Here is a 57,671-nt window from a genome sequence, read left to right on the forward strand (position 1 = left end):
CCGGAGTCGCGGAGCATGCCACTGGGCCACACGTCGCGGCGGGCCCCGGCCAGGGCGAGCAGCCAGCCGTGCGCCTCGAGTTGCCGGCGGACGTCCTGCAGGGCGCCGAAGGCGTCGCCCGCCCGGGCCTCGACCCGGCCCCACGGGCCGTCCACCAGGACCGCGTACAGCTCGCGCCGGTCGGCGGCCCGGCCGTCGAACCAGCAGGAGACCCGGCACGGGGCGGTGCCGGCGGCGCCGACCGCGAGGACGCCCGGACGGTCGTGGCGGAGCTCGTAGGAGGTCGCCGCCTGCTCGGCCGGCTCCTCCTGCCGCGGCGTCGGCTCGCCCTGCGGCGCGAGGGCGTCGGTCAGGTCGAGGGCGACGACGCCCTCCGGCAGGGCGGCGAACACCCGCCCGGCCGGGTCGGCCACCAGGGCGTGGGCGGGCAGTCCGAGGCGCAGGTCGAGCACGGCCGGGACGGCGCCCTGTCGGCGCACCCGCAGCAGCCCGTCGGCCCAGCAGGCGGCGACCAGCGTGCCGTCGGGCGTGGTGGCGACGGCCACCGAGGTCACCGGGTGGTCGCGGACGTCGACCGGCTCACCGGGGCCGTCGGGGCCGTCGGTCCAGGTCAGCACCGCGCCGTCCGCTCCGCCGCTGACGACGGTGATGCGGTCGGCGGTCGCGGTGAGGTCGACCGCGGTGACCGCGCCGCGGTGGAGCGGCCGGTCGGGCATCCCGTGCCGCCCGCCGTCCATGGCGTGCCAGGCGACCAGGCCGTCGCCGGTGCCGGCGGCCAGCAGCGGACCGGCGGCGCCGACGGAGGTGCTCAGGACGGTGACGCCGCCTTCGAGGTTCCTGGTGGCCCAGTCGACGGCGGTGGTCGGGTCGCCACCCTTGTCGGACGGGTAGGGCCAGGTCGCGTTCTTCCCGTTGCGTCCGAGCAGGAAGATCGAGCCTTCCTGACCGCAGGCGTAGGCGAGTTGGCCGTCGGGCATCCGGCTGAGGTCGATCGTCGCGGAGTCCAGACCGGTGCCGGGTTCGACGAACCGGAGCACGCCCGTGCACGCGACGAGCAGGTGGTCGGCGTACGGGCCGTGGCCGCGGACCATCCCGCGGACCTCGGTCCCGCCGCGCGGCTGCTGCGCCGGGAGCGGCCCGTCGAACGGGCCGGACCAGGCGACGCGCCAGCGCTGCCCGGAGACGGCCGCGCAGTACGCGGCGGCCGGCTCGTCGCGGCCGGCCAGCCAGGTGTACAGGGCGGCCGCCCGCTCGGCGGGCGTGGACGCGGCGGGGCGCACCGGGCCGGCCAGGTGCCAGGCCTGGGCCAGGGCGGTCTGCCCGCCGTCGGCGGGCTGGAGCCGCTCGAAGGCCGCGGTGATCGCGGCCGGGTCGGTGTGGACCAGGAAGGCGGGGTCGGTGAGCAGTTGGTCACCGGCGCCGGAGTGGACCGCGTGGCGCAGCAGCAGGCCGAGCCAGCCGGGGTCGGTGCTCTCCAGCAGCGGCCGTCCGTCGTCGCCGCGGGGGATGGCGCCCGCGATGTCGCGCAGCAGCGCGGCGTGGTCGACGGGCGGCGCGGCCTGCGCGACCTGCTCGGCGACCTGGTCGGGCCGCAGCCGCCAGCTGCCGGAGTCGTCCGGCGGCAGGTAGGCGGTGGCCGCGTGGACGGCCCGGGCCCCGTCCGAGCCCGGGAGGGCGATCCACTCCTCCGCGGTGACCGGTCGGCCGGCCGCGGCGAGCGCGCGGAGGGCGGGCGGGACGGCCACCGGGAGGCTCGCCCACCAGGCGGCGGCGAGGACGGCCGCCCGTTCGGCGAGCGGGGCGGCGGGGTCGAGCGGGACGGCGACCGGTGTCCGGTTGGCGAGGTGGGCGAGGGCCGGGCTGGGGTAGACCTGGTCGGCGGCGACCGGGTGGTGGCCCGGCAGCCCGGCGCACCAGGTGGCGAAGCGCTCGGGGTCGGTCCAGTTGGGGTCGTCCAGGTCGAGGACGGCGCCGGCGGGCGCGGCGGCGGCCAGCACGGCGGCGGCCGGGGTGCCGGAGGCGGACTCCACCAGGACGCGCAGCCACGGGACCTGGAGCAGCGGGACGAGCAGTTCGGCGGCGATCCGCTCGGGCATGCCCGGCAGCAGGTCGCCGCCGGCCCGGTCCAGGTCGGTGAGGACCAGGGTGCGGGTCACGCCGTCCTGGAGGGCCGCCATCAGGTCGTCGGGGGTGCGGGCGACCAGGCCGAGCCGCTCGGCGAGCAGCCAGGTGGCGCTACGGACCGTCAGGCCCTCGGCGGAGAGCGCCGCGTGGACCCGGCGGCCGGTGCGCGGGTTGTCCGGCGGGCAGGCCTCGGCGAGCCAGTCGAGCAGGTGGGTGCGGCCGCTTCCGGAGGAGCCGGCGATCCGGCAGGTGCGCGGCGCCCGCGGGTCCTCCAGCCAGGCGAGCAGGGCCAGTCCGGCCGGACGGCGGCCGGCGCGCAGCGGCGGCACGGGGGCCGCCGTGCCGGTCGGGGCCGTGCCGTCGGACGCCTCGCCGTGCACCGGATCGTGGCCGTACGCCGGGTCGTGGCCGTACGCCGGGTTGTGCCAGAAGCGCCTGACGGAGCCCCACTCGGTGACCTGCCAGGCCCCGGCGACGGCCTCCGGCGGGACGCGGCCGGCCGGGTCGTGGCCCTCGTCCACCTGGTACACCCAGCCGCCAGCCGTGGCGGCGTTCTCGGCGCGCTCGTCGTCGAGCTTCGGGTCCGGACGCCAGCCGCGCGGCCGCTGCGGCTCCTTGGGCGGCCGGTAGCCCTCCGCGGCGAGCGCCTTCACCTCGGCGAGGGTGCCCGCGGTCCGGGTCGCGGGGTCGAGCCGCCCGGAGAGGAAGTCCCCCTCCTCGGCGAGGAGTTCCTCGAGGACCTGGGACGGCAGGACGCCCCGGGCGCGGGCGTCGCGCAGCTTGCGGTCCCAGAACATCATGCCGTTGAACTCGCCGGTGACGAGGTGCCTCTCGAAGTCGGCGGCGCCGTCCTCGTCGCAGATCCAGAGGTAGCCCCGGACCAGCCTGGACTCGCTGACCGCCGCGACGTACTCGACCGGCTTGTCGGTGGAGTCGGCGTACCGGAGCGGCCCGTCACCGACGGGCTTGAATTCGAGGCTCGCCGACAGGCGCTCGTATTCGTAGTCCAGGTTCCTGCCACTCACTCGTTCACTCTTTTCCGTCTTTTCCGTCGTCATGCGATGGGAAGGATGTCGGCGAAGATGTGGACCTGGTTGCCCTCCATCAGCGTCCTGTTGACCCGCCACTGGAGGTTGCGGCCCAGCAGCAGTTCACGCTCGGTGCTGCCGATCGACCCCACCTTCTCCATCCACATGCCGGGGGTGCCGGCCGGCGCCCTGAGGTGCACGATGGCGTCCTTGCCGGTCCACATGGCCGGGGAGCCGCCGAGCGAGGTGGACATGTAGCCGCGCTCGGTGAACACCTGGCCCTCCAGCCGCTTCGGGTCGCCGATGCCGCCGAGGAAGTCGAGGTCGGTGCCGCGGGTGAGGACGATGTCGTGCGGGAGCGGCTGGCGGTCGAGCGCCCGGTCCATCGCCCGCACGGAGGCGCCGAGGTTGGTGCCGGCGTCGAGCGGGGCGCCGTCCGCCTCCCGGAGCCCGCCGTTGATCTTCTCGTACGTCATCTTGCTGGCACCCGCGTTCCCCTCGCCCCGGGTGTACCCCTCCAGGGCGTACTCCTCGTTGCGGGGCAGCGCGTCGGCCGTCTTGTCCCAGGTCCGTCTGGCGTACGCCTGGGCGGCGTCGGAGTCCTCGAACCTCTTCACGCCGGGCTGCGACTGCTGCTCCAGCTCGGCGTGGCGGATGTCCTCGCGCTGCCGGTCGAGGGCGCGGGCCCGGTCGAAGTCGCTCATCGGCGGCTCGGACTTCTCCGCCGGGGCCGGCTCGGGCTCGTGCGCGGGGGCTTCGCCGCTCTCGTGGGCCGGGGCGTCCGGGTCGGCGGTGTGCGCGTCGTCCGGCGCGGTCGGCTCGTGGACCTGCTCGGGCGCGGGCTCGTGGACGGGCTCGTGGGCCGGTTCGTGGGTCGGCTCGGGCGCGGGCTCGTGGGCGGGCGCGGGCTCCGGTTCCGGTGTGTGCCCGGGCGTCGGGTCGGCGGGCTCGTGGGGACGGGCCGGCGCCGGCTCCGCCACCGGCTCGTGGACGGGGGCGGGCTCCGGCGCCGGCGTGTGCGGGGCCGGCGCGGGCTCCGGGGCCGGGTGGAACGGGGCCGGCTCCGGAGCCGGGTGGAACGGGGCCGGCTCCGGAGCCGGGTGGAACGGGGCCGGCTCCGGGGCCGGGTGGTAGGGCGCGGCCTCGGGGGCCGGGGCGTGCGGGGCGGACGTGGGCTGGGTGACGGTGTTGAACGGGTCGGCGGACCCGCCGCCGTACCCCTGCGGGGCGGGCTGGTCGGTGCGCGGGACGTTCTCCGGCCAGGCCTGCCGGGGCGGGGCGCCGGGCGGGTCGAAGGCGTTGAGCCCGGCCCGCTCGCCCGCGTTGACGCCCGCCCGCTCGCCGGTGTTGACCGCGGCCCGCTCACTGACATTGACCGCGCCGCGCTCGGCGATGTTGATCGCCCCGCGCTCGGCGCTGTTCATGGCGATGTTCTTGACCACGACGCCGGCCTCGCTGCCGCCGCCGGTGACCATGCCGGAGCCGATGTTGAAGATCATCTTTCCGCCGGCCTCGAACGGGTCGTCGCCCCAGCCGGTGCCGACCATCGCCTTGCCGAGCTCCACCGGGTGGTTGGCGGTGGTGACCAGGCCCGCGAGGGTGGTGTTGACGTGGTCCATGTACTGCGCGGGGTGGGTGAGGTTGTACGGGTCCATCGGGTTGAGCCCGCGGGCGAACTTCAGCAGGTCCGCGCCGCCCTTGACGATGCCGCCCTGGAGGTGGACGTAGCCGACGGCGGCGACGTCGAAGGAGTCCGCGGCGGCGGCGCCGAGGCGGTCCATGAAGCTGGGCTTGGCGGGTGCCCGGCCGACCGCGCCGCGCAGCGACTGGGCGGCCGTCTGGGCCGCCGAGTCGCGCTGCTTGCGGGCGTTCTTGAGCTGCTCGACGGCCTGCTTGAGCCCGGCCTCGCCCGGGTCGTGGAAGTCCCCGGGCCGGTTCGGCGGGGTGCCGGGGTCGCCGCCCGACGCGGCGGCCTTGTTGTAGTGGTCGGCGGCCTTGTTGTAGTCGTCGACGGCGCGTTTGTGGGCGTCCCGGGCGTCCTCGGAGGCCTTCTTGGCGGTGGTGTAGGTGTCGATCGCCTGCTGCGCCTGGTCCTGTGCCCACTGCACGGTCTCGGCGTACGCGTACAGCGCGGTCGCGGCGGAGCCGCAGGCGTCGGCGGCGGCCAGCCACATCGGCGGGTGCGGGGCGAACTTGGCGCGGAAGGCGTCGGCGGCGGAGCCCCGCCAGTGCTCGTGGTCGAGCTTGGTGAGCCCGGATCCGGTCTCGTCGAAGGCGGTGCGGAACTTGTTGAGGTGCTGGGCGGTCTCGTTGATCTTCTTGACGTCGCCGTGGACCAGCTCCTTCGGGTCGTCGGTCATGCCGAGCCCGAGCTCGCCGATGTGCACGCCCATCGAGTCGGCGACGCTGTCGCCCCACTTGTCGACGGCGTGCGCGGCGTCGTCCAGGCCGACCGCGTCCAGCAGGCCGCCGGCGACGTGGGCGTTGGTGTCGACGAACTCGCCGACGGCGCGCTTGCCGGAGTCGACCAGGTTGCCGACGCTGTCGAGCCACCCCATCAGTGGGCCCCCTGCGTCATCTGCTGGTAGGCGGCGTTCTCCTGCTGGGCCTCCTGCTTGAGGCGCGCGGCGTGCTCCGGGTCGTAGGCGAGGTTGGGGTGGCCGAGCGCGATCCGGCTCTCCAGCAGGTCGGCCTCGGTGTTCTTCCAGGCGGCGTCGGAGTGCAGGGCCGCGGCCTGGAAGGACTGGGCGGAGTAGTCGGCGTGGGCGACCTGGGTGACCGCGTTGTCCTTGAGCGTGTCGCCCCAGGACCGGCCCTCGACCTCCTCCTGGGTCAGGTTGGGGTTGCCCATCGCGGCGCTGTAGACGTCCTTGGCCACGCCGGAGACGTACTGCTCCTGGTCGTGGTAGAGCCCGGCGGACAGGTTCAGCCGCTCGGCGAACTGGTTGCCGTCCTGGATCATCGCCCGGACCCCCCAGCCCCAGCGCTCGCAGAACTCGTCGAGGACCCCCTGCAGGTCGGGGTGGCCGATCTCCATCCCGGTCAGCTTCAGGTTCTCGAAACCGCGGCCGACCTCGGCGGTCTCCACGATCCCGATCGACTTGAGCTCGTCGATCGAGTGGTTGATGCCGTCGGCCGCCAGCTTCAGCGCCTGCGGATCGACCTGGTACTCGGTCACGCCTCTCCCCCCGTCCTGGGCCGCCCGTCACGCCGGCCCGTTCCCCCCAGTGGCGAGAAGAGTACTCAATGCGAACTCACACACCGTCACCACGGCCGGGATGCGGACCGGCCCCGGTCGAGGCCGGGGCGGGGCGGCATAATCCCAGCATGCGGACTAGCATGCGGGGTGCACCGTAGCCCTGCGCCCCGTTTCCCCGCGGAGTTCGGCGGGGTTATCGCCGGTACGGCAACGGAGCCGTATCCGGCTGTGGACCGCGAAAGAACAGGACGCATTACGTGACTGCACTGTCTGTGAGCACCTCCTCCGCCGCTTCGCTGCGCGCGGACGCCCTGGTGATCGGCGTGGCGAAGGGCCCGAAGGGCCTGGTCGTCACCTCGGGCGCCGAGGCCGTCGTCGAGGCCTTCGGGGGCACGCTGGCCGAGGTCCTCACCACCCTGGGCGCGACCGGCGCCGAGGGTGAGGCGGTCAAGCTCCCCGCCGCGGCCGGCCTGAAGGCCCCGCTGGTGCTGGCCGTGGGCCTGGGCGAGGCCGTCGAGGGCGGCTACTCGGCCGAGGCGCTGCGCAAGGCGGCCGGTGTCGCCGCCCGCACCCTGGCGGGTTCGAAGAAGGTCGCGCTGGCGCTGCCGGCCGCCTCCGCCGAGGAGATCGAGGCGGTCGCGCTGGGCGCGCTGCTCGGCTCGTACGCCTTCGGCCTGTACAAGGGCGAGAACGGCAAGACTCCGGTCGGCGAGCTGGTCCTGCTGACCGACCGCAAGGGCTCCAAGGAGGCCAAGGCGGCCGTCGAGCGCGCCACCGCGATCGGCGAGGAGATGAACCGCGCCCGCGACCTGATCAACACCGCGCCGAACGACCTCAACCCGAAGTCCTTCGCCTCGCTGGCGCAGACGGTGGGCAAGGAGCACGGCCTCAAGGTCGAGGTGCTGGACGAGAAGGCGCTGACCAAGGGCGGCTTCGGCGGCATCCTGGGCGTCGGCGTCGGCTCCGCCAACCCGCCGCGGCTGGTGAAGGTGGTCTACACCCACCCGAAGGCCCGGGCCTCGCTCGCCTTCGTCGGCAAGGGCATCACCTACGACTCGGGCGGCATCTCGCTGAAGCCGGCCGGCCACAACGAGACCATGAAGTGCGACATGTCCGGCGCCGCCGCCGTGTTCGCCGCCGTGGTCGCCGCCAAGCGCCTGGGCCTGCAGGTCAACGTCACCGGCTGGCTGGCGCTGGCCGAGAACATGCCGTCCGGCTCCGCCACCCGCCCCGGCGACGTGCTGCGGATGTACGGCGGCAAGACCGTCGAGGTGCTGAACACCGACGCCGAGGGCCGCCTGGTGCTGGCCGACGCGATCGTCAAGGCCGGCGAGGACAAGCCGGACGTGATCGTGGACGTCGCCACCCTGACCGGCGCGATGGTGCTCGCCCTGGGCACCCGCACCTTCGGCGTGATGGCCAACAACGACGAGCTGCGCACCAAGCTGCACGAGACCGCCGGCGCGGTGGGCGAGCAGTCCTGGCCGATGCCGCTCCCGGCCGACCTGCGCAAGGGCATGGTCGAGTCGACCGTCGCCGACCTCGCCAACATGGGCGAGCGGATGGGCGGCGGCCTGGTGGCCGGCCTGTTCCTGAAGGAGTTCGTCGCCGAGGGCATCGACTGGGCGCACCTCGACATCGCCGGCCCGGCGTTCAACGAGGGCGGCCCGCACGGCTACACCCCGAAGGGCGGCACCGCGAGCGCGGTGCGCACCCTGGTCCGCTTCGCGGAGGACACCGCCGCGGGCGTCTGAGTGACGACGCGGTGACGTCAGGGGCCCCGCCGGTGCGGGGCCCCTTTCGCGTCTCCGCACACCCCCGCCGCATTACCAGCGAGTAGCTTCCGGCACAAGAGCGGTCGCCTGTTCGCCTCGGGCGAAACTTTGTTCCGCAGAGTGGAACGGTGCTGCTGGACGGGTCTGTCAAGTCGACCTCCCCGCGCCGACAGCACGGCTGTGAGCTGCGGCGATACCCCCACGTACGGGGTATTCCGACCCTCATGTACGGTCGTCCGGCCCACGTCGTGGCAGCCCCGGACATCAGCCGCCGCCAACAAGTGCAAAGATGTATTTCCGGCATGACTGGGCGCGCCCTTACAAGGGTCACCCACCCACCGGACCGCGACCGGCCCGGCGATCCGCACCTTTTGCATGGAGGACGTGACGTGGCGAACGACGCCAGCACCGTTTTCGACGTAGTCATTCTCGGAGGCGGAAGCGGCGGTTACGCCGCGGCGCTCCGTGGCGCCCAGCTGGGCCTGAGCGTCGCGCTGATCGAGAAGGGTGAGCTCGGCGGCACCTGCCTGCACCGCGGCTGCATCCCGACCAAGGCCCTGCTGCACGCGGCCGAGGTCGCGGACGAGACCCGCGAGGCGGGCGAGTTCGGCGTCCTCGCCACCTTCCAGGGCATCGACATCAACGGCGTCCACAAGTACAAGGACGACGTCGTCTCGGGCCTGTACAAGGGCCTGCAGGGCCTGGTCGCCTCCCGCAAGGTCACCTTCATCCAGGGCGAGGGCCGGCTGTCGTCCCAGACCTCGGTGGACGTGAACGGCCAGCGCATCGAGGGCCGCCACATCGTCCTGGCGACCGGCTCGGTGCCGCGCTCGATCCCGGGCCTGGAGATCGACGGCAACCGGATCATCTCCTCCGACCACGCCCTCAAGCTCGACTACATCCCGAAGTCGGCCGTCATCCTCGGCGGCGGCGTGATCGGTGTCGAGTTCGCCTCCGTGTGGAAGTCGTTCGGCGTCGACGTCACCATCGTCGAGGGCCTGCCGCACCTCGTGCCGCTGGAGGACGAGAACTCCTCCAAGCTGCTGGAGCGTGCCTTCCGCAAGCGCGGCATCAAGTTCGAGCTCAAGGCCCGCTTCTCCGGTGTCGAGTACACCGAGACCGGCATCCGCGTCTCCACCGAGAACGGCAAGGTCATCGAGGCGGACGTGCTGCTCGTCGCGATCGGCCGCGGCCCGGTCTCGGCCGGCCTCGGCTACGAGGAGCAGGGCGTCGCGATGGACCGCGGCTACGTCCTGGTCGACGAGTTCATGCGCACCAACGTGCCGACCATCTCCGCCGTCGGCGACCTGGCCCCGACCCTCCAGCTGGCCCACGTCGGCTTCGCCGAGGGCATCCTGGTGGCCGAGCGCCTGGCCGGTCTGAAGACCGTGCCGATCGACTACGACGGCATCCCGCGCGTCACCTACTCCAACCCCGAGGTCGCCTCGGTGGGCCTCTCCGAGGCCAAGGCCGTCGAGCAGTACGGCAAGGAGAAGGTCGTCACGCTGAAGTACAACCTGGCCGGCAACGGCAAGAGCAAGATCCTCAAGACCGCCGGCGAGATCAAGCTCGTCCAGGTCAAGGACGGCGCCGTGGTGGGTGTCCACATGGTCGGCGCCCGGATGGGCGAGCAGGTCGGCGAGGCCCAGCTGATCTACAACTGGGAGGCCCTGCCCTCCGAGGTCGCGCAGCTCATCCACGCGCACCCCAGCCAGTCCGAGGCCCTCGGTGAGGCGCACCTGGCGCTGGCCGGCAAGCCGCTGCACGCGCACGACTGATAGCGCCCGCTTCCTCCTTCCCATACCTGTACGACTCGTACGCAAGACTTGATAGGAGTCGCTGAAACCATGGCGGTCTCAGTAACACTGCCCGCGCTGGGCGAGAGCGTGACCGAAGGCACCGTCACCCGCTGGCTGAAGGCCGAGGGTGAGCGCGTGGAGGTCGACGAGCCGCTGCTCGAGGTCTCCACCGACAAGGTCGACACCGAGATCCCGGCGCCGGCCTCCGGCATCCTGGCCTCGATCAAGGTCGGCGAGGACGAGACGGTCGAGGTGGGCGCCGAGCTGGCGATCATCGACGACGGCAGCGGTGCCCCCGTGGCCGCCGCCGCCCCGGTCGCCGAGGCCGCTCCGGCCGCCCCGGCCCCGGTCGCCGAGGCCCCCGCCGCTGCCCCGGCCCCCGTCGCCGCCGCCCCGGCCGCTGCCGCTCCGGCCGCCGACGCCACCCCGGTGCTGCTGCCGGCGCTCGGCGAGTCGGTCACCGAGGGCACCGTCACCCGCTGGCTGAAGGCCGAGGGTGACACCGTCGAGGTCGACGAGCCGCTGCTCGAGGTCTCCACCGACAAGGTCGACACCGAGATCCCGTCGCCGGTCGCCGGCGTCGTCGTGAAGATCCTGGTCGGCGAGGACGAGACCGCCGAGGTCGGCGCCCAGCTCGCGCTGATCGGCGCCCCGGGTGCCGCTCCGGCCGCCGCCGCTCCGGCTGCCCCGGCCGCCCCGGCTGCCGCTCCGGCTCCGGTCGCCGCCCCGGCCCCGGTTGCTCCGGCCGCCCCGGCCCCCGCGCCGGTCGCCGCCGCTCCGGCCCCCGTCGCCGCCCCGGCCCCCGTGGCCCCGGTCGCCGCCCCGGCTGCCGCCCCCGTGGCCGACGCCGGTGACGCCTACGTCACCCCGCTGGTCCGCAAGCTCGCCGCGGAGCAGGGCGTCGCCCTGTCCGCCGTCACCGGCACCGGTGTCGGCGGCCGCATCCGCAAGCAGGACGTGATCGCCGCCGCCGAGGCCGCGAAGGCCGCTCCGGCGCCCGTCGCCGCCCCGGCCGCTGCCGCCGCCCCGAAGGCCACCGCCGCGCCGTCCGCGCTGCGCGGCCAGACGGTCAAGATGACCCGCATGCGCAAGGTCATCGGCGACAACATGCTGAAGGCGCTGCACGAGCAGGCGCAGCTCACCAGCGTGGTCGAGGTGGACGTCACCCGGATCATGTCGCTGCGCGGCAAGGCCAAGGACTCCTTCCTCGCCCGCGAGGGCGTGAAGCTGTCCCCGATGCCGTTCTTCGTCAAGGCCGCCGCCCAGGCGCTGAAGGCCCACGCGGTCGTCAACGCCCGGATCAACGAGGCCGAGGGCACCATCACCTACTTCGACACCGAGAACATCGGTATCGCGGTGGACTCGGAGAAGGGTCTGATGACCCCGGTCATCAAGGGTGCGGGCGACCTCAACATCGCCGGCATCTCGAAGAAGACCGCCGAGCTGGCCGACAAGGTCCGCAACAACAAGATCACCCCGGACGAGCTGTCCGGCGCGACCTTCACCATCAGCAACACCGGTTCGCGCGGCGCTCTGTTCGACACCGTGATCGTGCCGCCGAACCAGGTCGCCATCCTGGGCATCGGCGCCACCGTCAAGCGCCCGGTGGTCATCGAGTCCGACGGCGGCACCGCCATCGGCATCCGCGACATGACCTACCTGTCGCTCTCCTACGACCACCGCCTGGTGGACGGCGCCGACGCCGCCCGCTACCTGGTCGCGGTCAAGGAGATCCTGGAGGCCGGCGAGTTCGAGGTCGAGCTCGGCCTGTAAGGCCCGGCGCGTCCGCGACGCTCACTCCGAAGGCCCCCGTCCGGCACCCGCCGGGTGGGGGCCTTCGCGTGCCGCGCGTGCGGGCGTGGTGGCGAACGGGGATGCTGGAGCGGTGATGGACGAGACCGACTTCTGGCAGTTGATCGACGAGACCAGGGACGCCGCCGACGGGGATCCGGACGAGCAGGCGGACGCGCTGGTGGAGCGCCTCGTCCAGTTGACCCCGGACGACGTGGTGGACTTCGCCCGACTGTTCGAAGCGCGGTTCCAGCGGGCGTACACGGTGGAGCTGTGGGGGGCGGCGCACCTGCTGCTCGGCGGGGCCTCCGAGGACTCCTTCGACTACTTCCGGTGCTGGCTGATCGGGCAGGGCCGGGAGGTGTTCGAGGGCACGGCGCACCAGCCGGACGCGCTGGCCGAGCTGGTGCCCGACTTCGACGAGGAGGAGGACGGCGAGGCCGAGGACCTGGGCTACGCCGCGGACGAGGCGTACGAGCAGCTCACCGGGCTGCCGCTGCCGGACGTCGGCGGGACACCGCCGCGCGCGCCGGCCGGCGTGCCGTTCGACTTCACGGACGCCGACCAGCTGGCGAAGCGCTACCCGCAGCTGTGGGAGCTGTTCGGGGAGTGAGCCGGGCGGGCGGGGTGGGCTGCCGCGCGGTCAGGTGCCCGGAGGGCCGGATCAGGTCCCGGAGCCGGAGCCGAGCGCGCGGATGCCGGCCGTGATCTGGTCGAGGACCACCGGGTCGGGGGCCTGGGCGCTGTCGTCCACGCCGCCGTGCAGGATCGTGTAGCCGCCGCCCGCGGCGGGGACGGCGACGACCAGCAGGTAGCCCTCCTCGCCGGTGGTCGGGGTGACGTGCCAGCGCACCGCGTACCCCTTCGCCCCGGCGACGGTGATGGTGCCGGAGCCGAGCTCCTCGTGGTCCTCCAGGTCGCCGAAGGAGCGCGGGGCGTACACCGCCATCACGGCCTCGGCGACCGTACGGGCGTCGGTGCCCGGGCTGGGCGAGACCTCCACCGAGTACTGGCCGCGCACGCACTTCGAGGTCTGGCCGCACTCGTACTCGCCGACGCTCTGGAACACGGTGGAGGTGGTGCCGGTCGTCAGCCGGGGCACCCAGCCGTTGGCGATCGGGACGCTCCAGCCGTGCGTCCGGTCGTCCAGCGCCTTGCCGCTCAGCGCGGTGCCGGAGGGCGCCGGCTGCGCGGACCGGGAGGCGGACGGGCGCGGGCTCGCGGAGGCGCTGCGGCTGGGCGCGACCGAGCGGGAGGCGGACGGCGCCGCGATCGGGCTCCGGGACGGGGTGGGGTCCGGGTCGCCGCCCGGGATGAACGCGACGGCGGCGGCGATCGCGCCGCCGATGACGGCGAGGGAGGCGACCGTCGCGCCGATCACCAGGCCGTTGCGGCGCGGCGGCGAGGGCTGCGGCGCGGGCTGCTGGGACGGCATCGGCGGGACGGCGGCGCCGGGCCAGGCCTGGGTGGGGGCGTCGGCGATCCGGTGCGCGGGGCGGGTGTCGGCCGTCCACGCGGTGCCGTCCCACCAGCGTTCCTCGGTGGTGCCGGGGACGGGGTACCAGCCGGGCGGCGTCGGGGTGCTCATCCCCGTAACGGTACTGGCCGACGCTGGACCGGCGGGAGGGCATCAAAGGTCACGAATCGGCTCGCCCGGTCCCCTTGACGCAGGGTCGGGCCGGGGCGGGGCGGGCGCCCGGCCGGGGCCAGGCCGGCCGGTGCGCGGTCAGGCGGTGAGGCTGCGGCCCATCCAGACGTCGTCGACGTACGCGCCGTCGAGCAGGAACTCGCCGGGGAGGATGCCGTCCACGGTGAAGCCGCGGCGCTCGTAGAGGCGGCGGGCCGGGCCGTTGTGGGCGAGCACCCGCAGGGTCATCTTCCGGGCGCCGGCCGCGCGGGCGGCCTCGCAGGCGGCCTCGATCAGCGCGTCCCCCACGCCGAGCCCGCGGGCGTCCGGCAGCACGCCGAGGCCCTGGATCTGCCGGACGTGCGCGTTGGAGCGCAGCGAGGTCGGCGGCACCTGGCGGACGTACCCCACCAGCCGGCCGTCGAGTTCGGCGACCAGGTGCTGCGCCGGGGTGTGCGACTCGTCGAAGAACGGCCGGCCCTCGGGCGGCTGCGGCGCGACGGCGTGCAGGGTGGACCAGACGGCGTGGTCGAGCTCGGCCAACGCCGTGTCGTCCATCGTGGTGGCCGCGCGGATCGTCAGATGGTGCGATGACATGCGCGTCATGCTAATTCGGCGACTCGCATTGTCCAGCGGATTTCCGCGGGCCGGTGCGGGGGCCCGGAGCGGGGGGCCTGGAAGGATGGGGGCATGCGCATCGCGGTCACCGGTTCCACCGGTCACATCGGCTCCGCCCTGGTCCGTTCCCTGCTGGCCGACGGCCACCAGGTGGTGCGGCTGGTACGCCGCCGCAGCCGCACCGGGCCGCAGCCGGACGGCTCGCTCGGGGTGGGCTGGAACCCGCAGCGGCTGGAGATCGACGCGCCCGCGCTGGAGGGCCTGGACGCGGTGGTCCACCTGGCCGGCGCCGGTGTCGGCGACCGCCGCTGGACCGAGTCGTACAAGCAGGAGATCCGGGACAGCCGGGTGCTGGGCACCGAGACCCTGGCCGGCGCGCTGGCCGGGCTGAAGCAGCCGCCGAAGGTGCTGCTCAGCGCGTCGGCGGTGGGCTTCTACGGGCAGACCGGGGACCGGGTGATCGACGAGACCGCGCCGGCCGGGGACGACTTCCTGGCCCGGGTCTGCGTCGAGTGGGAGTCCGCGGCCCGTCCGGCCGCGGACGCCGGGATCCGCGTGGTGCACCCGCGCACCGGCATGGTGCTGGACCGGCACGGCGGCGCCGGGGCGCGGCTGCTCCCGCTGTTCCGGCTGGGCCTGGGCGGCCGGCTGGCCTCCGGCGAGCAGTACTGGAGCGTGATCTCGCTGGCGGACGAGGTCGCGGCGATGCGCTTCCTGATCGAGCAGGAGGGGATCAGCGGGCCGGTGAACCTGGCCGGGCCGGTGCCGGCCACCAACCGGGAGCTGACCGAGGCGCTGGGACGGGCGCTGCACCGGCCGACGGTGTTCGCGGTGCCGCGGTTCGCGCTGGACATCGCGCTCGGCGAGATGGCGGTCGAGGTGGCGGGCAGTCACCGGGTGCTGCCGCGGCGGCTGCTGGAGACGGGGTTCCGCTTCGAGCACGGCGACCTGGACGCGATCGTGCGCGCGGCGCTCTGACCGGTCGGGCCTGCAGAGGGCACGCCGGCGGGGGCGGGGGCGCGGGCCGGGGCGCACGGTGGTACGTAGGCGGCGCGTCCAGCGCGCGGACTGACCCCGCGCGCCCTCCGGTGTCCCGTACGCCCCTCCCGGCGCACGGCGGGCGCCCCCACGCGGCGAGCGTGCCGCCGAACCGCTCCCCCTCCCCCGATTAGCCGAAAAGCTCCGGTCTGACGAAGACACTGACGGGGCATCACATGGTCGGACTGCGTCCCGGCTCCTCGCCGACCCGGAGGGTTCGAGCGGAGGAGCTCCGTCAGGGAGGGAGCACACACACGTGCCCGCATACGACTTCACCCGCCGCACCGGCCGCACCACCGACCCGGACGTGGTCGTGGTCGGCGCCGGCGTCGCCGGGCTGGCCGCGGCCCGCGCGCTGGCCGAGCGCGGCCTGGACGTCCGCGTCCTGGAGGCGACCGAACGCGCCGGCGGCCGAATGGCCACCCGCGAACTGGACGGGTTCCGACTCGACCACGGCGCCCACCTGCTGAACACCGCGTACCCGGAACCCGCCCGCCGGCTCGACCTGGACCGGCTGGAGCTGCGCCCGCTGGCCCCCGGCGTGCTGGTGCACAGCGGCGGCCGCCGGCAGCGCTACGGCGACCCGCAGCAGACCCCCGCCCGGCAGGCCGCGATACGCCAGCCCACCGCCCGGCAGGCCGGACGGACCGCGGGCGGCGGACGGCAGCCGGCCGGCCGCGGCGGACTGGGAAGCCCGCTCGACCGCGCCCGGCTCGGCTCCGCCCTCGCCCGGCTGGCCGCCACCCCGGTCCCGAAACTGCTCGCCCGGCCGGAGACCACCGCCGCCCGGGCCCTCGCCGAACGCGGCCTGCCCACCCGCACCGCCGACGGCTTCCTGCGGCCGCTGCTCACCGCCCTGCTCGCCGACCCGGCGCTCGCCACCAGCAGCCGGGTCGCCGACCTGGTACTGCGCTCGTACGCCCGCGGCCGGCTCTGCCTGCCCGCCGGCGGCATCGGCGCGGTGCCCGCGCAGCTCGCGGACGGCCTGCCGGAGGGCACCGTCCGGTACGGCGTGGAGGTCACCGAGGTGGACTGCGACGGGGTGCGCACCGCCGAGGACGGCCGGATCCGGGCCCGCGCGGTGGTCGTCGCCACCGACGCGCCGTCCGCCGCCGCGCTGCTGCCCGGCCTGCGGCTGCCCGCCTTCCACCCCGTCACCACCTACTACCACGCGGCCGACAGCAGCCCGCTCGGCGAACCCGTGCTGCTGCTGGACGCCGACCGCCCCGGCGACCACCCGGGCGGCGGTCCGCACGGCGGCCGCTCCGGGGTCTCGCACTCGCTGGTGCTCAGCGAGGTCGACCCCTCGTACGCGCCGCCCGGGCAGGCCCTGATCGCCACCACGGTGCTCGGCCGGCACACCTTCGACGCGGGCGGGCCCTCCGGCGACGAGCCGGTGGTCCGGCGGCGGCTCGCGGAACTGTACGGCACCTCCACCGCGGGCTGGGAGTTCCTGGCGGTGCGGCACGTCCAGGACGCGGTGCCGGCGATGCCGCCGCCGCACCACTTCCGGCGCTCGGTCCGGCTGCTGGCCGGCCTGTACGTCTGCGGCGACCACCGGGACACCTCCACCGTCCAGGGCGCGCTGGTCTCCGGCCGGCGGGCCGCCGAGGCGGTGCTCCGCGACCTCGGCCTCCCGGCCACCGACCGCGCGGCGGACGTCGCGGCGTAGCCGGTCGGCTGCGCCGTGGCCACCCGGCCGCGGCGCGGCCGGCCGACCGGCCCCCGGTCCGCCCCGTCCCGCTGCACCTCCGGCGCAGCTACCCCGTTGCCGACGACCAGCATGCCAGTATGCCGATATGACTCATACTCGACCGAACCGGGCAGTCGGTTGAGCGCGGAGTCGGCGATCACACCGCTGACCCTCGTGGTCGTCCTGGCCTGCGCGGTCGCAGCGCCGCTGCTCGCCGACCGGGTGCAGCGCCGACTGTCCGTACCGACCGTGGTCTTCGAGATCGTGCTCGGCGTACTGATCGGCCCGGACGTGCTGGGCTGGGCTGGGCTGGGCTGGGCTGGGCTGGGCTGGGCTGGGCGAGCGTGGGCGACCTGCTCGACGCGTTCTCCCAGTTCGGCCTGGCCATGCTGATGTTCCTCGCCGGGTACGAGATCGACTTCCTCCGGCTGCGCGGCGGACCGCTCAAGCGGGCCGTCCTGTCCTGGCTGGTCTCGCTGGCCGTCGCACTGGGCTTCGGCGCCCTGGTCAACCGCGACCCGCTGGACGGCGCCTTCGCCGGACTGGTGCTGACCACCACCGCGCTCGGCACCATCCTGCCGATCCTGCGCGACTCCGGTGACCTGCCCACCCCGTTCGGCTCGATGACGATGGCGACCGGCGCGGTCGGCGAGTTCGGCCCGATCATCGCCATCGCCGTGCTGCTCAGCGGCAACACCCCCGTGAAGTCGGCGGTCATCCTCGGCGCCTTCGCCGTGATCACCGCGGTCGCCGTCGCCTACGCCCGGCGCCCGCGCCCGCACTGGGTCACCCGGGTGATCGGCCGGACCTGCGCACCTCCGGCCAGTTCGCCGTCCGCACCGTCATCCTGGTGCTCGGCGCCATGGTCGCCGCCGCGATCTGGCTGGAGCTGGACATGCTGCTCGGCGCGTTCACCGCCGGCATCGTCTCCCGGCTGCTGCTCGCCGACGTACCGGAGGCCGAGGAGGAGGTCATCGAGGCCAAACTGGAGGCGATCGGCTTCGGCTTCCTGGTCCCGGTGTTCTCCGTGGTGAGCGGCATGAACTTCGACCTGCAGGCACTGCTCGACGACCCGGGCACCCTGCTGCTCGTCCCGGTCTTCCTGCTGCTCTTCGCCGCCGCCCGCGGCCTGCCCGCCGCCCTGCTCGTCCCCGGCCTCGCGCCGCGCGACCGCGCCGCCCTCGGCCTCTACGGCTCCACCGCGCTCCCCCTGGTCGTCGTCATCACCACCATCGAGGTCGACGCCGGCCACATGCCCAGCTCCACCGCCGCCGCCCTGGTCGGCGCGGGCATGCTCTCCGTCCTGCTCTTCCCGCTGCTCGCCCAGCGCCTGCGCGGCGAAACACTTCCGCCCGTACCCGGGGGCGAACGCCCCCGGGTACGGGCGGAGAGCTGGTGACAGTCGGTCAGCCGACGCTCGGGGCCGCGCTCTTCGGAGGCGGCGGGTTGATCACGTCGAAGTAGACCGCATGCTCCTTCTTGTTCAGGAAGAACTTGCCGGAGTAGCTGCCGGAGGTGACGTACTTGTCGAACTCCTCGCTGTGCACCCAGTCGGCAGTGGTGTTGAGCATCGGGTCCATTCCCGCCGGAACGTCACTCGGGCCCTCCGGTATCCACTTCCCTGCGGCTGCCAACAGCTGAGTGACCCGGTCATCGGTGAGCCAGGCGATGCCTCGTGCGTTGTAGTCCGTCGGGCCGATGTCCCGGCTGCCCCCGTTGCTGGCAAGGATCTCCCAACGTACGCGCTCGAAGCCACCGAGCTTGGGAAGCCGGTCGCTGATGGCCTTCGCGTCCGTCCGCACCTTGGGCGCATCGGGCGCGGCGGCATCCGATCCCCCTACGGCGGCACAGCCGGTCAACAGGAAAGCACCTGCGCCCACCATGGACACGGCCACTCGTCCCAAGTACTTCATCGCCCACCGCCTCCACTGACGGTCGCCGCCCCCGGGCACCCTCGGGCCCATGTCACGTCACGGGTCAGTGAACCATACGACATGAAGGGCTTGGCCCAGCCGAGCGTGGCGAACCGTCCGTTCTCCGCGTCCTTCTCCTTCGTGGTCACGTCGGCCGCGCCGGCATTGAAGTTGTACTTGTCCTGGGCGTTCACTGTGACCTTCATCGACATCTTCTGCCCCTCCACAGTGACCGTGGCGTTGACCCAGACATCGTGGTCACCGAGCGCCTTCCGCCAGTTGTCGGTGTCCGGCTGACCACCCAGGGAGAAGAGATCACTCGAGATGTCGAACGATCCACTGCCCGAGCCGGCCGCGTAGTACTCCGCCCACTGCTCGCTCGTACCGATGACACCGTTCACGAAGGCCTGGATGTTCGCGTCGGTCTCGTACGCCTTCTCGTAGTCGACCTCCCAGTCCTCGCCGGTGTTCTCGAGGTAGTGCTCGTAAGCCAGCGCTCCGTCGATGATCGAGGCCTCGGGGCTCTTGCTGATCGGCTTCTTGTTGCACCAGTACGCCCTCGAACAAGCCTCGGCGCCAATGGCCCAGGCCTGCCACTTGAGATGGCTCTTGTAGTCGTCCGGGGTGGCCTCCGCATTCGGGTCGTACGGGAACCAGTCGTCGTACTGCTTGTCGAGGATCCTTCCCGCCTTCTTGCCGATCCGGAAGTTCCCTCGCTTCGGCTCATCCATCGGGGTTGCCGAATACGAGGAGTCGTCCGTCCCGGGCGAGTCGACCGTGGCGTCCCCGCCGCCGTCCATGAAGGCCATGTGCATCATGCCGGTCGGGTCGCTGGACGAGACCGGACTGTGGTTGCTGTAGGCGTAGCCACCCATCTGCTGCGGGTCGGTCACGTCGATCAGCGGGTCCGGGCTGATGAAGCGTCCCGTTGCCGGGTCGTACTCGCGCGCCCCGAGGTGGGTGTAGCCGTCGGAGGCATCCACGGTGCCGCCCACGTAGCCCTTCTCGCCCGGCCAGGCAGCCGGCGCGGCGCCCCGAAGCCCGCCGTAGGGAAGGGACTTCTTGCGGTTGAACGCCATGGTGGAGGCGTTGACCGACAGGCTGTTGGTGCCGTGGTGGTCGGCCAGCAGGTAGCGGACCTTGCCGTCGGTGCTCGTGCGCACCGCCTGGCCGTCGAGGACAGCGCAGTACCGGGTTCCGGTGACGGTCTTGGTCGAGGTGGCCAAGGTCAGCTCCTGCTCACCCGGCAGGTAGAGGGTCACAGCGGCCGGGTCACGCCGCAGGATCCGGTCGCCCTCGGCTCCGTAGACCATGGAGCTCGTCGTGCTGCCGGCCGTCGCGCCGGGGGTCGAGGTGGCCAGGTGGTCCTCGGAGTCCCAGGTGAGGGTCTGCTTGACCGTACCGTCGGTGGTGGTCGTCAGCAGGTTCCCGGCGCCGCCGTAGGTGTAGGTGGTGGTTGACGTCGCAGCACCGGTGGTGGTCGAGACCTGCGTCGCCGCGTGCGGACGGATCGCGCCGACGGTGGCCGGGTAGGCGAAGGTCTTCACGGTGTCCGCGGTGGCGGTGCCGGTCTTGTGCTGGGTCTCCTTGGTGCGGTTGCCCGCGGCGTCGAAGGTCCAGCTCGTCCAGTACGGGTCGACGGTGCCCAGGTTCGGGCCGCCGACGCTGGTCGGGTTGGTGGTGCAGCCGTCACCAGAGGTCCAGGCCTCGGTCAGGCGCCGGGACCAGTCGTTGCTGAAGCACTGGGTGTCGGTGACGGTCTTGTCGTTCTGTTCGTCCTTGATCTGGGTGATGTCACCGATAGCGTTGTAGGTGTAGGTGGCGTTGGTCAGGGTCTGCGGACCGGACGCCTCGCGGTCGTCCGCCACGTTCACCAGACGACGCGTCGCCTCGTCGAAGGTGCTCGTCCGCACCACGCGGCCGCCGATCGTGCCCAGCTGGGTCTGAAGAATCTGGCCGAACGCCGAGTACTTGGCGCCGCCCAGGTAACTGATTCCCAACGAACTGGACCGCGAGGCCAGCTGACCGTACTTGTCGTAACCACTGGTCAGCGTCTCCGCCGGCAGCGCCGACGTCGCGTTGGTGTTGGTCGTGGAGTACGCGGTGGTGACATGCAACCCGATGTTCGGCGAGTAGGTGTAGTCGAGGGTGTAGTCACCCGCGAGCTTCTCCTCGCCCGGCACGCTCGGCACCGAGAAGGTCGTACCCGTCGGCTGCCCCAGCGCGTCGTAACCCTTGATGGTGCTGCTGTACGCGTAGGTCGTGCTGCCCACCACGCTGTAGCGGGTGTTGCTGGCCGGCTTGCCCACGCCACCGGGCGCGGTGTCGTACGTCCACTCGGCAAGCATCGGTCCGGTCGTCGAACCGGAACGGATGGTCCGCTTGCGGCCCAGGACGTCATAGGTGATGCCGATCGTCGACTCGTTCGGCGTTCCGACGGCAGAGGTCGTGGTCGCCACCTGCCCGTTGGAGCCGTACGTGGACTGGCTGACGCCCCGGTCCGGGTCGACGGTGCGGGTACTGCGGCCGCGCAGGTCGTACGTGTGCTCCCAGGTGTTCTTACCCGTCGTGTCGGTCACCTTGAGAACGCGGCCGGCAGGGTCGTAGGAGTACTTGATCGTCTCGTACTGCGTCACGGCTGCACCGATGACCGGCGTGCGGTCCTTGTAGTTGCGCAGCTCGACCGTCCGGCCCAGCGCGTCGGTGATGCCGAGAGTCGCAATGCCACCGGCCGGCGGCAGAACGGACGTCCAGCTACCGCCGTAGGCAGTGGTGGTGCGCCACTTCTCCACGTTCAGGGACTTGAGGATCGCCGCTGTCGGACGGGATCGACCGTCGAACTCGGTCACCGTCTGGGACGGGATCTGGTTGTCCGCCACCGAGTACATCGTGGTGGAAACGGCCAGACTGTTCCAGTACTCGGCGTTGGTCTTCCACGTGCGTCCATGGCTGTCGTAGAAGGTGTCGGTGATCGTCCGACCCGTGATGGTCGATTCGGTCTGGGTCTGACGCGACCTCAGGAACGAGTCCAGGAACGTCGTGGCCGTGCGATAGGAACCGTTCTCCAGCAGTGCCTTGGTGGTCACCGCCGTCGGGACAGTCGCGGACAGCGCATAGCTGAACGTCGCGCTGGCGGCCAGATTCGTCGGCCGGCCCGCACCCCAGGTCGCGGTCAGTCGGCCCGCGGCGTCGTAGCTGCTGGCGTCCGTCCGCCCGGCCACATCAGTGGACGACACGGCCAGACCACGCAGCCCGTCGTATGCAGTCGTGCTGATCTGGTTGGCCGGGTTGGTGACCTTCACCGTGGTGGGCTGCCCACCGTCGGCCGGCGTGTAGCTGGTGGTGGTGGTCTGGTTGTCCTCGCCCGTGCTGGAGGTCGTCCGACCGTACCGGTCGTACGAGGCGGCGTTCAGCGTGGCGTCCCACACGGCTGTCGAGCCGTTGTAACGTTCCAGCTCTTCGGTCTTGGTGACATTCACCTTGCCGTAGACCGGCGTCGCTCCGACCGGCTGACCGTCGTACGAGGTGCGGACCCCGCTCACGGCGGTCGCCGGAGCCGACGGGGTCGAGCAGAGCGTCGAATCCGTGGTGACCACCGACGGATAGTCGTTCAACCAGTTGGCCGTGTCCGGCGCCGTGTAGCTGGTACGAGTACAGGTCTCGTCGCCGGTGACGGCGGTGTCGCCCTCGTCGCTAACCTCGGTGAGGCGACCGTACGTGGTCTCGTACGTCCGGTTCACCTTGGTGGTGCGCCAGGTGCTGCCGGAGAGCCAGGTGCGGGTCTGCTCGGTGGCCGTGCCCGAGAAGCGGGCCTCGACGACCGGCAGATCCACACCGGCCTGGCCGTCCTTGCCCGACAGGCTCTTCGGCGTGTAGCTCGCGCCGGCCGCGCTGCGCCAGGGAGTGCTGCTCGACTCGACGACGACGGTGCCGTTGTCCTGGTCGAAGGTCGACACCTTGGAGACCCGGCCCTCGAGACCGTTGGAGTCGGTGATCCCGTTGACACTGACGGAGCGCTTGCCGCCACCGGGCAGCAGGTCGCCGTCCATGCCGCGGAAGTACTCGGTCTCGGTGAGGGTCTTGTTGACCGTACCGACGCGGGTGCGGACCTTGGCGTAGCCGCGGAACTGGTTGTAGGTCCGGTTGTTGTCCGGGGTGAACTCGGAGTCGTCGCGGTGCCAGGCGGCGCCGCCGAGGTACTCGTACGAGGTGACCTTGGACTCGGAGCCGGAGCCGGCGGTGGTGTCGTCCTCGGTGACGCTCGCGACGAGGTACTTGTGGAACCAGTCCAGCACCTGGGCCTGGCCGTCCGGCGTCCAGTAGGACGGGAAGCACGCCTTGTCGTTGGACTCCGGCGCCGGCGTGGAGCCGTACACGCACTCGTTGGGCCGGTAGGAGACCAGGATGTCGCCACCGGTCTCGTTGGTGATCTTGATCATGCGGTACTTGTGCATCGGCGGTCGGCCCTCGGCCGCGTCCACCCGGTTGTCGTACAGGTCACCGGTGAACTTCATCGGCTGCGGCAGCTTCACGTCCGTGAGCGCACCGGCCTGGAAGGTCCGGTCGATGGAGGCCAGCCACAGCGACGGCGTCGAGGAGTCACCGGTCGGCGGCAGCGTCTGGCTCAGCGACCACTGGTCCACCGGGGTGAGCGTGCCACCGAGCCGGGAGAGGGTGCTGATCTGGGTCAGCCGCTTGCGGGTCCAGAACGTCGGCGAGACGTTGGAGCACGCCGAGTTGACCGCGCAGTCCTGGTCGACGGGCACGTCCGGCCAGTCCGTCGCGTGGGCCTTGTCGAAGGTGGTGCAGGTGGTCAGGCAGCGCTCGCCGACCGCGAACTGCACCTGCGCCGACGGCTTCGACGGCGCGCCGAGGTCACCGCGCAGACCGTAGTCGATCCGCTTGAGGTAGCCGCCGCGCACATAGGAGACCGAGCCCGAGTCGGTCTTCAGGTTCTGCGCGTAGGCGTTGGTCTCGCGGTCGTAGTAGAACGCCATCGCGTTGCCGTGCACGTCGACCGCGAAGTCCAGGTTCCACCGCCATGCCTGGGTCTTCACCGAGGCCGCGAAAGTGCCGGCGTTGCCGGGCTCACCCGCGTGGTTGCCGTAGACCGGCACCGTCCACGCCGAGTTGGTGTCCTCGGTCGACTCCAGCGAGATCGGCAGCTTGTTCCGGCCGAACCAGTACTGGTTGCCCGCCGTGTCGGTGACCTTCCAGTACTCGTTGTCGTCGTCGCCGTTGCCGATCGCCTCACCGCGGATCCGCTCGATCCGCGAACCGTCGTCGTTCACCGGACGCCAGGTCTGGTCGTCCACCTTCACCAGGGGAGACGACGAACCGTTCAGCGACATCGTGGCGTTGTCGGACTTCCAGCACAGGTCACCGGTCTTCGCCGAGTTGTTGCCCTGGTACTGATCGCCGCCGCAACCGGTGTAACTGCGCTCGATGAAACCCGGGTTGTAGTCCCAGCCCTCACCGATCCACGACACCTGGTTGTTCGTCGACGCCGTCCGACCGTCCGTGCTCGCCGAGCTGTAGGACAGCGAGACGCTCGGAGCGAAACCTCCCGGCACCGAAGGCAGGGAGATCGGGTAGTTCCAGTTGAACCCACCCGTGTTACCCGTCTGCGACCAAGTACCCGAGTTGGCGAGCGAGGTCGCCTTGTAGTCGCCCATCGCACCCGACGGTGCCGCCTCGGCCGTCGCCGCCAGCACCGTCATCGCCGACACGCCCTGCGCCGACGGAGCTGCCAGGGACTTCGACGCCACCGGCGTCGCCGCTGCGTCCACCTTGGCGGTCAGCGTCCCCGCCACCGGGTCGTTCACCGTCGGCACCGCGGTGCGCGTGCGGCACTCCGCCTTCTCCGGCGTGGTCAACGCACACGCCGGCAGCGCCACCAGCGTCAACCGCGACGCCGCGTCCGCCGAGAACGCCCCCTTGAACTGCGCATAGTCCACCGACACCGACAACGGCGCCGACACACCCTCACTACCGACACCCACCAACAGGCCGTCAACACCGGCCTTCTGAGCAGCAGTACGGTCGGCCACCTGCACCGACACCGCACCCGGCGCGCCCTTGTCCGCAGCGGACGCCACCGTCACCGGCGTCCCCTCGGCCCGCTTCGCCGACTTCCCGGAGCCCGACAGATCCACCCGAGCCGACGCGGCCTTCGGCCAACTCACCGCCCCCGGCTTCCAGTTCGCTGAGCTCTTGGACAGAGTCGACGACGACTGACCTGTCAGGTCGCGGCCGTTGACCGACTTCTGCTGCTGAACCGGCCGCACCTTGAAGCCCGGTAGGCCGGCGGCTCCGGCCACCGGAGCCGTCAGCAGACCGACCACCAGAGCGGTGGCCGTCGTGACCGCGGCGAAAGACGACCTTCGCAACTCTCTTGCTATGCGCGTTCTTGACTGTGAGTGATGCAAACTCCCCAACCCCTCATCACACGTTCTTCAGAAATGCCTGCGCGATCCTTGCGGTCCCGGCTTCGCACGGCAAGTCCATTTGATGAAGGTCACATTGACGGAACGTCCGCTTACTGATGATTTGGCGGCTGTGCCCCTATCGGAAAGTCCGGATTCGCCCGGACAGCACACGATCGGTTGAAAGTTGGAAAGCCGCACACGCGACTTCGCAGGCGGACAGTCCGACGAAAGTTCGGCCAACTCCGGTGATCGCTTTACCCGGCATGTCCACGTCGATCCGCTCCGTGCCATGGAGCCCGAACCGACCGAAGGGCCGCCGCCCCCGCACTGGGCGGGGGCGACGGCCCCAGGTATTCGGCTGGTAATGCGTCAGGGCGCGATGCGCGCCGGGTGGAGGTTCATTCCACCGGTCTCGTTGACGGAGTACCAACGCAGGTCCATGCCGATCACGCGCTTCTCGACCAGCACGTTGACGACATCGTGGTCACCGAAGGTGATCACCTGCGTGGTCGTCACCCGCTGGATCAACGGGTGGCCGACCAGCATCTTCCCTGCCGTCTTCTCGTCCACCGTGAGGCCCTGGGTGGCTGTCGTCGCCCAGGTGGTGGTCACGGTCTTCGACACTTCTCCCGTGACCTGCACACTCGCCTCGACCTTTCCGATCAACCCGGACAGCCCGACCTCGGCCTTGACGCCGACGGTCGCACCCACCTTGGCCGCGATGGCGTCCTGGACTGTCTGGGTGCTGGACAGGCTGGTGGTCAGACCGACCGGCGAGGGCCCCACGAAGACGATGCCGGTGGACGTGTCCGTGTACGGGATCTCGCCGTGGACCTCCTCGGTGAAGTCGATGACCGAGCACCAAGCGGGGAGGTTGGTGTACTTGCAGACTCCCGACAGCGCCTCCGTTCCCATGTTGAAGTAGCGCCGCACCTCCTGCCCCATGGACTCGGAAGCACAGACCAGCGTCGCGCAGTGCGACGTCTTCCGGTTGGACGTCGGGCGCTTGCCCTTGCTGGGCGATCCGGTTCCCGAGGAGCCCTGCCCGTCGTCGGTGGACATCGTGGTGCCGTCGCCGGAGCCCGAGGAATCGGTCGGCGACGAGGGGTCGACCGTGGCGGACGTCCCGGTGCCACCGGTCTGGGTGACGCAGTTCATCGTCACGCACCACGCGCCGTACAGGCCGGTGGGGTCGAAGATGTTGACCGGGTTGTGGTTGCTGTAGGCGTATCCGCCCATCTGGGCGGGGTCGGTGAGGTTGATCACCGGGTCGGGGCTGATGAATCGGCCGGTCGCCGGGTCGTACTCGCGGGCCCCGAGGTGGGTGTAGCCGGTCGCGGTGTCGACGGTGCCGCCGACGAAGCCCTTCTCCCCCGGCCACGCCGCCGGCGCCGCCCCGCGAAGCCCGCCGTACGGCAGCGACTTCTTGCGGTTGAACGCCATGGTGGACGCGTTGACGGACAGGTTGTCGGTGCCGTGGTGGTCGGTCAGCAGGTAGCGGACCTTGCCGTCACTGCTGGTCCGCACCGCGCTGGCCTCAGGGACGGAGCAGTACCGGGTACCGCTCAGCGCCTTGGTGGAGGTGTTCAGCGCGAGCTCCTGGCCGCCCGGCAGGTACAGCGTGACCGTGGCCGGGTCGCGGCGCAGGATCCGGTCGCCCTCCGTGCCGTAGACCATGGAGCTGGTGGTGCTTCCCGCCGTCGCTCCGGGGGTCGAGGTGGCCAGATGGTCCTCGGAGTCCCAGGTCAGGGTCTGCTTGGTGGTGCCGTTGGTGGTCGTGGTGAGCAGGTTGCCGCTGCCGCTGTAGGCGTACGCCGTGGTGGCGGTGGTGGCACCGGTGGTCGCCACCTGGGTGGCGGCGTGCGGGCGGGCCGCGCCGGTGGTGGTCGGGTAGGTGTAGGTGTTGACCGTGTCCGCGGTCGCCCCACCGGTCTTGTGCTGGGTCTCCTTGGTGCGGTTGCCCGCCGCGTCGAAGGTCCAGCTCGTCCAGTACGGGTCCACGGTGCCCAGGTTCGGGCCGCCGACGCTGGTCGGGTTGGTGGTGCAGCCGTCACCGGAGGTCCAGGCCTCGGTCAGCCGCCGGGCCCAGTCGTTGGAGAAGCACTGGGTGTCGGTGACGGTCTTGTCGTTCTGCTGATCGGCGATCCGGGTGATGTCACCGACCGCGTTGTAGGTGTAGGTGGCGCTGGTCAGGGTCTGCGGACCGGACGCCTCGCGGTCGTCGGCCACCGTCGTCAGTCGGCGCGTCGGCTCGTCGTAGGTCATCGTCCGCACCACCCGGCCGCCGGTCGTGCCCAGCTGGGACTGCAGGGTCTGGCCGAACGCCGAGTACTGCGCACCGCCCAGGTAGCTGGTCCCCAGCGAGCTGGAGACCGAGCCGAGCTGGCCGTACTTGTCGTACCCGTTGGTCAGCGTCTCCGCCGGCAGCGCCGTGGAGGCGTTGGCGTTGGTGGTCGAGTACGCCGTCGTGTTCGGCAGCCCGATGTTCGGGGTGAAGGTGTAGTCGAGGGCGTAGTCACCCGCGAGCTTCTCCTCCCCCGGGACACTCGGCACCGTGAAGGTCACACCGTTGGACTTCCCCGTCGAGTTGTACCCCTTCACCGTCGAGGTGTAGGCGTAGGTCACGCTGCCCACCGTGCTGTACCGGGTGCTGGTCGCCAGGAGGCCGACGCCGCCGGTGGCGCTGTCGTACGTCCACTCGGCCAGCAGCGGGCCCGCGGTCGAACCCGAGCGGAGCGAGCGCTTCCGGCCGAGCGAGTCGTAGGTCAGCCCGACCGTGGACTCGTTCACCGCTCCGACGGCCGAGGTCGTGGTGGCGAGACGACCGTCGGACCCGTAGGTCGACTGGCTGACACCCCGGTCCGGGTCGACCGTCCGGGTGGTGCGGCCACGCAGGTCGTACTCGTTCGCCCAGCTGTTCCTGCCCGTTGCGTCCGTCGCCTTGAGGACGCGACCGGCAGTGTCGTAGGAGTAGGTGATCGCCTCGTACTGGGTCGCGGCGGCACCGATCACGGGGTTGCGGTCCTTGTAGTTCCGCAGCTCGACCGCCCGGCCCTTGGCATCCGTGCGGGTCAGCGTCGCCGTGCCGCCGGCCGGCGGCAGCGCCGAGGTCCAGTCACCGCCGTACGCGGTGGTGGTGCGCCACTTCTCCACGTTCAGCGACTTCAGCACCGAGGCCGTCGGACGGGAACGACCGTCGTACTCCGTCACGGTCTGCGACGGGATCTGGTTGTCCGCCACCGAGTACAGGGTGGTGGAGACGCCCAGGCTGTTCCAGTAGTCGGCGTTGGTCTTCCAGTCGCGTCCGTGGCTGTCGAAGAACGTGTCGACGATCGTCCGGCCGGTGACCGTCGACTCGGTCTGGGTCTGACGCGACCGCAGGAACGAGTCCATGATCGTCGTGCCGGTCCGGTAGGAGCCGTTCTCCAGCAGCACCTTGGTGGTCACCGCCGAAGGCACGGTGGCCGACAGCGCGTACGTGAAGGTCGAGTTGGCCGCCTGGCTGGTCGAACGCCCTGCGGCCCAGACGGAGGTGAGCCGACCGGCGGCGTCGTACTGGCTGCTCGTGGTGCGCCCGCCGACATCGCTGGACGACAGCGCGAGGCCGCGCAGGCCGTCGTAGCCGGTCGTGGTGGACTGGTTGGCGGGGTTGGTGACCTTGACCGTGGTCGGCTGCTCGCCACCGGTGGGCGTGTAGCTGGTGGTCGTGGTCTGGTTGTCCTCGCCCGTGGTGGAGGTCGGACGGCCGTAGCGGTCGAAGGTCGCGCCGTTCAGCGTGATGTCCCAGACGGGCGTCGAGCCGTTGTAGCGCTCCAGCTGCTCGGTCTTCGTCACGTACACCTTGCCCGCCAACGGCACCGCACCGACCGCCTGGCCGTCGTACGACATGCGCGAGGCACTCACCGCGGTGGTCGGCGACGCCGGGGTGGTGCACGGCGTGGAGTCGGTGGTCACCGTCGACGGGTAGTTGTTCGCCCAGTTGACGTTGTCGGGGGCGGTGTAGGTGGTGCGGGTGCAGGACTCGTCGCCGGTGACGGCGGTGTCGCCCTCGTCGCTGACCTCGGTGACCCGGCCGAAGGTGGCGTCGAAGGTCCGGTTCAGCTTCGTCGTGCGCCAGGTGCTGCCCGAGATCCAGGTGCGGGTCTGCTCGGACGACGTGCCCGCGAACCGGGCCTCGACGGCCGGCAGGTCCACACCGGCCTGACCGTCCTTGCCCGGGATGCTCTTGGGCGTGTAGGAGGCGTTGATGCCGCCCTGCCACGGCGTGCTGGTCGACTCGACGACCGCGGTGCCGTTGTCCTGGTCGAAGGTCGAGACCTTGGCCGACCGGCCCGCGTAACTGCCGGAGTCGGTGATGCCGTTGACGGTGACCGACCGCTTGCCGCCGCCGGGCAGGACGTCGCCGTCCATGCCGCGGAAGTACTCGGTCTCGGTGAGGGTCTTGTTGACCGTACCGACCCGGGTGCGGACCTTGGCGTAGCCGCGGAACTGCCCGTAGGTGCGGTTGGTGTCCGGGGTGAACTCGGAGTCGTCGCGGTGCCAGGCGGCGCCGCCGAGGTACTCGTAGGAGGTGACCTTCGACTCGGAGCCGGAGCCGGCGGTGGTGTCGTCCTCGGTGATCGAGGCGACGAGGTATTTGTGGAACCAGTCCATCACCTGGGCCTGGTTGTCCGGCGTCCAGTAGGACGGGAAACAAGCCTTGTCGTTCGACTCCGGCGTCGGGGTCGAACCGTAGACGCACTCGGTGGGCCGGTAGGAGACCAGGACGTCGCCGCCGGTCTCGTTGGTGACCTTGATGATGCGGTACTTGTGCATCGGCGGGCGGCCCTCGGCCGCGTCGACGCGATTGTCGTACAGGTCGCCGGTGAACTTCATCGGTTGCGGCAGCTTCACGTCGGTGAGCGAGCCGGCCTGGAAGGTCCGGTCGATGGAGGCCAGCCACAGCGACGGGGTGGAGGAGTCACCGGTCGGCGGCAGGGTCTGGGTCAGCGCCCACTGGTCGACCGGCGTCAGCGTGCCGCCGAGCCGGGAGAAGGTGCTGATCTGGGTGAGCCGCTTGCGCGACCAGAACGTCGGGGAGACGTTCAAACAGGCGGAGTTGGCGGCGCAGTCCTGGTCGACCGGGACGTCCGGCCAGTCGGTGGCGTGGGCCTTGTCGAAGGTGGTGCAGGTGGTCAGGCAGCGCTCGCCGACCGTGAACTGCACCTGGGCGGACGCCTTCGAGGGAGCCCCGAGGTCGCCGCGCAGACCGTAGTCGATCCGCTTGAGGTAGCCGCCGCGCACGTAGGAGACCGCGCTGCCCGAGGTGTTGAGGTTCTGCGCGTAGGCGTTGGTCTCGCGGTCGTAGTAGTACGCCATCGCGTTGCCGTGCGCGTCCACGGCGTAGTCGAGGTTCCAGCGCCATGCCTGGGTCTTCACCGAGGCGGCGAAGGTGCCGGCGTTGCCGGGCTCACCCGCGTGGTTGCCGTAGACCGGCACCGTCCAGGTGGAGTTGGTGTCCTCGGTCGACTCCAGCGAGATCGGCAGCTTGTTCCGGCCGAACCAGTACTGGTTTCCGGCGGCGTCGGTGACCTTCCAGTACTCGTTGTCATCGTCGCCGTTGCCGATCGCCTCACCGCGGATCCGCTCGATCCGCGAACCGTCGTCGTTCGCCGGACGCCAGGTCCGGTCGTCGACCTTCACCAGCGGCGTGGAGGATCCGTTCAGCGACATGGTCGCGTTGTCGGACTTCCAGCACAGGTCGCCGGTCTTGGTGCTGTTGTTGCCCTGGTACTGGTCGCTCGCGCACGGCGTGTAACCGCGCTCGATGAAACCCGGGTTGTAGTCCCAGCCCTCACCGATCCAGGACACCTGGTTGTTGGTCGACGCCGTCCGGCCGTCCGTGCTCGCCGAGCTGTAGGACAGCGCGATGCCCGGCGCCTGCCCACCGGGGACCGATGGCGCGGGGATCTGGTAACTCCAGTTGAACCCGCCGGTGTTGCCCGACTGCGACCACGAGCCGGTGGCCGCCAGCGACGTGGCCTTGTAGTCACCCATCGGGCCGGAGGGCGAGGCATCGGCCGTCGCCGCCAGCACCGTCATCGCGGACGCACCCTGCGCCGAAGGCGCCGCCGCCAGGGACTTGGACGCCACCGGTGCCGCCGCTGCGTCCACCTTCGCGGTCAGCGTCCCCGCCACCGGGTCGTTCACCGTCGGCACCGCGGTGCGCGTCCGGCACTCCGCCTTCTCCGGCGTGGTCAACGCACACGCCGGCAGCGACACCAGCGTCAACCGCGACGCGGCGTCCGCCGAGAACGCCCCCTTGAACTGCCCGTAATCCACCGACACCGACAGCGGCGCCGACGCCCCCTCACTGCCGACACCCACCAACAGGCCGTCAACACCGGCCTTTTGAGTGACCGCACGGTCGGCCACCTGCACCGACACCGAGCCGGACACGGCCTGGCCCGACGCCGAACCCACCTTCACCGGCGTCCCGGCGGCCTGCTTCGCCGACTTCCCCGCGCCGGAGAGATCAACCCGGGCGGAGGCGGCCTTCGGCCAACTCACTGCTCCGGACTTCCAGTTCACCGAACTCTTCGACAGGGTCGACGACGTCTGCCCCGCCAGGTCGCGACCGTTCACCGACGTCGGCTTCTGCACCGGTCGAACCTTGAACGCGGACGAATCCGCCGCAACTGCGGGCACAGAGGACAAGCCGACCACCAAGGCGGAGACGACCGTCACCGCCCCGAGAGTTCTTGCTCTACGCATTCTGCCCGATATGAGTCTTCTTGACTGTTCGCCAGGCAACTGTCCCACCCCTCGTAGCAAGCTCCAGAATTGCCTGCGCGATCCTGCCGCGCACTCACCCTGCACGGCAAGCACTTTGGACTGGACCACTTGACGCCTCATCCAGTTGCTGACGATTTTTCACCGAATGCCGCGCAATGGCATTGACAGTCCATTGCCATGGTGAATGTGATGCGAGACACACCACCCTGTCCGTTTGCTGACGGTTCGACAGCGAATACCCTGGCCGACCCACTCCGTGTCCGACCGCGAACACTCAAGTCATCGATTTAGCGCTGTCCACGGGGCTTTGATGGCTAATAACATCCCCCGGCACCATCGACTCGGATCGAGGGGGATCCTCCGCATGAGCACACCGAAGAGACCTGCGACGGGACGGCGACGTCTCCTCGCGCTGTTGACGACCAGTGCAATACTCGGCGCGCCATTGGCCGTCACCACGTCGACTGCGGTCGCTGACACTGCATCACCCAAGGCCGCTGCTCCGCAGTCGCCGGAGGCGCGGGCGCAGGCCGAGGCGAAGAAGTCCGGCAAGCCGGTGGAAATCGCCGAGCTGGCCGACGAGTTCAACGAGACTTTGGCGAATCCGGACGGGACGTTTACCCGCCGCGCCCATGTCGAGCCGGTCCGCGCGAAGGTGGACGGTGCCTGGCGCACCCCCGACGCGACGCTGCGGAAGGGTGCCGACGGGCGCCTCTCCCCGACCGCGTCGACGTTCCCGATCGCGTTCTCCGGCGGCGGCACCGCCCCGCTGGCGACGATGACCCGCGACGGGCAGACCCTGTCGGTCAGCTGGCCGACCGCCCTGCCGACGCCGACCGTCTCCGGAAGCACTGCGGTCTACGCGGACGTCCTGCCCGGCGTCGACCTGAAGGTCCTCGCCGACGTGGACGGCTTCGCCGAGCACCTGGTCGTCAAGACCCGGGAGGCCGCGGCCAACCCGGCCCTCGCCGAGCTGAAGCTCCTGACCAAGGCCGACGGCCTCACCGTGGAGAACACCGAGGACGGCGGCATCAAGGCCAAGGGCAAGGACGGCAGGACCGTCTTCCAGGCCCCGGCGCCGACCATGTGGGACACCCCGAAGAAGGCCAAGGCCCCCCGCGGCATGGCCGTCTCCGAGGCCCAGGAGGGCACCGAGCCCGCCGCGCTCCCGGTCAAGGCCGCCCGCATCGGTGTGAAGGTCAAGCCCGGCGAGATCGGGCTCACCCCCGACAAGAGCCTGCTGACCTCCCCCGACGTCCAGTTCCCGCTGGTCATCGACCCGGTCTTCACCGGCGGCGGTCGGCAGAAGTGGTCCTTCACCGCCTCCTCCTACCCGGGCAGTGCCTTCGTCTCGGGCAGCGGCTGGACGTCCAACAACCCGACCGACGAGTTCCGTCTGGGCTACTCGGGCGACTCCAAGCACCAGTCGTTCTTCACCGTCGACACCAACGGCCTCAGCGGTGCGCAGATCCTCTCCTCGACGCTCCACACGGTCGAGACCCACTCCTGGGGCTGCACCGCGTCGTCCGCCGGCTACACGGACCTCTGGGTGGTCGGTGCCTGGGACCACGACCCCACCTGGAACTGGCCCCTCCCCCGCATCGAGAAGGTCGCCTCCGACAGCTTCGCCGGCGGCAACGACACGTACTGCCCGAACGACCTCGGCCACGACTTCGTCTCCGACGGCCTGAAGTACTACGTGCAGCGGATGGCCGACGAGAACAGCAGCGCGCTGACCCTCAGCCTGGCTGCCGAGGCCGGCATGGAGGGCAACACCTTCAGCTACAAGCGCTTCAAGAACAACCCATACCTGGAGATCACCTACAACCGCGCGCCCGTCGTCAACGAGTACGCCGCCTACGAGGGTTCGTGGGTGCCGAACGGTGACGGCAACAAGCCGATCCCGTGCGACACCAACCCGGCCACCTGGCCGATCGTGGGCAACAGCAGCGTCACCCTCGCCGCCCGCGTCTCCGACCCGGACGGCACCAACACCACCGCCCACTTCGAGGTCTGGCCCGACGGCGGTGCCGGTGCCGTCCAGAGTTTCGACTCCTACGTCGGAAGCGGCAGTTGGGCGACCGACTCGGTTCCCGCGGACACCTTCCTGGACGGCCGGAAGTACCGCTGGTCGGTGCTCGCCAAGGACGGCATCACGCAGTCGGCGGCGACCACCAACTGCGGCTTCACCGTCGACAGGACAGCGCCCACCGGCCTGACCGTCACCGCCACCGACGGCAAGCGCCTCGACGTGGCCGACGTGCCGGCCCGGGTCGCCCGGACGCTGAAGTTCACTGCGGCCGACACCAACCTGGCCGGCTTCTGCTGGACCCTGGAGCAGCCGATCTCGACCTCCAACACCCGGTGCCAGAACGGCACCTGGGTGGACGCCGTGAACGGTTCGGCGACCGCCACCGTGACCCCCACGTCCTGGCCCAACTCCCGCCTGCACGTGGTGGCCTACGACAAGGCCGGCAACCGCAGTGCCGACGCCGCCGGTGGCGCGCAGCTGATCGTCACCGCTCCGGCGGACTTCGTCCGTCCGGCCGCGACGGCCGGCACCCCCGCCGTCCGGGACCTGCCCGGCGACCTGACCGGTGACGGCTACCCGGACGTGCTGACGGTGTCCCCGCAGGGTGCCCTGCGACTCAACCCCGGTACCGGCAGCGGTGTCTCCGCCACCCCGATCGACCTCGGCAAGGGTTGGGCGGGCGCACTCGTCACCCACCGCGGCGACCTGGCGGGCAACAGCGCCACCACCGCGGACGCGGACGGCTACGAGGACTTCGTGATCCGTCCCGCGAGCGGTCCGGACGCAGGCAAGCTGTTCGTCTACCCGAACGACGGCCTCGGCCACCCGAACCCCGCGACCCGGCACGAGCTGATCCACCCGACCAAGCCCGACTGGAGCGAGGCCACCCAGATCCTGGCCGCGGGCAACCTGGACGGCAAGGCCGGCGACGACCTGGTCACCGTCGAGGGCGGCAAGCTGTACCTGTACAGCGGCAGGGTCAAGGGCGGCGGCACGGTCGACACCGCCAACCCGTTCGACCTGGCCGGCCGGACCGAGCTGGGCACCAGCGGCTGGACCCCGCTCACCGTGACCGCCCCGGGCGACGTCAACGGCGACGGCATCAACGACCTGGTCACCCGCAACACCGCGACCGGCGCACTGCGCCTGTACACCGGCAAGGGCGGCGGCGCCACGGCGTACTCGGTGAACACCGCTGCCGCGTACGGCACCATCGCGGGCTCCCGCGCGGCCTTCCTGTCCCTGGGCAACATCCAGGGCGCCGTCACCAACGTGGCCGGCTACTACGACGCCAACGACAACGGCACGCAGGACGCGAACGAGCCCACCACCACCTACCGCCGCTACAACGCGACCACCGGCCAGGAATCGGCCGACCTGCTCGCGCTCACCCCGGCGGACGGCAGCGCCACCGTCAGCTACACCGACGACGGCACCACCACCAAGACCACCACCTGCCCCAACGGCTGCGTGCTGGCCTACCCGGCCGGCTCCGCCACCGCCGGCACGCTGCCCCGGCTCGCCGCCACCAGCGGCGCCTGGGGCGCCGACTCGCTGGAGGGCCCGTCCCCGCTGGGCACCCGCCTGATGCGCGACCGGACCGACTACAACAAGGACGGCTGGACCGACATCCTGGCCCGCGATTCGGACGGCAACATGTGGGTCTACCCCGGTTCCGGCGGCAGCGGTGTGGGCGCCTACGGCGCTCGGAAGCTCGTCTGCTCCGGCTGCGGTCCGTACGCGGCCTGGGCCACCGACTTCGACGGGGACCGGATCGCCGACCTGATCCTGCGTGACAGCTCCGGCACGCTCAACCTGTGGCGCGGCAACGGCACTCCGGGCGACGGTACCAACTGGATCGGCCCGACCCGGATCGGCATCGGCTGGGGTTCGCTGCGCCTGGACTTCGGCGACCTCAACAACGACGGCAAGGTGGACGCGGTCGCCGTCGACGCGGCCGGCGACATGTGGCTCTACCCGGGCACCGGCGTGGCCACGGCCGACAGCCAGCTCGGCTCGCCCACCAAGATCGGCACAGGCTGGAACGGCTTCGACTTCCTGGTCGGCGACATGAACAACGACGGCCTGAACGACGTCGTCGGCACCTGGCAGGCCAACGGGAACATGTACCTGTACGCCGGCACCGGCGGAACCGGGATGTCCACCCTCGGAGGCTCGGCCCTGATCGGCACCGGCTGGTACCCGGCCTACCACCGCCCGCAGATCGCCGACGTCAACAACGACGGCCTGACCGACATCCTGGACCGCGACTCGGACGGCAACCTCTGGTGGTACCTGGGGTCCGGCGGCACCGGGACGTCGACCATCGGCGGACGCAGCCTGGTCGGCTGGGGCTGGCAGACGTACGACACTTACCAGTAGGAAGCCCGACAACCCGAGGGGCCGCCACTCCCGCACCGCGCGGGGGCGGCGGCCCTTCGCCGTGCGACGTGGCGTCAGACGACGCCCGCCTGGCGGGCGGCCTCCTCGAAGGCGCGGACCGCCGGGGTGGTGCGGTACGGGGCGAGGCGGCGGTGGAAGTCGCGCAGGTACTCCACCGTGCGGGCGGACCGCATCTCGCCGGCCGCGCGGAGCGCGTCGGTGGCCATCGAGCAGGACTCGTCCACGTCGCCCATGCCGAGCCGGGCGGTGGCGAGCACCAGCCGGCACAGGATCCTGCTGCGGGCGTACGCGGGGGCGCGCAGCCGCAGGGACTTCTCGGCGTGCTGGGCGGCGGGCCGCCACTGCTGCAGGTCGCGGTAGCAGTGGGCGAACTCGTCGGCGAGCTGGGCGTCGTCGAAGTACCGTGCCCAGGACGGGACTTCGTCACCGGGGCGGGCGGCGGCGAGGGCCCGCTCGCAGCGCACCAGCGCGGTGGTGCAGGAGCGGACGTCGCCGAGCAGGGCGTGCCCGCGGGCCTCGGCGCCGTGCATCAGCGCCTGGACCACGGGCGCGGCGGCGGTGCCGACGCCCTGCTGGGCGACCCGGGCGAGCTGGATCGCCTCCCGGGCGTGCCCGAGGTGGACGGCCTGCTGGCTCATCGTGGTGAGGATGAACCCGCCGAGCACCCGGTCGCCGGCGGCCTGGGAGAGCCGCAGGGCCTGGACGAAGTACCGCTGGGCGAGGCCGTGGGCGGCGATGTCGAAGGACGTCCACCCGGCGAGCCGGGTCAGGTCCGAGACGGCGCCGAACAGGGCGCGGCCGATCTGTTCGCCGTAGCGGCCGCGCAGCATCGGCTCGGCCTCGCTCTCCAGGTAGCGCACCAGGGCCTGCCGGGCGTGGCCGCCGCCGTACGCCTGGTCGAGGGCGCGGAACAGGTCGCCGACGGCGCGGATGGCGGCGATGTCGCCGCGCCCGACCCGGATCGGCGGCCGGTGGTCGCGCCCGCCGCCCTCCGGGTGCTCCCCCGCGCCCGCCGGGCGGCGGCTCTGCTGCTGCGGGACCCGGGGTCCCGCCCCGCCGTGCGGCCCGGGATGCGCGCCGGGGTGCCCGGGCCGGCCGGGGTGGGGGTCGGTGCGCAGCTCCTCGGGCGGCAGGGTGGAGCCGTCCCGGGCGACCCGCTCGTCGGTGCGGCCGATCAGCCAGTCCCGGCTGGGGACGACCAGGCCGGCCGGGGTGAAGGCGATCTTGCGCAGCTCGGCGTAGGGCCCGTTGTCCTTGCGCCACATGGAGGCGACGATGTCGACGGCCTCCTGCGGGGTCTCGGCGAACTCCAGGCCGGCGTAGACCGGGGCGCAGGCGTCCAGGCCCACGTCCTGGGCGGTGAGCCGGCGGCCGAGCCGGCGGGTGAAGACCTCGGCGATCAGCGCCGGGGTGGCGCCGCGCGGCTGCTGGCCGCGCAGCCAGCGGGTGACGGAGGTCTTGTCGTAGCGCAGGTCCAGGCCGTGCTCGAGACCCAGTTGGTCGACCCTTCGGGCGAGCCCGGCGTGCGAGAAGCCGGACTCCTCGATCAGGGCGGCGAGAAGGGGGTTCTGCGGGCGTGCGGCGGCGGGGCCGTCAGCCGTGTGCTCGTCGGACTCCTCGTCGGAGGCGTGCGCGTCGGCGTCGTCCGGCTCGGCCGGGTGCCGGTCCAGCGGGTCCATCGGGTCGAGCGGGTCCATCGGGTCGAGCGGGTCGAGCGGTGCGTACGCCGGGCGGTCGGTTGCTGGCAGTTGGGACATCTCAGTCATCACCTCTCGGGCACCGCCCCGGCCCCCTCTGCCCGGATCGGCGCCCCCTGTCGGGAATCGGCGCGAATGTAGCGAGCATTCGGACGCTATGGGCGGATTCGGGCCCTCAATCCTCCGAACGGGTGACTGGGTGGCGCCCGTTGTGGGGAAGCCGGGGCGCGAGGTGTTTAAGTGGAACGGCCGCTGTGCCCGTCCTGCCCGCATGGCTCCCACAGCCACCAGGACACCGGGGTCTGTGGTGGCCGGCCACATAGGAGTGCGAGCCGCGGATTCCTACCGTTCTCGACCATGGACACCACTTCCGCGCCCCCGCTGGCGGGCCGTACCGCCTTGGTCACCGGTGCCGCCTCCGGCATCGGCCGGGCCTGTGCCGAGGCCTTCGCCGCGGCCGGCGCCCGGGTCTACGTCGTCGACCTGGCCGCCGAGCCCGCGAAGCGGCTCGCCGACGCGATCGGCGGCACCGCCGTCGTCGCCGATCTCTCCGACCCGGACGCGGTGGAGGCCCTGCCGGACGACGCCGACATCGTCGTCAACAACGCCGGCCTCCAGCACGTCGCGCCGCTGCACGAGTTCCCGGTCGAACGCTTCGCGCTGATCCAGCGGGTGATGGTGGAGGCGCCGTTCCGGATCCTGCGCCGCACCCTGCCCCACATGTACGCGCAGGATTGGGGACGGATCGTCAACATCTCCTCCGTGCACGGCCTGCGGGCCAGCGCCTTCAAGTCGGCGTACGTCACCGCCAAGCACGGCCTGGAGGGGCTCAGCAAGACGGTCGCCCTGGAGGGCGCGCCGTACGGCGTGACCAGCAACTGCATCAACCCCGGCTACGTGCGCACCCCGTTGGTGGAGAAGCAGATCGCCGCGCAGGCGCTGGCGCACGGCATCCACGAGGACGAGGTGGTCGAGCAGATCATGCTCGACCGGACCGCCGTGAAGCGGCTGATCGAGCCGGACGAGGTGGCGCAGCTCGCCCTCTGGCTGTGCTCCCCCGCCGCCTCCTACATCACCGGCGCCAGCCTGCCGGTGGACGGCGGGTGGACCGCCCACTGACCGGCTCTGCGCTCAGGCCCGGTCGTTCCAGCCGTCCCGGACGACCTCCAGGAAGCCGGGCTGCCGGGCCAGTTCGACCAGCTGGGACAGCGGCACCGTCGGATCGTCCGGCTGCGGGCGGGCACCGCCGCGGCCGAACAGCAGGACGTACACCCGGTCCTGCGGGGTGATCAGCCGGATCTCGGCCTCCTGGCCGCGCGGCGGCACCATGATCGGGTGCAGCACCCAGACCGCGGTGCCGTCGGGCAGCGTGAAGCCGGTGCAGTCCCTGCCGTCGGGCTCCACCGGCCCCCGGGCGTTGGACCGCGGGCCGCACGGCGAGGCGGCCCCGCCGCGGCCGCTCGCCACGCCGTCCAGGCGGCGGCCCAACAGCACCGTCCCGCCGTCCGTGCGGGTCATGGTGTACGCGCCCGGCACCGGGCCGTCGGTGACGTCCTGGAGGGCCGCCGGCAGATGGGCGCGGAGCAGGCCGAGCAGGCCCTGGTGGCCGCCCCGGCCCGCGCCGGACGGCGAGGCGCCGGGCGGCGAAGCGATCGAGGCGCCGGTCGGGCTCTCCGCCGCCGGCCCGATCGTCCCGGCCCCGGCGGGCGGGCGGCCGCCGAGCGCCCAGCCGGCCGTCGCCAGCACGCACACCGCCGCCGCGGTCGCCCCGACCGCGGCGAGACGGCGCAGTCGGCGCAGCCGGCCGCCCGCGCGCCGGACCTCCGGCAGCACCGCCGGCGAGGCCGGGGGCTCGGGCTGTTCGAGCACGGCCCGGAACAGCGCGCCCATCTCCTCGGCGTCGTACCTCGTCTCGTCCCCGGTCATCCCGCGTCCCTCTCGTGTGTCCTGCTGTGACGTGTGGCGCTTCGGTGCGTGCACGGGGTCAGCCCGCCGCGATGTCGTGCAGCGAGTCGCCGAGGATCGCCCGCAGCTGGGCCAGCCCCCGGCTGGTGTTGGACTTCACCGTGCCGGTGCTCTGCCGCAGCACGGCGGCCGTCGCCTCGATGCTCTGGTCCTCCCAGAACCGCAGCACCAGCGCCGCCCGGTACGCCGGGGTGACCTGGGCGAGTGCGGCCAGCAGGGCCAGCCGGCGGTCCGGGTCGGCGGACGGCTGCTCGGCGGACGGCTGGAGGTCCGCCGCCGCCAGTTCGTGCGACCCTCGCCGTCGTCTGGTGTCGATCCAGCAGCGGACCAGCACCGTCCTGGCGTAGCCGGCCGCGCGCTCCGGCTCGTTCAGCCGGGGCCAGCGCGCGTACAGCTTGACCAGCGCGGTCTGCACCAGGTCCTCGGCGAGGTGCCAGTCGCCGCAGAGCAGGTAGCCGGTGCGGCGCAGCGCGGCGTACCTTCCTGCCACGAACTCGTCGAACAACTGCTCCAGCTCTGGTGACATGCCGCCTCGCCGCTTCCCCTGGGACATCCGGTGCGACTCTGCACACCCTCGCCCCCACTACACGGAGCAGGGTCCGCGGAATGTTGCGTGCGCTGGGCCGATCACACACGACCGGCTCGAACACTGTGTGGGCCGGCCACATAGAACGCCGACCCGCCGCTTCCTACCTTGTGGCGACACCTGTGGCGACCCCGCCCACCCTCCGGAAGTGGTGACCATGAGCAGACCCGACACCCCCCAGCGCACCGACGGCTCACTGCGCCGCGTCGTAGGCGCCAGCCTGATCGGCACCACGATCGAGTGGTACGACTACTTCCTGTACGGAACGGCGGCGGCGCTGGTCTTCGGGCACGTCTTCTTCCCGAAGGCCGACCCGCTGACCGGCACCCTGCTGTCGTTCCTGACCTACGCGATCGGTTTCGCCGCCCGGCCGATCGGCGCCCTGGTCTTCGGGCACTTCGGCGACCGGATCGGCCGCAAGAAGCTGCTGGTGGTGAGCCTGCTGCTGATGGGCGGCGCGACCTTCCTGATCGGCTGCCTGCCGACCTACGACCAGGTCGGCGTGGCGGCTCCGCTGATGCTCACCGGGCTGCGCCTGGTGCAGGGCTTCGCGCTGGGCGGCGAGTGGGGCGGGGCGGTGCTGCTGGTCTCCGAGCACGGCGACCCGAAGCGGCGCGGTTTCTGGGCGTCCTGGCCGCAGGGCGGTGCCCCGGCCGGCAACCTGCTGGCGGCCGGCGTGCTGTCGCTGATGACCGCGGTGCTCTCGGACGAGGCCTTCCTGTCCTGGGGCTGGCGGGTGCCGTTCCTGCTGTCGGCGGTGCTGGTCGCGGTCGGCATGTGGATCCGGCTCTCGGTGGACGAGTCCCCGCTGTTCCGGCAGGCGCTGGCGGCCGCGAAGGCGCGCGCCACGGTCGAGCAGCCGCCGCTGGTCGCGGTGCTGCGCCACCACTGGCGGGACGTGCTGATCGCGATGGGCGCCCGGATGGCGGAGAACATCTCGTACTACGTGATGACCACCTTCGTGCTGGCGTACGCCGTGGGGCACGTGCACGTGGGCAAGCAGACGGCGCTGAACGCGGTGCTGATCGCCTCGGCCGTGCAGTTCGCCCTGATCCCGGTGTTCGGGGCGCTCTCCGACCGGGTGGGCCGCAAGCCGGTGTACCTGGTGGGCGCGGTGGGCGTCGGGGTGTGGGCGTTCGTCTTCTTCGGGATGGTGGACACGAAGAGCTTCGGCGCGCTGGTCGCAGCGGTCACCGTGGGCCTGTTCTTCCACAGCATGATGTACGCGCCGCAGGCGGCGTTCTTCTCGGAGCTGTTCGCGACCCGGATGCGGTACTCCGGTGCCTCGATCGGCGCCCAGTTCTCCTCGGTGGCGGCCGGCGCCCCGGCGCCGCTGATCGCCACCGCGCTGCTCAAGGACTACGGCAGCGCCACGCCGATCGCGGTGTACGTCGCGATCGCCTCGGTGATCACGGTGATCGCCGTGCTCTGCGCGCGGGAGACCCGCGGCAGCGACCTGGCCGAGGTCGAGGAGCGCGAGCCCGTCCCGGTCGGTTAGCCGGAGCGGGGGCCCGGGGGAAGCCTCTCCCCCGAGCCCCCTACTGTTCGTCCCCCACGTTTGGCACGATTGCGCGCACCATGAACGACCACCGGACCAGTTCCGCCCCCGCCCTGCGCCGCCTGCTCGACCTGCTGGCGACCGGCGCCGCCACCGAGGACTTCGCCGACGTGCTCGCCGAGGCCCGCCGGCAGGGCGCCCCCGCGCAGGTGCTGACCGAGATCGACGACGCGACCTGGCAGGCCCTGCGGGTGCACCGGACGATGCGCCAGCACCGCCGCCGCGAGGCGGAGCTGACCGCGCTCTTCGACACCGCGGGCGACCTCGCCGCCTCCCGCGACCTGGACGCGGTGCTGCAGGCGATCGTCCGCCGGGCCCGGATGCTGCTGGGCACCGACACCGCGTACCTGACCCTCCCGGACGAGGAGGCCGGCGACACGTACATGCGGGTCACCGACGGCTCCGTGTCACCGATCTTCCAGACCCTGCGGCTCAGCCTCGGCGACGGCCTCGGCGGCCTGGTGGCGCAGACCTCCCGCCCGTACGCGACCCCCGACTACCGGACCGACGAGCGCTTCCGGCACACCGGCAAGATCGACGAGGGCGTGCTGGACGAGGGCCTGGTCGCGATCATCGGCGTACCGCTGCTGCTCGGCGGCCGGGTGATCGGCGTGCTGTTCGCCGCCGACCGCTCGGCCCGCGCCTTCTCCCCCGACGAGGTGGCGCTGCTGTGCACCCTCGCCGCGCACGCCGCGATCGCGCTGGACACCGCCAAGGCGCTCGCCGACACCCGGGCCGCGCTCTCCGAGCTGGCCACCGCCAACGAGGTGATCCGGGCCCACTCGGCGGCCGTGCAGCGCGCCGAGCAGGCCCACGACCGGCTCACCGACCTGGTGCTGCGCGGCGCCGAGGTGCCGGACGTGGCGGCCGAGGTCGCCGGCCTGCTGGACGGCGAGGTGGCCGTGCACGACGCCGAGGGCGACCCGCTGACCGGCCGGGCCGCCGTCGCCGAGGGCTTGGCGGAGGCCGCGGCGGCCTCCCGCGAACAGGCCCGGGCGGTGCGGCACGGCGAGGACTGGGTGTGCGCCGTGCTGGCCGGGCAGGAGCTGCTGGGCAGCATGGTGCTGCACGGCCGCCCCGACCTGGACGACGGCGACCGGCGGATCCTGGAGCGGGCCAGCGTGGTGACCGCGCTGCTGCTGCTCCTGCGCCGCTCGGTCGCCGAGACCGAGAACCGGGTGCGCGGCGAGCTGCTGGCCGACCTGCTGACCGCGCCGGACCGCGACCCGGCGGGCCTGGTGGCGCGCGGCCGGCGGCTCGGCGTCGACCTGACCCGCCCGCACCTGGTGCTGGTCGCCGACCCCGGCGACGCCCCCGCCCGCGAACGGCTGGCGGGCGCCGCGGCCCGCTACCTGTTCGGCTCGCGCGGGATCAGCGCCGAGCACGGCGAGGCGGTGGTCCTGCTGCTGCCCGAGGACGGCACGCCGCCCGGCGCGGCCGCCGCCCGGGCCGCCGAGCGCCTGGCCCGGCTGATCGGCGCCCCGGTGACGGTCGGCGCCGGACGCCCGGCCGCCGGGCCGGTGGCGCTGGCCGCCGCCCACGCCGAGGGCGTGCGGTGCGTGCGCGGCCTGCGGGTGCTCGGCCGGGACGGCGGCGGCGCGGCCGCCACCGACCTGGGCTTCCTCGGCGTGCTGCTGGGCGACGGGCACGACGTGGAGGCGTTCGTCCGCGTCGCGCTCGGCCCGCTGCTGGAGTACGACGCCCGCCGGGGCACCGAGCTGGTCCGCACCCTGCGCGCCTACTTCGACTGCGGCGGCAGCCTGACCCGCGCCAAGGACGCCCTGCACGTCCACGTGAACACCGTGGTGCAGCGCCTGGACCGGGTGGAGGTCCTGCTCGGCCGGGACTGGAACCATCCCGAGCGGTCCCTGGAGCTGCAGCTCGCGCTGCGCCTGCAGCTGCTCTCCGGGAGCCCGTAAGGACCGGTGTCACCCGGACGGGCGTACAGTGGCGAGGTTGGTCTCGAACGCCCGGGCAAGGAGCAACATACGGTGAGCGAGAACGTGCGCTTCGTTTCGATGGGGATCGGCGAGCGGACCGTCCCCTACGCCGAGGCGTGGGAGGAGCAGCAGCAGCTCCACGCGCTGCGGGTGGCGGACGAGATCCCGGACACCGTGCTGCTGCTGGAGCACCAGCCGGTGTACACCATGGGCAAGCGCACCAACCCCGAGGACCTGCCGCTGGACGGCACCCCGGTGGTGGAGGTGAACCGCGGCGGCGAGATCACCTGGCACGGCCCCGGCCAGCTGGTCGGCTACCCGATCGTCAAGCTGCCGGACCCGATCGACGTGGTCGCGTACGTGCGGCGGCTGGAGGAGGCGCTGATCCGCGCCTGCGGCGAGTTCGGGGTGGGGACCACCCGGATCGAGGGCCGCAGCGGCGTCTGGAAGCTCGGCGCGGAGATCCCCGGCGCGGTGGTCGACCCCGCGCAGGTGGTGGAGATCGGCAAGCTGACCCTGCGGATGGGCCTGCCGCTGGGCATCGACCCGCGCCTGGCCGGCCCCGAGTACGCGCCGTCCAACGCCGGGCAGCGCGGCGACGACCGCAAGCTCGCCGCGATCGGCGTCCGGGTGGCGCGCGGGGTGACGATGCACGGCTTCGCGCTCAACTGCGACCCCGACATGACGTACTTCGACAAGATCGTGCCGTGCGGCATCCGGGACGCCGGGGTGGCCTCGCTCAGCGGTGAGCTGGGCCGCGACCTCACCGTCGCCGACGCCGTGCCGACCGTGCAGCGGCACCTCGCCGCGGTCCTCGCCGAGCTGCCCGAGCCCGCCATGGCCCGCTGACCCTCAGGAATCGCTGCGCCACGCCCGGTGTTGCCTCTGATCGCAGGGCCCCGGCCGGGCGCAAGCCGCAATTGCACAGGCGTACCCTGTGGGGTACCCCGTCTAGTTCTAGGAGCCGCACGTGTCCGCTGTCGCACCCGACGGCAGGAAGCTTCTCCGCCTGGAGGTCCGCAACAGCGAGACCCCCATCGAGCGGAAGCCTGAGTGGATCAAGACCAGGGCGAAGATGGGGCCGGAGTACAACGCCCTGCAGTCCCTGGTGAAGAAGGAGGGGCTGCACACGGTCTGCCAGGAGGCGGGCTGCCCCAACATCTTCGAGTGCTGGGAGGACCGCGAGGCGACCTTCCTCATCGGCGGTGACCAGTGCACCCGCCGCTGCGACTTCTGCCAGATCGACACCGGCAAGCCCGCCGAGTTCGACCGGGACGAGCCGCGCCGGGTCGCCGAGTCCATCGTCACCATGGACCTGAACTACGCCACCATCACCGGTGTCGCCCGCGACGACCTGGAGGACGGCGGCGCCTGGCTGTACGCCGAGACCGTCCGCCAGGTGCACACGATGACCGCCGACCGCGAGGGCGGCCGGACGGGTGTCGAGCTGCTGATCCCCGACTTCAACGGCGTCCCCGCGCTGCTGGACGAGGTCTTCGCCGCCCGCCCCGAGGTGCTCGCGCACAACGTCGAGACGGTCCCCCGGATCTTCAAGCGGATCCGCCCGGCGTTCCGCTACGAGCGCTCGCTGGACGTCATCACCCAGGCCCGCGCGGCCGGGCTGGTCACCAAGTCCAACCTGATCCTCGGCATGGGCGAGACCCGCGAGGAGGTCAGCCAGGCGCTGGCCGACCTGGTCGGCGCCGGCTGCGAGCTGATCACCATCACCCAGTACCTGCGCCCCTCGGTGCGCCACCACCCCGTCGAGCGCTGGGTGAAGCCGCACGAGTTCGTCGAGCTGCAGCAGGAGGCCGAGGAGCTCGGCTTCGCCGGTGTGATGTCCGGCCCGCTGGTGCGCTCCTCGTACCGGGCCGGCCGGCTGTACCGGCAGGCGCTGGCCCACCGGGAGCAGGCCGCGGTCTGATTCTCACCTTTTTCACCGGGAAGGGCGGGTCCACCAGGGCCCGCCCTTCCTTCATGCGGTATTGATGGTCGGGTCACCGTCCGGTAACACCGAGCGGCGACCCTGAGGGGGTACCCGCACAAGGAGTGGTGGTCATGCGCAGCGGCATCCGATCCGCGCTGAAGTACGCCGAGAACCTCGTCCTGATCCGCGGTGCGCGGCGCAACGCCTGGGCCGCGGTCTGCGAGAACCGCCGGTGGGCGGCGGACCGGGACCAGGCGGCCGTGAAGCTGTCCCGCTCGGCCTGAGACACCGGCTACGCCCAGTAGGGGAAAGTCCAGGGTCACGAACCGGCACCGCCCTTGGATTAACCACAGGCACCCCACGTACCATGAGCGTTATGGCGAGGGAAACATCCGAGACTCCCGGGCGGCTGAAGCAGATCCGCCTGGCGTACCAAATGACCAAGAAGGTCGACACCAAGATCGGCCTGATCATCGCCGGCGTCGGCCTGCTGACCTTCGGCGTGTTCCTCGCCATCGGCTTTGCGATCGGTCACCCCATCTACCTGGGCATCCTGGGCTTCATCGTGGCCTTCCTGGCCATGGCGATCGTCTTCGGGCGCCGGGCCGAGAAGGCCGCGTTCGGGCAGATGGAGGGCCAGCCGGGCGCCGTGGCGGCCGTGCTGAACAACATCCGCCGCGGCTGGAGCGCCAACACCACCCCGGTCGCGGTCACCCGCAACCAGGACGCGGTGTACCGCGCCGTGGGCCGGGCCGGCATCGCGCTGATCGGTGAGGGCAACCCGAACCGGGTGCGGCCGCTGCTGGCGTCCGAGAAGAAGAAGATGGCCAAGGTCGTCGGCGACATCCCGGTGCACGACATCATGGTCGGCACCGGCGAGGGCGAGATCCCGCTGAAGAAGCTGCAGATCCACCTGATGCGTCTGCCGCGCTCGATCTCCGCCGCTCAGGTCACCGAGACCAACGACCGGCTGCGGGCGCTCGGCGACCTGCTCTCCAAGGCGCCGATCCCCAAGGGCCCGATGCCCAAGGGCGCCCGGATGCCGAAGGGCGGCCAGGTCCGCTGACCTCCGCTCCCCCACCGACACCACGGCCCCGCCGCGATTCCGATCGCGGCGGGGCCGTTCGACTGTCCCGTGCCGTACGAGGTCGACTGTCTCGTGCCGTACGAGGTCAGATGCGGACCTCGACGGTGCCGACCGCCTTGTCGTGCAGGCCGCGGGTGTCGCGGTCCCAGACGGCGGCCGGGATCACCAGGCACAGCAGCAGGGTCCGCAGCAGCACCTGCGGGATGGTCGCGCGGGCGCCGTCCAGCCGGACCACCCGCAGGCCGAACAGCCGCTTGCCCAGGGTGGTGCCGGTGGTCGCCAGCAGGACCACGCAGACCACGTAGAACAGCGGGAGGGTCCACCGGTTGGCACCGTTCAGGTCTCCGCCGGAGAGCAGCCCGTACGCGACCAGGCTGCACAGCCAGCTGTCGACGCACAGGGCGCCCAGGCGGCGGCCGACGCCGGCCACCGAACCCGGGCCCTCCTTGGGCAGGCCGAGGCGCTCGCCGCGGTACCCGAAGTCGGCGCCCATCTTCTCGGCGGCGGCCTTCGGGCCGTCGATCCACGATCCCAACGCTTCTCTGGTGTCCACGAATCCACACTAACCGGGGCTTACCAGCGATCTTCGCGAGCCCTCCCCGTTGCGCGTCCGGCGCCGCGCCAGGTGCCGCTCCCGTTGCCGTGCCCGTTGCCGTGCCCGTTGCCGTGCCCGTTGCCGCGCCCGGGTCGCGCCCCGGCGGGGTGAATCGCGTTGCTCCGACTGCCCGAGGAGGTCTAGACCACTTGGCGGGCAGGGCGCCCGCAGGGGTGGCGATTTGCCCGGAACCGTACGCCTTTGCCGCCCGTTCAGCCGGGCCGGTTAACATTCAGGAAACGGTGGAGTCACCAGCCGGAAACGGCCCGTCCCTAACGTGAGCCACCAGACCGCAGCTGAGGAGGATGGATGTTCACCAACGCCGACGAGGTGAAGCAGTACATCTCGGACAACGACATCAAGTTCGTCGACGTCCGGTTCTGCGACCTGCCGGGCGTCCTGCAGCACTTCGCGGTGCCCGCGGCCACGTTCGACCCGTCCGAGACCCTGATGTTCGACGGTTCCTCGATCCGCGGCTTCCAGGCGATCCACGAGTCCGACATGGCCCTCGTGCCCGACCTCCAGACCGCCCGGCTCGACCCCTTCCGCGCCGAGAAGCACCTCAACATCAACTTCTTCATCCAGGACCCGATCACCGGCGAGGCCTACAGCCGCGACCCGCGCAACGTCGCCCGCAAGGCCGAGGCGTACCTGGCCTCCTCCGGCATCGCGGACACCGCATACTTCGGCCCGGAGGCAGAGTTCTACGTCTTCGACTCGGTCCGCTTCGAGACCGCCGCCCATCAGTCGTACTACCACATCGACTCCGAGGCGGGCGCCTGGAACAGCGGCTCCGCCGAGGGCGACGCGCGCGGCTACAAGGTCAAGTTCAAGGGCGGCTACTTCCCCGTCCCGCCGGTCGACCACTTCGCCGACCTGCGCGCCGAGATGTCCCTCGAACTCGCCAAGGCCGGACTCCAGGTCGAGCGCCAGCACCACGAGGTCGGCACCGCCGGCCAGGCGGAGATCAACTACAAGTTCAACACCCTGCTGCACGCCGCCGACGACCTGATGCTGTTCAAGTACATCATCAAGAACGTCGCCTGGCGGAACGGCAAGACCGCCACCTTCATGCCCAAGCCGATCTTCGGCGACAACGGCTCCGGCATGCACGTCCACCAGTCGCTGTGGACCGAGGGCTCCCCGCTCTTCTACGACGAGCAGGGCTACGCCGGCCTCTCCGACATGGCCCGCTACTACATCGGCGGCATCCTGCGGCACGCCCCCTCGCTGCTCGCCTTCACCAACCCCTCGGTGAACTCCTACCACCGCCTGGTGCCCGGCTTCGAGGCCCCGGTCAACCTGGTCTACTCGCAGCGCAACCGGTCCGCCGCCATCCGCATCCCGATCACCGGGTCCAACGCCAAGGCCAAGCGCATCGAGTTCCGCGCGCCCGACCCGGCGTCCAACCCGTACCTGGCCTTCGCCGCCATGCTGATGGCCGGCCTCGACGGCATCAAGAACAAGATCGAGCCGCTCGAGCCCGTCGACAAGGACCTCTACGAGCTCGCCCCCGACGAGCACGCCGCCGTCCCCCAGGTCCCCTCCTCCCTCCCCGCCGTCCTCGAAGCCCTCGAGGCCGACCACGAGTACCTGCTGGCCGGCGGTGTCTTCACCTCCGACCTGATCGAGACCTGGATCGACTACAAGCGCACCAACGAGATCGCCCCGATCGCGCTGCGGCCGCACCCGCACGAGTTCGAGCTGTACTACGACCTGTAGAGGCACCTCCGACCTGCGGAAACGCAGTTCGGCCTCTCACCGTTTCCGCAGGTCAGGACCCTTCCTGACCTGCGGAAACGCGTTCGGCATCCTCGGCGCCCGGCTTGCCGCCGGTCGACTGTCCGGCGCGCCACTGGTTGGGGGACATCCCGTAGGCGTCCCGGAAGGCGCGGCTGAAGTGCGAGGGGCTGGTGAATCCCCAGCGGGCGGCGACGGCGGAGATCGCGCGCCGCGCCGCCTCGGGGCCGGCCAGCTCCAGCCGCGCCGCCTCCAGTCGCCGGGCGCGGATCCAGCCGCCGACCGTGCAGCCCCTGCGCTGGAAGAGCTGGTGCAGGTAGCGCAGCGAGACGCCGTGCTGGTCGGCGATCGCCCGGGGTGACAGGTCGGGGTCCGAGAGGCGGGTCTCGACGGAGGCGGTGATCCGCTCGAAGAGCGACTGCGTGGCGGACCGCCCGTCCGGTACCGTCCGTGCCGCGTGGTCCGCGGCCAGGGTCGCGAGCAGGTCGGCCACGGCGCGCGCGACCTGTTCCCTGATCAGGGCCGACGTCCCCGGCAGTTCGGGGCGGACGTCGGCCAGCAGCGGCAGGAGCAGCGCGCCCGCGCCGGCGTCCGCGGGGCTGGCGAGGGTCGCCGTGAACCGGCGCAGCGCGCTCTCCTCGAGTCCGATGACGGAGCGCGGGACCATCAGGGTGCGCGCCCGCTGGGGCTGCGAGGCGACGATCTTGAACGGTCGGCTCAGGTCCAGGAAGGTGAGCGAGCCGGGCGGCAGCTCCACCGAGCGGCCGTCCTGGAAGACCCGGGCGGTGCCGTCGACCTGCAGCCGGGCGATGATGTTCCGACTCGGATCGGCCGCCACCGACCCGGCGTCCCGCAGGACCGTCACCGGCCCGGAGGCCTCGTCGCAGATCTGCAGGCCGCCCAGTCGGACGGTGGTCATCGACCCGGTCCAGACGGGTGCCCGCACGGTCACCTCGACCCGGGCGAAGGCGCGGGAGGCGGCCGACTGCCAGTCGGCCGCCTCGCGCACCGAAGCGGGGACCGTGCCGGTCGCGACGGTCCGCGCCGGGGCGGCCGGCGGCGCGCCGATCACGGCTCGGCTCCGACCACGCGGCCGAGGCGCTCCTCGGTGAGCCACTCGGTCGGTGACAGACCGTGGAAGCCGCGGAAGGCGCGACTCAGCTGCGCCCCGCTGGTGAAGCCCCACCGCCGGGCGATGCGTCCGACACCGAGCGAGTCGTCCGGGGCCGCCAGGAGTGCCCGGCGGCACTCCTCCAGGCGCTGTTCCCGGATCCACTGGCAGAGCGTCCGGCCCTCGCCCTCGAACAGCCGGTGCAGGTACCGCACGGAGATGCCGTGCGCCCGGGCGATCACCGCGGGGGTGAGCCCGGGGTCGGACAGGTGCCAGCGGATGTACTGCCGCACCCGGAGCAGCATGACGTTGTCCACGCCGGGCAGTTCGGCCGCCGACCGGCCCGCTTGGTCGGCGGCGGTGGCGGCGAGGAGGTCCACGGCGCCGCGGGCCAACTGCTGCGCCAGCGGCGCGGCGCAGCCGTCGACGGCGTCGGCCAGCCGTCCCAGGAACGGGGAGACCAGGGCGCCCAAGCCGTTGCCGGGCCGCAGTCCCCGGGCCGTGAGCCGCTGGAGGTCGCCCTCCTGCAGGCCGAGCACGGCCCGCGGCACCGCGAAGATCTTCAGCTGGAAGCGTTCGGGGAAGCGGATCCCGAAGGGCCGGATCGACTCGAAGAACCCGATGTCGCCGGGTCGCAGTTCGGTGGTGCGCCCGTCCTGTTCGACCTGGGCCACTCCGGTGCTCTGCAGCCCCACGAAGATGTGTCCTCCGTCGCCCTGGGCGATGGAGCGCGGCGACCGGTGGACCTCTGCGGGGTCGCAGTCGATCGTGGTGATCTGCAGGTCGCCGACCGTGCACCGGTTCATGGCGGCGTCGTAGGTGCGGCCACCGGTCTCGATGTCCATGCCGACGAGGGTGGCGAGCACGGCGTCGTGCCAGAACTCCAGGCTCTCGGCGGCCGGAACCGAACGCGTCGTCAACAATTGAGCTGCCATGGCACCAGGATGCCGAGGCCGCGCGTACCGGTGCATCCGTCGGGCGACTGGTCCGCCGACGCGGCGTCCGGCCCGCTCAGTCCAGGTGCGCGCGCAGGAAGGCGCAGCCCTGCCGCACCGCCGCCCGGGACGGCGGACTGTCGCGCAGCGCGTTCAGCGACACGAAGTCGTGCACCGTGCCGAGGAACCGCACGGCCGCGGTCGGGACGCCGGCCGCACGCAGCCGGGCGGCGTACTCCTCGCCCTCGTCCCGGGCGACGTCCGCTTCGGCGGTGACGACCAGCGCCGGCGGCAGCCCGGCCAGCAGGTCGGGGCCGGCCCGCAGCGGACTGGCGGTCGGCTGGTCCCCGTCCTCGGGCGACCCGAGGTACGCCTGCCAGTACCGCCGCAGGCCCTCCCGGCTGAGCAGGTAGCCGGAACCGAACCGGTGCTGGGTCTCGGTGTCGCAGGCGGGGTCCACCAGCGGGTAGTAGAGGAGCTGGGCCCGGATGGCAGGGCCGCCCCGGGTCTTGGCGAGCATCGTGACGGCGGTGGCCAGGGTGGCGCCGGCGCAGTCGCCCGCCACGGCGATGCGGTCCGCCGCGACGCCCAGCGCCTGCGCGCGGGCCGCCAGCCAGTCGAGCAGGGCGTAGCACTCCTCCAGCGCCACCGGATAGCGGGCCTCGGGTGTGCGGCTGTACTCGGGGACGACGGCCACCGCACCGGTTCCCTCGACGAGTTCGGTGATCAGCCGGGCGTGGGTGCGGGCCTCGCCGAGCATCCAGCGCCCGCCGTGCAGGTAGAGCACGGCGGGCAGCGGCCCTTCGAGCCGGGCCGGGCGGAAGGTCCAGAAGCCGACGAGCCCGCGGGGCCCCACCGGCGCCACCTGGAACCCGGCCTCGACATCGCAGTCCTCGATCAGGTCCCGCTGGAGCTCCAGCAGGGCCTGACGCCCGGTGTCCGGGCCGAGGTCGTCGAGCCCGGGCGGCGCGGCCGAAGCCGCGACCAGCCGCGCCACCACCGGATCCAGCGCGATCCCGGGCGGCGGAACCAGGCCCTCGCCGGACCAGGCGTCAGACTCCACGCCGCCTCATCTCTCGCTCTGCCGTACCGGCACGGGCCGCCGCGGGCTCCCGCACCGGGGGGACACGGTAGCCGTACCGGCGGTGCACGGCCAGGGGTGCCGGGCTACCTGCTCGACAGCAGGTCGCGGAGCTGGTGGCGGCTGCTGACCCCGAGCTTGGGGTAGACGTTGTACAGGTGGGTGCCCACCGTACGCGGGGAGAGGAAGAGCTGTTCACCGATCTCACGATTCGACAGGCCCTGGGCGGCCATCCTGACGATCTGCTGCTGCTGGGCCGTCAACCGGTGGAGTGCCGGGCCGGGGTGGGCGGAGTCCGGCACGCCGCTGGCGCGCAGTTCCTGGCGGATCGCGGTGGCCAGCGGCCGGCACCCGAGAGCCTCGGCGGTGTCGAGTGCCGCGACCAGTTGCTGCCGGGCCTCCGAGGGACGCCTGGCGCGGCGCAGCCAGATCGCGTAGCCGAACCGGGCCTGGGCGCGCTCGAGCGGCCAGCGCTCGCCCGCCGGGTTCACCAGTGCGAGACGGAAGTGGTGCTCGGGGTCGGCGCCCGGCTCCACCAGGGCCGCGGCGTGGTGCAGCAGCAGCGTCATCCGGGCCGTCGGCTGCTCCCCCTGCGCCGCACGCACCCGCGCGAGGACCTCCGCCGCCGCCTCGCCCAGGCCGGCGCGGTGGGCGGCCAGCGCCAGCTCCGCGATGCAGCGCGACGAGAGGAACGGGTGCAGCGGAGTGCCGTCCTCGGCGAACAGCGTGCGCAGCCGCCGGAAGGCGTCGGCCCACTCGCCGTGCGCCATCGCGACCAGGGCGCCGGCCCGGACCAGCCGGGCCCGGGTGGCGGCGTTCTCGTGCCCGTCGAAGGGGACCGCCGGCCAGGCGGGCGGGCTCGCTGGGGCGGTCCCGCGCAGGGCGCGCAGGGACACCTCGAAGGCCTCCAGGTCGGCCCGGGGGCGCGTCAGGCGCAGCACCGCCGCCTTGTCCGCCGCCTCCGCCAGCCGGGCGGACACCTCCGCCCACTGACCGGTCGCCAGGAGCGTGTCCAGCAGCGGCGCCAGGTGCCAGGCCCGCAGGCCGAAGGCGCGCCGCCCGCACAGGTAGGTGTCGGCGGCGCGGAAGTGCTCCAGGGTCGCGTCCGGCTCATCGGAGAGGTAGGCGACCGAGGCGACGGCCAGCCGCCTGGTCAGCTGCTCCCGGCCGTCCAGCGGGCCGCTGCGCACCAGGGCGTCGGGGCCTTCGCCGGCCCGCCGCGCGCCGTCGGCCCGGGCCGGCCCGGTGCCCTGCACGAACCCCGCGAGCACGCCGTCCGGGCCGGCGCCGTCCCGGCCGGCACCCGTCCGGTCCGCCGGTCCGGCCCCTGCCGCGCTCAGGCCCGCGACCAACTGCGCGAGCCGGCCGCGGTGTTCCGCCAGGCCGGACTGCTCGGCGATCGCCGCCGCCAGCGTGGCGAGCCTCAGGTCGAGCGCGGCGCCGACCGACGGGTACCGGTCCACGCTGTCCAGCAGCAGGTCGAACGCCTCCCGCTGCCGGGAGGCGTGCGACAGCGCGGTCGCCGCGGCCAGCGCGGCCTCGCGGGCGAGCCGGGGGTCGCTGTTGACGCTCAGGAAACTCGCGTGCAGGCTCCGGACCCAGTCCGGGTCCCCGACGGCGACGGCCGCGTCCAGGGCCGCGGCGAGCAGGCGGGCCCGCTCCCCCGCGCTGGTGCTGCACCGGGCGGCGTCCTCCAGGACCCGCGCGAGCGCGAAGTCGTCGGCCGAGTGCCCGGCCGCCGCCAGCAGCTCGTCGGTCAGCGAGGCGTCCGGGACCACCGCGGCGGCCACCAGGTGCCGCGCCCGGTCGAACGGCCGGGCACCCGCCCGCTCGGCGAGGTCCCGGTGGGCTCCGGTCAGGAGCGCGGCGGTCTGCCCGCGGGCGGCGACCCGCGCCAGCGGATGCCGGAAGACGATGTGGCCGTCGATCAGGGCGACGATGCCGGCCGCCTCGGCAGGAGCCCAGATCGCCGGGTCGGCGGTGCCCAGCGCGGCCATCACGGCGGACGCGTCGTCGCCCGGGAGCGCCGCGGCGGCGTAGCCCACGGCCCGGCGGGTCGGCGCGGGCAGCGCGTCGACCAGGGTGTCGAACCTGGTCCGGGGGTTCAGCAGGCGGGGGGCCCGTTCCCGGGCCAGGGTCGGCTCGGCGCTGAACACTCGTCGGCGGCACAGCTCCAGCAGGGCGGAAGGATTGCCCTCGGCCTGCTCCAGCACCTCCAGGCGGGCGCGCCCGACGGGGGCACCGGGCACGGCGTCCAGCAGGTCGCAGGCCGAGCGCAGCGCGAGGGGGGCGACGTGCAGCGCCTCGGCACCGGCGGGCAGGCCCAGCAGGACCTCGCAGTCGCGCGAGGCCAGCAGGACCGCCACCCGGCTCCCCTCGGTGCGGCGGATGAGCGACCCCAGCAGTTCCATGGTGGGGCGGTCACCCGCGTGGGCGTCGTCGACCGTGATCAGGACCCGGCCCGAGCCGGAGCCGCGGTCGGGGCGGCTCAGCCGGTCCAGCAGCGCGGCGGTGCCCGACCGCACCTCCGTCGCGGACGGCACGGGGACCCCGGGCCCGGTGGCGATCGCGGCGAGCAGGGCCGACCGGTGGGGCTCGCCCGCGGCCCGGTCCTTCGGCGCGGCGAGCAGGTGGCGGAGCAGCCCGTACGGCAGGTCGCGTTCCGGGGCCCAGCCCTGCGCCGTCAGCACCAGGTCCCCGTCCGCGGCCGCCAGTTCACAGGCGGCGCGGAGCAGGTGCGACTTCCCGACGCCCTCCTCGCCGATGAGGACGAGGGACCGCGGCGTGCCGGACTCCTGCCGGACGCAGCGGCGCAGCTGCTCCAGCTCGGCGGCGCGTCCGACCAGGCCGCCGGTGCCGCCGGCCGAGGCCGCGCGGGGCCCGGCGTCCCCCGGGGCGCCCCAGTCCGTCTCCGTCATCGTCACTTCCTCGCACTCCGCCCTGCCTGCCGTTCACCACGGCACGTCTCCCGTGCCCTCGATCCTGCTGGGGGCATGGCCGGTCACGCTTCTGTCAGATGACCAGTCGTCGCCCCGACGGCGGCCGCCGCCTCCGCCGGCCCCGGCGTCACGGGGGTCGTCCCACCTCTGGTCAGCCCCCCCTCGCCGGGGCTGGCAGGATGGCGTGTGGTCGGAGCGCCAAGGCCCTGACCAGGAAGAACGGAAGCAATGGTGAACACCGGCAGGACCGGGCCGACCGCGTCAGCGCTCTTCGGCCGCGACTCGGAGCTGGCCCGGATCGGCGACCTCCTCGACGCCGTACAGGGTGACGGCTCCCCCGTGCTGGTCCTGACCGGGGAGCCCGGCGCGGGCAAGAGCGCCCTGGTCGACCGGGCCGCCGAGCAGGGCACCGCCCGGGGGATGCGGATCCTGCGGGTCCGGGGCAGCGAGGGGGAGGCCGGGCTCGCACTCGCCGGGCTGCACCAGCTGCTCCGTCCGCTGCTGGCCCGCCTCGACGACTTGCCGGAGCGGCAACGCGCGGCCCTTCGGTGCGCGTTCGCCCTGGACAGCGAGGGGGGCGACGACGCGGCATCCGCCGATCCGCTGCACCTGTGCGTCGGCGTGGTCACACTGCTCACCGAGGCGGCCGCCCACCGACCCCTGCTGCTCGTGGTCGACGACCTCCAGTGGCTGGACCTCGGCTCGCTGGACGTCCTGGCCTTCGTCGCCCGCCGGCTCGACGGCGAGGCCGCGGTCATGCTGCTGGCCTCGCGCGAACCCGTGCCCGCCCGCTTCGACCGCGACTTCCCGCACCTCGTCGCGGGCCCCCTGACCCGTGCGGACGCCGGGCTGCTGCTGGGCGCCCAGCCGGTCCCGCCGACCGGGCGGGCCCGGTCGCAGGTGCTCCAGGAGGCGGCCGGCAACCCCCTCGCGCTGATCGAGCTGTCCCGGGCCGTCGCCAAGGGCACGGGCCTGTCGGGCGCGGCACAGACGCTGCCGCTCACCCGCCGGCTGGAGGACCTGTTCGCCGCCGAGCTCCCGGACCTGCCGAAGGACACCCGCACCGCGCTGCTCCTGGTCGCGGCCGCCGGCACCGACCGGCTCGCGGACATCCTGCGGGCCGCCGCCGGGCGCGATGTGATCACGGATCTGCTGCCGGCCGAGAGCGCCGGACTGGTCCGGATGGACGCCGGGCAGGTGCAGCTGCGCCATCCGCTGGTGCGGTCCGCCGTCTACCAGGCGGCGGCCTTCGCCGAACGCCGGGCGGCGCACCTGGCCCTGGCCGAGGCCTTCGAGGCCGAACCCGACCGCCGGGCCTGGCACCTGGCCGCCGCGACCGCCGACCAGGACGCGGCCGTGGCCGACGCCCTGGCCGCGACCGCCGAGCGGGCCCGCGGCCGCGGCGGCTACGCGGCCGCCGCGGCCGCCCTGGAACGAGCGGCCGAGCTCACCCCCGACCCCGAACTGAGCTCGCGGCGGATGCTGGGCGCGGCGACCTCGGCGATGCACGCGGGGCACCCGCTGTGGGTGGGAGAGCTCACCGCCCGGGTCGACGGCCTGACGCAGGACCCGGTCACCCGGGCGGAGGGCAAGTTCCTGGGGGGCTGGGCCCTGGGCCTGACCCTGCGGCACCGGGAGGCGCTGGAGGTCCTGCTGTCGGTCGGCGAGTCCATGGCCGAGGTCGCACCCCCGCTCGCCCTCGCCGCCCTGTGCACCGCCGCGACCTCCGCGTACAACACCGGCGACCCCTTCTACGGCGACGAGCTGCTGCGCCTCGCGGGGCTGATCGAAGCCGAGGGGGACCTCGCCGACCGGGCCTGGATCGAGGCGGCCGTCCGGCCGCTCAGCCACCGCCGGCAGGCCGTCGAGCTGTTCCACCGGGCGTTGGCGGCCATGTCGATGGACTCGCTCTTCGACCTGACCGTCCTCAGCGGCGTGGCGCTGGTGCTCGACGACACGGACCAGGCGCTCCGGCTGCTCCGGCACACGACCGACCACCTGCGACGGGCCGGCAGCGCCGGATCGAACGCCACCATCGCGCGGGCCCTGGCCACCGTGCAGTGCGCGACGGGGGCCTGGGCGGCGGCGCTGACCGGGGCCGAGGACGCGTACTGGATGGCCGCCGAGGCCGGCGAGGACAACGTCGCCATCGGCTCCCTCGTCCTGCAGGCCATCATCGGCGCCTACCGGGGCGAGTACGAGGCCGCCTGCGCCCGGCTCCAGGACGCGCTGTGCGGAGTGGACCTGCGCAACGCCCGCATGCTGCGG

General features: G+C 72.4%; 32 protein-coding genes and 1 pseudogene (2 of these 33 only partly in view). 17 read left to right on the forward strand and 16 right to left on the reverse strand.

Features of this window, described 5'->3' with window-relative positions; all coding sequences use genetic code 11:
• The 3 genes in view from ACGFX4_RS16955 to ACGFX4_RS16965 are tightly spaced (at most 29 nt apart) and all read right to left on the reverse strand, a layout consistent with a single transcriptional unit that may run on beyond the window.
• Positions 1-3,149 carry the 5' portion of a hypothetical protein gene (locus tag ACGFX4_RS16955; protein WP_393074364.1) on the reverse strand. Its footprint begins 148 nt before the window's first position, so the window shows 3,149 of its 3,297 coding nt (coding positions 1-3,149); it begins with the start codon at positions 3,147-3,149; its stop codon lies beyond the left edge, outside the window.
• Positions 3,150-3,178: 29 nt separating this feature from the next.
• A complete protein-coding gene (locus ACGFX4_RS16960; RefSeq protein WP_393074367.1) occupies positions 3,179-5,710 on the reverse strand; it encodes a putative T7SS-secreted protein in 2,532 nt (843 codons plus the stop codon).
• On the reverse strand, positions 5,710-6,330 hold the full coding sequence (locus tag ACGFX4_RS16965; protein WP_393074370.1) for a hypothetical protein: 621 nt from the start codon (positions 6,328-6,330) through the stop codon (positions 5,710-5,712). Before ACGFX4_RS16965 ends, ACGFX4_RS16960 begins: the two co-directional genes overlap by 1 nt.
• A gap of 278 nt (positions 6,331-6,608) precedes the next feature.
• On the opposite strand from ACGFX4_RS16965, the gene ACGFX4_RS16970 reads away from it, so the two are divergent.
• From ACGFX4_RS16970 to ACGFX4_RS16985, 4 genes are all read left to right on the forward strand, one after another.
• Positions 6,609-8,105, forward strand: coding sequence for a leucyl aminopeptidase (locus ACGFX4_RS16970; RefSeq protein WP_393074373.1), 1,497 nt, complete (start codon positions 6,609-6,611; stop codon positions 8,103-8,105).
• 392 nt (positions 8,106-8,497) lie between these two features.
• The gene (lpdA, locus tag ACGFX4_RS16975) at positions 8,498-9,904 is read left to right on the forward strand and encodes a dihydrolipoyl dehydrogenase (protein ID WP_393074376.1); all 1,407 of its coding nucleotides are present in this window, start codon (positions 8,498-8,500) and stop codon (positions 9,902-9,904) included.
• Between the two features lie 69 nt (positions 9,905-9,973).
• Complete coding sequence (gene sucB, locus ACGFX4_RS16980; RefSeq protein ID WP_393074379.1) at positions 9,974-11,698, forward strand: 2-oxoglutarate dehydrogenase, E2 component, dihydrolipoamide succinyltransferase; 1,725 nt, start codon at positions 9,974-9,976, stop codon at positions 11,696-11,698.
• Between the two features lie 115 nt (positions 11,699-11,813).
• Positions 11,814-12,329, forward strand: a complete 516-nt coding sequence (locus ACGFX4_RS16985) for a DUF4240 domain-containing protein (protein WP_393074382.1) — start codon at positions 11,814-11,816, stop codon at positions 12,327-12,329.
• A gap of 51 nt (positions 12,330-12,380) precedes the next feature.
• Here the strand turns inward: ACGFX4_RS16985 and ACGFX4_RS16990 are convergent, their stop codons facing one another.
• Together ACGFX4_RS16990 and ACGFX4_RS16995 are read right to left on the reverse strand one after the other, a co-directional pair.
• Positions 12,381-13,304, reverse strand: coding sequence for a DUF2510 domain-containing protein (locus tag ACGFX4_RS16990; protein ID WP_393074385.1), 924 nt, complete (start codon positions 13,302-13,304; stop codon positions 12,381-12,383).
• A gap of 138 nt (positions 13,305-13,442) precedes the next feature.
• A complete protein-coding gene (locus ACGFX4_RS16995; RefSeq protein ID WP_393074388.1) occupies positions 13,443-13,949 on the reverse strand; it encodes a GNAT family N-acetyltransferase in 507 nt (168 codons plus the stop codon).
• An 84-nt stretch (positions 13,950-14,033) separates the two neighbouring features.
• Here ACGFX4_RS16995 and ACGFX4_RS17000 point away from each other — a divergent pair, with 84 nt between their 5' ends.
• From ACGFX4_RS17000 to ACGFX4_RS17010, 3 genes and pseudogenes are all read left to right on the forward strand, one after another.
• The gene (locus ACGFX4_RS17000; RefSeq protein WP_393074391.1) at positions 14,034-14,939 is read left to right on the forward strand and encodes a TIGR01777 family oxidoreductase; all 906 of its coding nucleotides are present in this window, start codon (positions 14,034-14,036) and stop codon (positions 14,937-14,939) included.
• A 316-nt stretch (positions 14,940-15,255) separates the two neighbouring features.
• Positions 15,256-16,671: an NAD(P)/FAD-dependent oxidoreductase gene (locus ACGFX4_RS17005; protein WP_393074394.1), complete on the forward strand. Its 1,416-nt coding sequence runs from the start codon at positions 15,256-15,258 to the stop codon at positions 16,669-16,671.
• Positions 16,672-16,848: 177 nt separating this feature from the next.
• A pseudogene (locus ACGFX4_RS17010) lies at positions 16,849-18,091 on the forward strand (cation:proton antiporter).
• Positions 18,092-18,098: 7 nt separating this feature from the next.
• Here the strand turns inward: ACGFX4_RS17010 and ACGFX4_RS17015 are convergent.
• From ACGFX4_RS17015 to ACGFX4_RS17025, 3 genes are all read right to left on the reverse strand, one after another.
• On the reverse strand, positions 18,099-18,605 hold the full coding sequence (locus ACGFX4_RS17015) for a hypothetical protein (RefSeq protein WP_393074396.1): 507 nt from the start codon (positions 18,603-18,605) through the stop codon (positions 18,099-18,101).
• A complete protein-coding gene (locus tag ACGFX4_RS17020) occupies positions 18,602-24,949 on the reverse strand; it encodes an RHS repeat-associated core domain-containing protein (protein WP_393074399.1) in 6,348 nt (2,115 codons plus the stop codon). The genes ACGFX4_RS17015 and ACGFX4_RS17020 overlap by 4 nt, the downstream gene beginning before the upstream one ends.
• A 453-nt stretch (positions 24,950-25,402) precedes the next feature.
• Positions 25,403-31,675: an RHS repeat-associated core domain-containing protein gene (locus ACGFX4_RS17025; RefSeq protein ID WP_393074402.1), complete on the reverse strand. Its 6,273-nt coding sequence runs from the start codon at positions 31,673-31,675 to the stop codon at positions 25,403-25,405.
• A 547-nt stretch (positions 31,676-32,222) separates the two neighbouring features.
• Between ACGFX4_RS17025 and ACGFX4_RS17030 the strand changes: the two genes are divergently transcribed.
• A complete protein-coding gene (locus ACGFX4_RS17030) occupies positions 32,223-36,221 on the forward strand; it encodes an FG-GAP repeat domain-containing protein (protein WP_393074405.1) in 3,999 nt (1,332 codons plus the stop codon).
• Positions 36,222-36,295: 74 nt separating this feature from the next.
• Here the strand turns inward: ACGFX4_RS17030 and ACGFX4_RS17035 are convergent, their stop codons facing one another.
• Entirely contained in the window at positions 36,296-37,999 is a 1,704-nt protein-coding gene (locus tag ACGFX4_RS17035) for a regulator (protein ID WP_393074408.1), read from the reverse strand.
• 297 nt (positions 38,000-38,296) lie between these two features.
• Between ACGFX4_RS17035 and ACGFX4_RS17040 the strand changes: the two genes are divergently transcribed.
• Complete coding sequence (locus ACGFX4_RS17040; RefSeq protein WP_393074410.1) at positions 38,297-39,058, forward strand: 3-hydroxybutyrate dehydrogenase; 762 nt, start codon at positions 38,297-38,299, stop codon at positions 39,056-39,058.
• Between the two features lie 12 nt (positions 39,059-39,070).
• On the opposite strand, the gene ACGFX4_RS17045 is transcribed toward ACGFX4_RS17040, so the two are convergent.
• Together ACGFX4_RS17045 and ACGFX4_RS17050 are read right to left on the reverse strand one after the other, a co-directional pair.
• A complete protein-coding gene (locus ACGFX4_RS17045; RefSeq protein WP_393074413.1) occupies positions 39,071-39,865 on the reverse strand; it encodes a hypothetical protein in 795 nt (264 codons plus the stop codon).
• Positions 39,866-39,923: 58 nt separating this feature from the next.
• A complete protein-coding gene (locus tag ACGFX4_RS17050; RefSeq protein WP_393074416.1) occupies positions 39,924-40,430 on the reverse strand; it encodes a SigE family RNA polymerase sigma factor in 507 nt (168 codons plus the stop codon).
• A gap of 217 nt (positions 40,431-40,647) precedes the next feature.
• On the opposite strand from ACGFX4_RS17050, the gene ACGFX4_RS17055 reads away from it, so the two are divergent.
• The 6 genes from ACGFX4_RS17055 (at position 40,648) to ACGFX4_RS17080 (ending at position 46,981) form a co-directional block, all read left to right on the forward strand.
• Positions 40,648-41,988, forward strand: coding sequence for an MFS transporter (locus ACGFX4_RS17055; RefSeq protein WP_393074419.1), 1,341 nt, complete (start codon positions 40,648-40,650; stop codon positions 41,986-41,988).
• Positions 41,989-42,068: 80 nt separating this feature from the next.
• On the forward strand, positions 42,069-43,967 hold the full coding sequence (locus ACGFX4_RS17060; protein ID WP_393074422.1) for a helix-turn-helix domain-containing protein: 1,899 nt from the start codon (positions 42,069-42,071) through the stop codon (positions 43,965-43,967).
• Between the two features lie 99 nt (positions 43,968-44,066).
• Positions 44,067-44,837: a lipoyl(octanoyl) transferase LipB gene (lipB, locus tag ACGFX4_RS17065; RefSeq protein ID WP_393074499.1), complete on the forward strand. Its 771-nt coding sequence runs from the start codon at positions 44,067-44,069 to the stop codon at positions 44,835-44,837.
• Between the two features lie 121 nt (positions 44,838-44,958).
• The gene (gene lipA, locus ACGFX4_RS17070) at positions 44,959-45,912 is read left to right on the forward strand and encodes a lipoyl synthase (protein ID WP_393074425.1); all 954 of its coding nucleotides are present in this window, start codon (positions 44,959-44,961) and stop codon (positions 45,910-45,912) included.
• 134 nt (positions 45,913-46,046) lie between these two features.
• Positions 46,047-46,199: a hypothetical protein gene (locus ACGFX4_RS17075; RefSeq protein ID WP_393074428.1), complete on the forward strand. Its 153-nt coding sequence runs from the start codon at positions 46,047-46,049 to the stop codon at positions 46,197-46,199.
• 83 nt (positions 46,200-46,282) lie between these two features.
• Positions 46,283-46,981, forward strand: a complete 699-nt coding sequence (locus tag ACGFX4_RS17080; protein ID WP_393074431.1) for a DUF4191 domain-containing protein — start codon at positions 46,283-46,285, stop codon at positions 46,979-46,981.
• A gap of 106 nt (positions 46,982-47,087) precedes the next feature.
• Here the strand turns inward: ACGFX4_RS17080 and ACGFX4_RS17085 are convergent, their stop codons facing one another.
• Positions 47,088-47,555, reverse strand: coding sequence for an RDD family protein (locus ACGFX4_RS17085; RefSeq protein WP_345696718.1), 468 nt, complete (start codon positions 47,553-47,555; stop codon positions 47,088-47,090).
• Between the two features lie 351 nt (positions 47,556-47,906).
• Here ACGFX4_RS17085 and glnA point away from each other — a divergent pair, with 351 nt between their 5' ends.
• Complete coding sequence (gene glnA / locus ACGFX4_RS17090) at positions 47,907-49,319, forward strand: type I glutamate--ammonia ligase (RefSeq protein ID WP_345696719.1); 1,413 nt, start codon at positions 47,907-47,909, stop codon at positions 49,317-49,319.
• 52 nt (positions 49,320-49,371) lie between these two features.
• Here glnA and ACGFX4_RS17095 read toward each other — a convergent pair whose 3' ends face one another.
• From ACGFX4_RS17095 to ACGFX4_RS17110, 4 genes are all read right to left on the reverse strand, one after another.
• Complete coding sequence (locus ACGFX4_RS17095; protein ID WP_393074435.1) at positions 49,372-50,409, reverse strand: helix-turn-helix domain-containing protein; 1,038 nt, start codon at positions 50,407-50,409, stop codon at positions 49,372-49,374.
• Positions 50,406-51,383 carry a helix-turn-helix domain-containing protein gene (locus ACGFX4_RS17100; RefSeq protein WP_393074437.1) on the reverse strand — a complete coding sequence of 326 codons (978 nt, stop codon included), beginning with the start codon at positions 51,381-51,383 and terminating at the stop codon, positions 50,406-50,408. Before ACGFX4_RS17100 ends, ACGFX4_RS17095 begins: the two co-directional genes overlap by 4 nt.
• Positions 51,384-51,459: 76 nt before the next feature.
• Entirely contained in the window at positions 51,460-52,446 is a 987-nt protein-coding gene (locus ACGFX4_RS17105; RefSeq protein ID WP_393074439.1) for an alpha/beta hydrolase, read from the reverse strand.
• A gap of 104 nt (positions 52,447-52,550) precedes the next feature.
• The gene (locus ACGFX4_RS17110) at positions 52,551-55,382 is read right to left on the reverse strand and encodes an AAA family ATPase (RefSeq protein ID WP_393074442.1); all 2,832 of its coding nucleotides are present in this window, start codon (positions 55,380-55,382) and stop codon (positions 52,551-52,553) included.
• A gap of 249 nt (positions 55,383-55,631) precedes the next feature.
• Here ACGFX4_RS17110 and ACGFX4_RS17115 point away from each other — a divergent pair, with 249 nt between their 5' ends.
• A protein-coding gene (locus ACGFX4_RS17115) for an AAA family ATPase (protein ID WP_393074445.1) crosses the window boundary here: on the forward strand, positions 55,632-57,671 show its 5' portion. Its footprint extends 726 nt past the window's final position; 2,040 of the gene's 2,766 nt are visible here — the first part of the coding sequence; the start codon lies at positions 55,632-55,634; the stop codon falls past the right edge of the window.

This window comes from Kitasatospora sp. NPDC048365, assembly GCF_043200835.1.
Taxonomy (GTDB): Bacteria; Actinomycetota; Actinomycetes; order Streptomycetales; family Streptomycetaceae; genus Kitasatospora; species Kitasatospora terrestris.

Excerpts from the sequence above, each read along its gene's own strand:
- ACGFX4_RS16995 (WP_393074388.1), bottom strand. The coding sequence starts at position 13,949 with ATGACGCGCATGTCATCGCACCATCTGACGATCCGCGCGGCCACCACG.
- lipB (WP_393074499.1), top strand. The coding sequence starts at position 44,067 with ATGGGGATCGGCGAGCGGACCGTCCCCTACGCCGAGGCGTGGGAGGAG.
- ACGFX4_RS17110 (WP_393074442.1), bottom strand. The coding sequence starts at position 55,382 with ATGACGGAGACGGACTGGGGCGCCCCGGGGGACGCCGGGCCCCGCGCG.
- ACGFX4_RS17075 (WP_393074428.1), top strand. The coding sequence starts at position 46,047 with ATGCGCAGCGGCATCCGATCCGCGCTGAAGTACGCCGAGAACCTCGTC.
- ACGFX4_RS16960 (WP_393074367.1), bottom strand. The coding sequence starts at position 5,710 with ATGGGGTGGCTCGACAGCGTCGGCAACCTGGTCGACTCCGGCAAGCGC.
- ACGFX4_RS17080 (WP_393074431.1), top strand. The coding sequence starts at position 46,283 with ATGAGCGTTATGGCGAGGGAAACATCCGAGACTCCCGGGCGGCTGAAG.
- ACGFX4_RS17060 (WP_393074422.1), top strand. The coding sequence starts at position 42,069 with ATGAACGACCACCGGACCAGTTCCGCCCCCGCCCTGCGCCGCCTGCTC.
- ACGFX4_RS17100 (WP_393074437.1), bottom strand. The coding sequence starts at position 51,383 with ATGGCAGCTCAATTGTTGACGACGCGTTCGGTTCCGGCCGCCGAGAGC.
- ACGFX4_RS17050 (WP_393074416.1), bottom strand. The coding sequence starts at position 40,430 with ATGTCACCAGAGCTGGAGCAGTTGTTCGACGAGTTCGTGGCAGGAAGG.
- glnA (WP_345696719.1), top strand. The coding sequence starts at position 47,907 with ATGTTCACCAACGCCGACGAGGTGAAGCAGTACATCTCGGACAACGAC.
- ACGFX4_RS17035 (WP_393074408.1), bottom strand. The coding sequence starts at position 37,999 with ATGTCCCAACTGCCAGCAACCGACCGCCCGGCGTACGCACCGCTCGAC.
- ACGFX4_RS16990 (WP_393074385.1), bottom strand. The coding sequence starts at position 13,304 with ATGAGCACCCCGACGCCGCCCGGCTGGTACCCCGTCCCCGGCACCACC.
- ACGFX4_RS16985 (WP_393074382.1), top strand. The coding sequence starts at position 11,814 with ATGGACGAGACCGACTTCTGGCAGTTGATCGACGAGACCAGGGACGCC.
- sucB (WP_393074379.1), top strand. The coding sequence starts at position 9,974 with ATGGCGGTCTCAGTAACACTGCCCGCGCTGGGCGAGAGCGTGACCGAA.
- ACGFX4_RS17045 (WP_393074413.1), bottom strand. The coding sequence starts at position 39,865 with ATGACCGGGGACGAGACGAGGTACGACGCCGAGGAGATGGGCGCGCTG.
- ACGFX4_RS17000 (WP_393074391.1), top strand. The coding sequence starts at position 14,034 with ATGCGCATCGCGGTCACCGGTTCCACCGGTCACATCGGCTCCGCCCTG.
- ACGFX4_RS17015 (WP_393074396.1), bottom strand. The coding sequence starts at position 18,605 with ATGAAGTACTTGGGACGAGTGGCCGTGTCCATGGTGGGCGCAGGTGCT.
- ACGFX4_RS17055 (WP_393074419.1), top strand. The coding sequence starts at position 40,648 with ATGAGCAGACCCGACACCCCCCAGCGCACCGACGGCTCACTGCGCCGC.
- ACGFX4_RS17040 (WP_393074410.1), top strand. The coding sequence starts at position 38,297 with ATGGACACCACTTCCGCGCCCCCGCTGGCGGGCCGTACCGCCTTGGTC.